The organism is Agitococcus lubricus (genome assembly GCF_003051055.1).
GTDB lineage: Bacteria > Pseudomonadota > Gammaproteobacteria > Pseudomonadales > Moraxellaceae > Agitococcus > Agitococcus lubricus.
In genome coordinates, this window is the sequence record NZ_QAON01000006.1 from 1 (window position 1) to 57,671 (window position 57,671).

General features: G+C 40.8%; 52 protein-coding genes and 1 pseudogene (1 of these 53 running past the window's edge). 13 read left to right on the forward strand and 40 right to left on the reverse strand.

The annotated features are described in order from the left end of the window. Window positions 1-315: 315 nt before the first annotated feature. The 3 genes from C8N29_RS07470 to C8N29_RS07480 all read right to left on the reverse strand — a co-directional run bounded on the left by C8N29_RS07470 (window position 316) and on the right by C8N29_RS07480 (window position 2,605). Window positions 316-633 (reverse strand): VOC family protein, encoded by a 318-nt coding sequence (locus C8N29_RS07470; RefSeq protein WP_107865437.1) that lies wholly within the window; start codon window positions 631-633, stop codon window positions 316-318. An 87-nt stretch (window positions 634-720) separates the two neighbouring features. Further along, window positions 721-1,689 carry a phage exclusion protein Lit family protein gene (locus C8N29_RS07475; RefSeq protein WP_170106929.1) on the reverse strand — a complete coding sequence of 323 codons (969 nt, stop codon included), beginning with the start codon at window positions 1,687-1,689 and terminating at the stop codon, window positions 721-723. Window positions 1,690-2,254: 565 nt separating this feature from the next. Further along, the gene (locus C8N29_RS07480) at window positions 2,255-2,605 is read right to left on the reverse strand and encodes a hypothetical protein (protein WP_107865439.1); all 351 of its coding nucleotides are present in this window, start codon (window positions 2,603-2,605) and stop codon (window positions 2,255-2,257) included. A 72-nt stretch (window positions 2,606-2,677) separates the two neighbouring features. Here C8N29_RS07480 and C8N29_RS07485 point away from each other — a divergent pair, with 72 nt between their 5' ends. Then, window positions 2,678-3,148: a hypothetical protein gene (locus C8N29_RS07485; protein WP_146164432.1), complete on the forward strand. Its 471-nt coding sequence runs from the start codon at window positions 2,678-2,680 to the stop codon at window positions 3,146-3,148. A 1,069-nt stretch (window positions 3,149-4,217) separates the two neighbouring features. Continuing rightward, window positions 4,218-5,309: a rolling circle replication-associated protein gene (locus C8N29_RS07495; RefSeq protein WP_107865442.1), complete on the forward strand. Its 1,092-nt coding sequence runs from the start codon at window positions 4,218-4,220 to the stop codon at window positions 5,307-5,309. Window positions 5,310-7,064: 1,755 nt separating this feature from the next. Here the strand turns inward: C8N29_RS07495 and C8N29_RS07500 are convergent. From C8N29_RS07500 to C8N29_RS07545, 11 genes are all read right to left on the reverse strand, one after another. Beyond that, the gene (locus tag C8N29_RS07500) at window positions 7,065-7,433 is read right to left on the reverse strand and encodes a pentapeptide repeat-containing protein (protein ID WP_107865443.1); all 369 of its coding nucleotides are present in this window, start codon (window positions 7,431-7,433) and stop codon (window positions 7,065-7,067) included. A gap of 169 nt (window positions 7,434-7,602) precedes the next feature. Further along, window positions 7,603-8,439: a TIR domain-containing protein gene (locus tag C8N29_RS07505; RefSeq protein WP_107865444.1), complete on the reverse strand. Its 837-nt coding sequence runs from the start codon at window positions 8,437-8,439 to the stop codon at window positions 7,603-7,605. A 471-nt stretch (window positions 8,440-8,910) separates the two neighbouring features. Further along, window positions 8,911-9,288 (reverse strand): hypothetical protein, encoded by a 378-nt coding sequence (locus C8N29_RS07510; RefSeq protein ID WP_146164433.1) that lies wholly within the window; start codon window positions 9,286-9,288, stop codon window positions 8,911-8,913. Between the two features lies 1 nt (window position 9,289). Continuing rightward, window positions 9,290-9,724 carry a hypothetical protein gene (locus tag C8N29_RS07515; protein WP_107865446.1) on the reverse strand — a complete coding sequence of 145 codons (435 nt, stop codon included), beginning with the start codon at window positions 9,722-9,724 and terminating at the stop codon, window positions 9,290-9,292. A 153-nt stretch (window positions 9,725-9,877) separates the two neighbouring features. Beyond that, window positions 9,878-10,237: a hypothetical protein gene (locus C8N29_RS16665; protein WP_146164434.1), complete on the reverse strand. Its 360-nt coding sequence runs from the start codon at window positions 10,235-10,237 to the stop codon at window positions 9,878-9,880. Window positions 10,238-10,704: 467 nt separating this feature from the next. After that, window positions 10,705-11,523 carry a hypothetical protein gene (locus C8N29_RS07520; RefSeq protein ID WP_107865447.1) on the reverse strand — a complete coding sequence of 273 codons (819 nt, stop codon included), beginning with the start codon at window positions 11,521-11,523 and terminating at the stop codon, window positions 10,705-10,707. A gap of 2 nt (window positions 11,524-11,525) precedes the next feature. Continuing rightward, window positions 11,526-11,828 (reverse strand): hypothetical protein, encoded by a 303-nt coding sequence (locus C8N29_RS07525; RefSeq protein ID WP_107865448.1) that lies wholly within the window; start codon window positions 11,826-11,828, stop codon window positions 11,526-11,528. Between the two features lies 1 nt (window position 11,829). Continuing rightward, window positions 11,830-12,270: a hypothetical protein gene (locus tag C8N29_RS07530; protein WP_146164435.1), complete on the reverse strand. Its 441-nt coding sequence runs from the start codon at window positions 12,268-12,270 to the stop codon at window positions 11,830-11,832. Window positions 12,271-12,844: 574 nt separating this feature from the next. Beyond that, a complete protein-coding gene (locus tag C8N29_RS07535) occupies window positions 12,845-13,264 on the reverse strand; it encodes a hypothetical protein (RefSeq protein WP_107865450.1) in 420 nt (139 codons plus the stop codon). After that, on the reverse strand, window positions 13,261-13,794 hold the full coding sequence (locus C8N29_RS07540; protein ID WP_107865451.1) for a hypothetical protein: 534 nt from the start codon (window positions 13,792-13,794) through the stop codon (window positions 13,261-13,263). Before C8N29_RS07540 ends, C8N29_RS07535 begins: the two co-directional genes overlap by 4 nt. Before the next feature lie 3 nt (window positions 13,795-13,797). After that, on the reverse strand, window positions 13,798-14,217 hold the full coding sequence (locus tag C8N29_RS07545; RefSeq protein WP_107865452.1) for an outer membrane protein assembly factor BamE domain-containing protein: 420 nt from the start codon (window positions 14,215-14,217) through the stop codon (window positions 13,798-13,800). 861 nt (window positions 14,218-15,078) lie between these two features. Between C8N29_RS07545 and dcm the strand changes: the two genes are divergently transcribed. Next, window positions 15,079-16,452, forward strand: coding sequence for a DNA (cytosine-5-)-methyltransferase (dcm, locus tag C8N29_RS07555; protein WP_107865454.1), 1,374 nt, complete (start codon window positions 15,079-15,081; stop codon window positions 16,450-16,452). Between the two features lie 3 nt (window positions 16,453-16,455). Here the strand turns inward: dcm and C8N29_RS07560 are convergent, their stop codons facing one another. Then, a complete protein-coding gene (locus tag C8N29_RS07560; RefSeq protein ID WP_107865455.1) occupies window positions 16,456-17,112 on the reverse strand; it encodes an NgoBV family restriction endonuclease in 657 nt (218 codons plus the stop codon). A gap of 177 nt (window positions 17,113-17,289) precedes the next feature. On the opposite strand from C8N29_RS07560, the gene C8N29_RS07565 reads away from it, so the two are divergent. Continuing rightward, entirely contained in the window at window positions 17,290-18,294 is a 1,005-nt protein-coding gene (locus C8N29_RS07565) for an integron integrase (RefSeq protein WP_107865456.1), read from the forward strand. Between the two features lies 1 nt (window position 18,295). Here C8N29_RS07565 and C8N29_RS07570 read toward each other — a convergent pair whose 3' ends face one another. From C8N29_RS07570 to C8N29_RS07600, 7 genes and pseudogenes are all read right to left on the reverse strand, one after another. Next, window positions 18,296-18,568, reverse strand: coding sequence for a YeaC family protein (locus tag C8N29_RS07570; RefSeq protein WP_107865457.1), 273 nt, complete (start codon window positions 18,566-18,568; stop codon window positions 18,296-18,298). Continuing rightward, window positions 18,568-19,458, reverse strand: coding sequence for an NAD(+) kinase (locus C8N29_RS07575; RefSeq protein ID WP_107865458.1), 891 nt, complete (start codon window positions 19,456-19,458; stop codon window positions 18,568-18,570). Before C8N29_RS07575 ends, C8N29_RS07570 begins: the two co-directional genes overlap by 1 nt. Then, the gene (locus C8N29_RS07580) at window positions 19,455-20,534 is read right to left on the reverse strand and encodes a cyclic nucleotide-binding domain-containing protein (RefSeq protein WP_107865459.1); all 1,080 of its coding nucleotides are present in this window, start codon (window positions 20,532-20,534) and stop codon (window positions 19,455-19,457) included. The genes C8N29_RS07575 and C8N29_RS07580 overlap by 4 nt, the downstream gene beginning before the upstream one ends. A gap of 163 nt (window positions 20,535-20,697) precedes the next feature. Beyond that, window positions 20,698-22,170, reverse strand: a complete 1,473-nt coding sequence (locus C8N29_RS07585; RefSeq protein WP_107865460.1) for a hypothetical protein — start codon at window positions 22,168-22,170, stop codon at window positions 20,698-20,700. Between the two features lie 431 nt (window positions 22,171-22,601). Next, window positions 22,602-23,876, reverse strand: a pseudogene (locus C8N29_RS07590) (acetyl-CoA C-acetyltransferase); the annotation flags it as partial. A 330-nt stretch (window positions 23,877-24,206) separates the two neighbouring features. Beyond that, window positions 24,207-24,977, reverse strand: a complete 771-nt coding sequence (locus C8N29_RS07595) for an alpha/beta hydrolase (RefSeq protein ID WP_107865462.1) — start codon at window positions 24,975-24,977, stop codon at window positions 24,207-24,209. A gap of 75 nt (window positions 24,978-25,052) precedes the next feature. Then, window positions 25,053-26,516 carry an NAD(P)H-hydrate dehydratase gene (locus C8N29_RS07600; RefSeq protein WP_107865463.1) on the reverse strand — a complete coding sequence of 488 codons (1,464 nt, stop codon included), beginning with the start codon at window positions 26,514-26,516 and terminating at the stop codon, window positions 25,053-25,055. Window positions 26,517-26,606: 90 nt separating this feature from the next. Here C8N29_RS07600 and queG point away from each other — a divergent pair, with 90 nt between their 5' ends. The 4 genes from queG (at window position 26,607) to C8N29_RS07620 (ending at window position 30,841) form a co-directional block, all read left to right on the forward strand. Next, entirely contained in the window at window positions 26,607-27,683 is a 1,077-nt protein-coding gene (gene queG / locus C8N29_RS07605; RefSeq protein ID WP_107865464.1) for a tRNA epoxyqueuosine(34) reductase QueG, read from the forward strand. 75 nt (window positions 27,684-27,758) lie between these two features. Next, window positions 27,759-28,235: a DUF3015 family protein gene (locus C8N29_RS07610; protein ID WP_107865465.1), complete on the forward strand. Its 477-nt coding sequence runs from the start codon at window positions 27,759-27,761 to the stop codon at window positions 28,233-28,235. A gap of 33 nt (window positions 28,236-28,268) precedes the next feature. Then, on the forward strand, window positions 28,269-28,742 hold the full coding sequence (locus tag C8N29_RS07615) for a DUF3015 family protein (RefSeq protein ID WP_107865466.1): 474 nt from the start codon (window positions 28,269-28,271) through the stop codon (window positions 28,740-28,742). Between the two features lie 218 nt (window positions 28,743-28,960). Next, window positions 28,961-30,841, forward strand: coding sequence for an Lnb N-terminal periplasmic domain-containing protein (locus C8N29_RS07620; protein ID WP_107865467.1), 1,881 nt, complete (start codon window positions 28,961-28,963; stop codon window positions 30,839-30,841). Window positions 30,842-30,924: 83 nt separating this feature from the next. On the opposite strand, the gene C8N29_RS07625 is transcribed toward C8N29_RS07620, so the two are convergent. The 4 genes from C8N29_RS07625 to C8N29_RS07640 all read right to left on the reverse strand — a co-directional run bounded on the left by C8N29_RS07625 (window position 30,925) and on the right by C8N29_RS07640 (window position 36,896). Continuing rightward, the gene (locus tag C8N29_RS07625; protein ID WP_107865468.1) at window positions 30,925-32,826 is read right to left on the reverse strand and encodes an acyl-CoA synthetase; all 1,902 of its coding nucleotides are present in this window, start codon (window positions 32,824-32,826) and stop codon (window positions 30,925-30,927) included. A 307-nt stretch (window positions 32,827-33,133) separates the two neighbouring features. Then, window positions 33,134-34,714 (reverse strand): bifunctional 3-(3-hydroxy-phenyl)propionate/3-hydroxycinnamic acid hydroxylase, encoded by a 1,581-nt coding sequence (locus tag C8N29_RS07630; protein WP_204509299.1) that lies wholly within the window; start codon window positions 34,712-34,714, stop codon window positions 33,134-33,136. Window positions 34,715-34,724: 10 nt separating this feature from the next. After that, entirely contained in the window at window positions 34,725-35,825 is a 1,101-nt protein-coding gene (locus C8N29_RS07635; protein ID WP_107865470.1) for a VOC family protein, read from the reverse strand. A gap of 234 nt (window positions 35,826-36,059) precedes the next feature. Beyond that, on the reverse strand, window positions 36,060-36,896 hold the full coding sequence (locus C8N29_RS07640) for a lysophospholipid acyltransferase family protein (protein ID WP_107865471.1): 837 nt from the start codon (window positions 36,894-36,896) through the stop codon (window positions 36,060-36,062). Between the two features lie 147 nt (window positions 36,897-37,043). Here C8N29_RS07640 and C8N29_RS07645 point away from each other — a divergent pair, with 147 nt between their 5' ends. Next, complete coding sequence (locus C8N29_RS07645) at window positions 37,044-37,742, forward strand: SRPBCC family protein (RefSeq protein WP_107865472.1); 699 nt, start codon at window positions 37,044-37,046, stop codon at window positions 37,740-37,742. A 49-nt stretch (window positions 37,743-37,791) separates the two neighbouring features. On the opposite strand, the gene C8N29_RS07650 is transcribed toward C8N29_RS07645, so the two are convergent. Further along, the gene (locus C8N29_RS07650; RefSeq protein WP_107865473.1) at window positions 37,792-38,745 is read right to left on the reverse strand and encodes a fumarylacetoacetate hydrolase family protein; all 954 of its coding nucleotides are present in this window, start codon (window positions 38,743-38,745) and stop codon (window positions 37,792-37,794) included. A gap of 109 nt (window positions 38,746-38,854) precedes the next feature. Here C8N29_RS07650 and C8N29_RS07655 point away from each other — a divergent pair, with 109 nt between their 5' ends. After that, a complete protein-coding gene (locus C8N29_RS07655; RefSeq protein WP_107865474.1) occupies window positions 38,855-39,514 on the forward strand; it encodes a TetR/AcrR family transcriptional regulator in 660 nt (219 codons plus the stop codon). Between the two features lie 165 nt (window positions 39,515-39,679). Here the strand turns inward: C8N29_RS07655 and glnG are convergent, their stop codons facing one another. The 4 genes from glnG to C8N29_RS07675 form a co-directional block, all read right to left on the reverse strand. Then, the gene (glnG, locus tag C8N29_RS07660) at window positions 39,680-41,113 is read right to left on the reverse strand and encodes a nitrogen regulation protein NR(I) (protein WP_107865475.1); all 1,434 of its coding nucleotides are present in this window, start codon (window positions 41,111-41,113) and stop codon (window positions 39,680-39,682) included. Next, on the reverse strand, window positions 41,097-42,197 hold the full coding sequence (gene glnL / locus C8N29_RS07665; protein WP_107865476.1) for a nitrogen regulation protein NR(II): 1,101 nt from the start codon (window positions 42,195-42,197) through the stop codon (window positions 41,097-41,099). Before glnL ends, glnG begins: the two co-directional genes overlap by 17 nt. A 385-nt stretch (window positions 42,198-42,582) precedes the next feature. After that, entirely contained in the window at window positions 42,583-43,080 is a 498-nt protein-coding gene (greB, locus tag C8N29_RS07670) for a transcription elongation factor GreB (protein WP_107865477.1), read from the reverse strand. A gap of 13 nt (window positions 43,081-43,093) precedes the next feature. Further along, complete coding sequence (locus tag C8N29_RS07675) at window positions 43,094-43,477, reverse strand: YkgJ family cysteine cluster protein (RefSeq protein WP_107865478.1); 384 nt, start codon at window positions 43,475-43,477, stop codon at window positions 43,094-43,096. Between the two features lie 103 nt (window positions 43,478-43,580). Between C8N29_RS07675 and aat the strand changes: the two genes are divergently transcribed. Together aat and C8N29_RS07685 are read left to right on the forward strand one after the other, a co-directional pair. Beyond that, a complete protein-coding gene (aat, locus tag C8N29_RS07680; RefSeq protein ID WP_239986989.1) occupies window positions 43,581-44,294 on the forward strand; it encodes a leucyl/phenylalanyl-tRNA--protein transferase in 714 nt (237 codons plus the stop codon). A gap of 334 nt (window positions 44,295-44,628) precedes the next feature. Beyond that, window positions 44,629-45,345, forward strand: a complete 717-nt coding sequence (locus C8N29_RS07685; RefSeq protein WP_107865479.1) for an arginyltransferase — start codon at window positions 44,629-44,631, stop codon at window positions 45,343-45,345. 288 nt (window positions 45,346-45,633) lie between these two features. On the opposite strand, the gene C8N29_RS07690 is transcribed toward C8N29_RS07685, so the two are convergent. Then, complete coding sequence (locus C8N29_RS07690; protein WP_107865480.1) at window positions 45,634-46,362, reverse strand: SRPBCC family protein; 729 nt, start codon at window positions 46,360-46,362, stop codon at window positions 45,634-45,636. Between the two features lie 336 nt (window positions 46,363-46,698). Here C8N29_RS07690 and C8N29_RS07695 point away from each other — a divergent pair, with 336 nt between their 5' ends. Beyond that, window positions 46,699-47,154: a hypothetical protein gene (locus C8N29_RS07695; RefSeq protein ID WP_107865481.1), complete on the forward strand. Its 456-nt coding sequence runs from the start codon at window positions 46,699-46,701 to the stop codon at window positions 47,152-47,154. 125 nt (window positions 47,155-47,279) lie between these two features. Here C8N29_RS07695 and C8N29_RS07700 read toward each other — a convergent pair whose 3' ends face one another. From C8N29_RS07700 to C8N29_RS07735, 8 genes are all read right to left on the reverse strand, one after another. After that, window positions 47,280-48,095, reverse strand: a complete 816-nt coding sequence (locus C8N29_RS07700; protein ID WP_107865482.1) for an N-acetylmuramidase domain-containing protein — start codon at window positions 48,093-48,095, stop codon at window positions 47,280-47,282. Window positions 48,096-48,225: 130 nt separating this feature from the next. Continuing rightward, entirely contained in the window at window positions 48,226-48,768 is a 543-nt protein-coding gene (locus tag C8N29_RS07705; protein WP_107865483.1) for a gamma carbonic anhydrase family protein, read from the reverse strand. Between the two features lie 23 nt (window positions 48,769-48,791). Next, window positions 48,792-49,967: an alpha/beta fold hydrolase gene (locus C8N29_RS07710; protein WP_107865484.1), complete on the reverse strand. Its 1,176-nt coding sequence runs from the start codon at window positions 49,965-49,967 to the stop codon at window positions 48,792-48,794. A 315-nt stretch (window positions 49,968-50,282) separates the two neighbouring features. Beyond that, window positions 50,283-52,703, reverse strand: coding sequence for an endopeptidase La (gene lon / locus C8N29_RS07715; protein ID WP_239986994.1), 2,421 nt, complete (start codon window positions 52,701-52,703; stop codon window positions 50,283-50,285). 425 nt (window positions 52,704-53,128) lie between these two features. Further along, window positions 53,129-54,424: an ATP-dependent Clp protease ATP-binding subunit ClpX gene (gene clpX, locus C8N29_RS07720; RefSeq protein ID WP_476726618.1), complete on the reverse strand. Its 1,296-nt coding sequence runs from the start codon at window positions 54,422-54,424 to the stop codon at window positions 53,129-53,131. A 263-nt stretch (window positions 54,425-54,687) separates the two neighbouring features. Next, the gene (gene clpP, locus C8N29_RS07725; RefSeq protein ID WP_107865486.1) at window positions 54,688-55,293 is read right to left on the reverse strand and encodes an ATP-dependent Clp endopeptidase proteolytic subunit ClpP; all 606 of its coding nucleotides are present in this window, start codon (window positions 55,291-55,293) and stop codon (window positions 54,688-54,690) included. A gap of 446 nt (window positions 55,294-55,739) precedes the next feature. After that, window positions 55,740-57,044 (reverse strand): trigger factor, encoded by a 1,305-nt coding sequence (tig, locus tag C8N29_RS07730; protein WP_107865487.1) that lies wholly within the window; start codon window positions 57,042-57,044, stop codon window positions 55,740-55,742. Window positions 57,045-57,333: 289 nt separating this feature from the next. After that, on the reverse strand, window positions 57,334-57,671 hold the 3' end of the coding sequence (locus C8N29_RS07735) for a calcium-binding protein (RefSeq protein WP_107865488.1). 7,192 nt of this gene lie beyond the right edge of the window; 338 of the gene's 7,530 nt are visible here — the last part of the coding sequence; its start codon lies beyond the right edge, outside the window; its stop codon occupies window positions 57,334-57,336.

The window sequence follows — 57,671 nt, forward strand, 5'->3', positions numbered from 1 at the left end:
TAAATTCAGGGCTAAAACGTTTTGCCATTTCTTCTCTCCAAACATAATTCTTAAATTAGCTTTAGAGGGAATAATTGTCCATTTAGTTGGCTAGGATCACATAACGCGCAAGTACCCACAACAAAATTAAAAACTGAGATTACCTCAGAACCATAAAAAATAACACCCAAATCGGCTGGGTACTTGTCGCTGTTGATGCGAAAGTTAGGTTTTAACACTAAAAAACAATAACTTATTGGTTATATTGTTTATTTCTTAATTAAATACTTAGATGTAAAATCTGTTCATTTGTAAAAGAATACTAGCGACAAATTATTAAGAAATTTCAATTTTTCTTCCATCAGGGTCTAAAACAACATAAATAACTTTACCATTGAATTCATATTGATTATGAATTTCTAAATTTAGAACTATTGATTCAATATTTTTCAGGCAAAAACCTAGCCTAGAACTACACACAGCTTCAGCAGAAGATAAAGGATATAATTCAAAAACTAAATTTTCTATATATGTCGAATAGTGCTCAACTCCTTTGCCGTGCTTTTCTTTAACAAAATTCAAGCCAAATTGTTCATAAAATAATTTTGATGTTTCCAAATTTTTACAACGTAAAACCAACAGATTAAGTATCATTTTACTATAAAAACCTAACTACCCGCGTAAGGCGCAAGCACCCTACAGAAAAATAAACAAAAACTCAGTAATCACTGAATTCAAAAATTACACAATAATCGGCTGGGTGCTTGTCGCACTTGACGCTGAAGTTAGATGCGAATCTATAGCGGCAAGTAACATTTGGCAGTATCCTTGCTGTGTCTTTACGACAGAAGGGGTAACAGCTATTTTTTTATGCTCTATTACAGATAAAAGCAAGCAAGATAAATACTGCCAAAAATAATCATTATCTGAGACATTAATATTATCAACAAGCTCTTGAATTCTAGTCAATACAGGTGGGTGAGTTGTCGAGCCTTTCCAATTATCTTCTGGAGTAATTACCAAAAGCATAACCGAAGCAAGTGCGATAGCCATACCTCTTTTGCTTTTTAAAAGAGCCAAATCGTAGCCACTAGTCCTTGAGTAGACTTCAATTTTTTCTAGAAGGAAGTCTCTGGCATATTTATCGCATTCGTATTCCTCTTGATGGTAATCAAGAATAGTATTCGAATTTCGGAATTGAACATGCTTTAATTCATGAAGAAAACAATATGCGGCAGTAATACATAATATATCAAATGCCATACTACCATTTATATCTTTTGGTTTGCCAGAATCAGGCTTTGGGACTGCCTGTGGCCACGAGAATTGCTCAATTGATTCAATACTTTTTAAATAACTAACCGATTCAAGCAGGCTAATTATGCTTTCTTTTAATTTAGATGATGCATCTTCCTGTGTTATTTCTAATGGTGCGAATGGAGTTCCAGTTGCTTGTGAGAGAAACAGATATGGATAATAAAGATTAAAAGATTTTTGCGCCGCAAAACCAAGAAGCCATATTTTGCACATGGTCTTATGATTGAATAATATAAGACCAAACGAACCTGCCTCAAGGGAAAATCCAAGCCTATCTTCGATTTGGTTTACCTGTGGCATATGCTCTAGCCAAAGCTTTTCTAATTCCTCTTTACGTTCTGGTGCTGAGCCAAGAATGGCATTTTTTACAGCAGCTTCGGAAATATTTGTCATATCTACTTTTCCTTGTGTACTTAGAAGCATCTAACTACACACGCTAAGGGGTAACACCCCACAGCAAACTAAAACCTGAGACTGACCTCAGAACCTTCAAAAAATTCACCGTAATCGGCTGGGGTGTTATCCCTCTTGAGCGTGAAGTTGGACTAGTGAACTCACACTACAAACAAAATTAGTTCACTATACAAATCACAACTAGCGATGAACCAATACAACACTGACCTTCCTGCCGCTCGGCGCAACTACATAAGCCTAGCGATGCAGCCAGATGAATGATAACAACTCAAATATACTCGTAAAACCCACAATAACAAATAGATATAAGATAAAAAATATACAGCAAATCACACGCTAATAGTTGTCCAACTAGGCGCATAACGCGCAAGTACCCAACAACAAAATTCAAAACTGAGATTACCTCAGAACCATCAAAAAATACACAATAATTGACTGGGTACTTGTCGCTGTTGATGCGAAAGTTAGGCTGGTACGACACAAAAAAATCGAACTACCCAAAATTAATATTTTACACTAGAAGTAAATGATTTTTTAGATATTTTCAATTTTGAGATAGCAAGTTGGCATATTCATCCTGAATTACGCCTTGATTTACCCAGCATGTAGGAATTGCATTTAGCTCCTCATAGCAATATTGAATTGCTTTCTCTGGCTGCAATGTAACTAAGGCTTGTGAGTTAGAGCCATCAACTTCAGGAAAGGAATAAACATCTAAATAATCATTTGAGCCGATATTCTCAACTTCAAATAACCAAACTTCAGAAGTCTCAACCTTGGGGCGTAACTCAATCCAGCGAATAGTTTTATCAGTAGAGCCATATCCAAGAAATTGTTCTACTGATTTCCCGCGATACAAGACTGACAAGAGTTCTTTTTCTAATAAGTATCTCATAAATACTATGCCTAACTACCTGCATTAAGCCGTGCAGCCCAACAACAAAACATGATTAACAATGGTGATTATATGACAGAGAAAACAACACAGCAACCGCTTGGGGTTGCATCGGACTTAAATGCTGAGTTAGGTTGTGGAGTATTGACGATGAATTTAATCATAGCGTGTGTTTTGTTGGCTTGTCTTTTTTCTTTTATTTTTGTTATTTCCAGATTAAAAGAACAGATAAAAAACAAAAATGAAATTATTGATGGTTTGTTAAAAATAACTGATGAACAAAAACAGGAAATTTACAATTTGCGCTACTTACATTACGCAAAAAATGAAGCTGAAATTTCCAAAAAATACACAATAGAATGTGATGAAAACCAAGCATTAAACATGATAAGACATAAAGGTATTAATTACGACCCTATTGCTCAGTTAGTTGGTTTAACTCAAAGGCAAGGATATGCTCGCCAAGCAGCAATGCAACAAGCAGCAATACAAGGACAATATGGGTTAAATAATTCGATTTATGGGTTATTTAATAAAACCTAACTACCTGCGCTAAGGGGTAACGTCCCCACAGCAAAATAAACAACTGAGACGTACCTCAGAACCATAAAAAAATGCCCCATAATCGGTTGGGGCGTTATCCAACTTGAGCGCAAAGTTAGGTTAATGTTTGCTTAAGAGTAACCTCAACTCATTAGCCCAAATTTCATCACAATCTTCTAACCAATACAATGAACCTGAACAGTTCACAAATATTGCTTCTTCGACTAGTCCAATTAATTGATTTGGAATCCAACTCAAGACATAACGATTTCTATTTACAGCTATATAGCCAATCCATATATCCCACGGTGGACAATCGTTTACATCAATAAATCCATCCGTTACACCCTCTGACATTCCATCAGACATATTTGAGTCAGGATCATAAATTAGTACTTTACCTTTACTTATACTTATATCTTGATTAGTTTCAATATTATTTTCATTAATTTTATACTTACGAGCACAGATAACATATTTAACTGTATAAAAATGATTTTTTTGAAAAATATCAGGTGCGAACTCTAAGGTTCTTAAGGATGATCGAGATTTCTTGCTATCCCAATAGGCTTAAAACCAAGATTCAGCTTCACTAATAGCGTTAATAATTTCTATTGCGCTATTTGATTTCAAGTCCATTTATTAACCTAACTAAATATTAAGGCGTGCGCGGTTAATGTGGGTCATTAACGCTGCCTCACTTCGCATCGCCTTGAATAACCAGTTATACAACGACGCGGCTTGACTGTAAAGCCGTATTGGGTACTGGATTTTATAGTCTAATAAATAAGTTAGCGTGTCCCATCCTACTTAAAATCGACTGAGCTGTAGTAGGCAGACTGCCATAATTTTTTAATGATAGTGGGAACGAAGGGGTCTGCTTCCCTTCTTAGACAATAAAATGCCCTGCAAGGTCTGCAAACCTTCAGGGCGTGACCAGTCTTGAAAATTCTGTTTTACACGGCAGATATAGACTGATGAAAAGCATTTTAGCCTTATTTTTAAGGCTTTGTAAGCCCTTTCTTGCTTATATTGTTTTTTGCTGTCTTGCGTTTGCAAGGCGGCTTAAATGGCATTAAGCACTTATTACCCTATTAAGCGCGGCCTCTCTGCCGTTCAGCTTTCACAAGCCCTTAATCAATCGCCCTTAACCCGTAGCGATTGTGAGCTATTACGCCCACTCTCTCAAAAGTCTACCTTATCTATAGATGACCTCGTTTCAAGTGGCGCGTCACCTTCTGTCGTTTACCCTACCCACAATCAGGGGGGCAAGTCCTCCAATCAAGGAGAGGCCTCCGCTTGCGGAGAGGTGGCCTTGAGTGGAGGCGTAGCCTCCCTTCCTTGTCTTAGAGTAAACAACTCAAACGAATGCCCTACAACGGACAATCTCCCTCCTGTTTCCCCTGTCCCTACCCTGAATCCCTCATGGATTCGTAAAGCCGAATTTAAGGTTAAACGCGAAGTTATGGCCTTGTTTGATAAGTACGGCCTAGACCGTATCGGCTTTTTAACGCTCACCTTTGCCGATGATGTCCAGTGCCATAAAGAGGCAACTAAACGCCTAAATTCCTTAATCACTGGCGTTCTCCGTGAACGCTATGCACAGTGCATTCGCGTCTCTGAGCGTCAACAATCAGGCCGTTGGCATTTTCACTTAGTCGTTGTTTGTCAACAAGATATTCGGCGCGGTGTTGACTTTCAAGCCATTAAAGAGAGACGTTACAAGGACGGGGCAAGCGCTACTTTGCGGGCTGAGTGGGCGTTCTGGCGTAAGACAGCTAAAAAGTACGGCTTCGGTCGTACTGAGCTACTCCCTGTTAAAAAAACAGGTGAAGCCTTAGCCGCTTATGTTGCCAAGTACATTTCCAAAGGCTTTGCTTATCGTCAGCCTCAAGATAAAGGTGCAAGGCTCTATTCCGTCATCGGTGGGGATAGAGTCTGTTCTTCCCGCTTCTCCTTTTATAGTGCTAAGGCTATCGAATGGCGTAAAAAGGTTGCTCTATGGGCGGCTTCTTGGTCGGGTAGCTTTGCTGCTGCCTCTACTTCAGGCGGGTTTGAGCCTGTGGGCTTCCTCTCTTATGAAGATTTGCCGCTTATCTTCGGTAAAAAATGGGCGTGGACGTACCGAGAACAAATAATCGCTATGCAATCCCCTTTTTAGTCGCGCTCGCAATCTCGCTAGGAATCAGAAAATGCGCCTCTAGTGCGGCGCGGATTGCGCAAGCAAGCCAAGCAAACGGGGCGCGTTTTCGTCATTCCGTTGCGTATTGCGTAGCAATGCGCCAACAATGGCGAAAAGGCGCAAACTCTCTACGGGCTGGCAGTAAATTAGGGGGCTTGCTTATGATGGCTATACATCATCGTCCCTGACATCTAAACCTTTCTATAGATAGTCGCGCGATTAAACCCAATACCAGATAAATGTGCCTCTCCTTCTTTGCGGCCTGTCTTTCCTGTCTTACTCCGACGTTCTCCGCCTTCTAATCAACCATTCCACAATACTGTAAAAAGTACACGACAACCTAAGCGCGGTTAATGTTCGGACGTGAGGACGAACGAAAGTGCGATTAGGTGGGAGGGGCTTATCTTAAGGCGTACCCCCTTTAATGGTACGCTTTTGTATCATGGGTGATACTTTTAGGCTTGGACTATTAAGTCAAAATGACTTACTGACACCCTGTGACACCGACACCATGACACACTCACGTCAAAATGACTTAAGAGTCCAGTACCTTTAATGCTGGACTCTTGTCCGAGATTCGGAAAAATTAACCTGTATACCTGTATTCACATATTCAAAAGTTATTTATTCATAAATTATTTATTCAAAAGTTATTTATTAACTTAGTTAAAAGTAACTTTGTAATTTGTGATTTGTGATTTGTGATTTGTGATTTTAATTACTGATAAATTAGATATTAAATTGGTGTTAATTTAATTATTAACCGTGAATAGATAAAAATAATATAAAACTGGCTTTTTAGGTCTTGAATAATTCGGAGGGTTTTATTAGATTTGAGCGCGGTGTATAACTATACGCTAAGGGGTAACGCCCCATAGCAAACTAAAACCTGAGATGTACCTCAGAACCATCAAAAACAACTCAGAAAGCGGCTGGGGCGTTATCCCACTTGAGCGTGAAGTTGGACAAGTGAACTCACTCTACAAACAAAATTAGTTCACTATACAAATCACAACTAGCGATGAACCAATACTACACTACCCTTCCTGCCGCTCGGCGCAACTACAGAAGCCTAGCGATGCAGCCAGATGAATTATAACAACTCAAATATACGCGTAAAACCCACAATAACAAATAGATATAAGATAAAAAATATACAGCAAATCACACGCTAATAGTTGTCCAACTATATGCTAAGGGGTAATGCCCCACAGCAAAATAAAACCTGAGATTGACCTCAGTACTATCAAAAAATGCCCAATAATCGGCTGGGGCGTTATCCCACTTGAGCGTGAAGTTGGACTAGTGAACTCACTCTATAAACAAAATTAGTTCACTATACAAATCGCAACTAGCGATGAACCAATACTACACTGCCCTTCCTGCCGCTCGGCGCAACAATAAAAGCCTAACGATGCAGCCCGATGAATGATAACAACTCAAATATACTCGTAAAACCCACAACAACAAATAGATATAAGATAAAAAATATACAGCAAATCACACGCTAATAGTTGTCCAACTTAAAATTAACTGGCACAGCCCCACAGCAAAATAAGCAAGTGAGAGTTTGCCAAAAATATAAAAAATATCACCGTAATCGGCTGGGGTTGTGTCCAGTTGAATTATTAGTTAGACAAAACCAATTAAAAAATTTTTACTTCAATACACCCACACTAAAAATACACTAACTATAAAGAATAAAAAATAGGCTCATGGTTTCTGCTCGTAGATTTAACACGAACTTTTTGGAATATCATTAGAAGCATAAACATAACCTTGTTCAGTTGCTCCCTCAAAACAAGCTCCTATTAGTTTGGCACCGTCAAATACTGCACCATCTATTGCTGCGTTATTAAAATTTGAATACGCTAAATTAGCATCAGTAAAATCGCATGTTTTAATATTGGTAGATGAAAAGTTAGCACCTACAAGATTAGCATTTTTAAAAATTGCACAAATAAATGAACCCGAAAAATCTATATTTGAAAGCGATTGATTACTAAAATCAAATACTTGGCCATCAAGTTCTAGATTAGTAAAAACTCTCTCTCCCAATGAATAACGCTTAAGTATTTGCTCAGTAGTAATCTTATTACACATGTCTTACGTCTAACTTTCCGCGTAAGGTGCAAGCACCCACAACTGAATAAACAAAAACTCAGTAATCACTGAATCCGAAAATTGCCCCGTAAGTGGCTGGGTGCTTGTCACACTTGACGCGCAAGTTAGAAAAGCGTCCATTCTTAAGATGCGTATTAGACGATAATATTTATACCACTTTATTCATGTCAATAGTATAACCAGCACCTCTCAATTCTTTAGCAACAGCTAAGTGCCATGCTGCGTGTGTGTCGAATGGCACATATACTACACCGCTAATATCGTTTGGTATTTCAACGTTACCTTTTACAAGAGCACAGACATTCTTACGACCTAACTTAGCAATTAAATATCCATGTTCAAATACGACATTTTGACGCGCTCTAGGTTTTGTGTCGGCATTACCAAGAACACTTCCAACATCGCAAGGTGTATATAATACTAAAGCGAAACCAACATTAGTATATTCTTCTATCTTCTCAATTATTGTTTTTCCCGTACTTGCCTGCTCATGAAGAATAACGGCTGTCAGACCAAGCTTTTCAATAAATCGTGCTGCTTCAGTTTTTGCTAAGTCATCTCTACCATGCACAATAAAAACTTTAGAGCGATCCATGCTAATCTCTTTTTCAGCTTTAGGCATAGGGCTATTCTTTACTGCCGCCTTTGCTTTCTCAAATATAGCAGTTGTTACATCTTTAGTATGCTCTGTATAGCTCACAATATCACTTGGAGAAACATACATAACTATTGAAGAATCCATGTGGTCATTTTCATACTGTGCCAATTCAACAGCAGATTTTTGGGTCTCTTTAATAGATATTCGCTTTATTTCACCATATTTAAGAAAATAACCATCAAATTGAAAGTCTTCCTTGCGAAGAAAAGGATAAACAATTCGTTCTTCTATTTCAGATATGTTTGTTTTATCTAATTCATAATACTGCTTCATTACCTCATTTTTCCCTGATTTTTCGCTTGTCTCAATTAAAACTTGAAAATACATTTAAACCCTCCACATTTTTCTAACTATACGCTAAGGGGTAACGCCCCATAGCAAAATAAAATAATAAAACAGATTCACCACCATCAAAAACAACTCAGAAAGCGGCTGGGGCGTTATCCCACTTGAGCGTGAAGTTGGACAAGTGAACTCACTCTACAAACAAAATTAGTTCACTATACAAATCACAACTAGCGATGAACCAATACAACACTGACCTTCCTGCCGCTCGGCGCAACTACATAAGCCTAGCGATGCAGCCAGATGAATGATAACAACTCAAATATACTCGTAAAACACACAGTAACAAATAAATATAAGATAAAAAATATACAGCAAATCACACGCTAATAGTTGTTCAACTATCCGCGTAAGGCGCAAGCACCCACAACGAAATTAAAAACTGAGATTACCTCAGAACCATAAAAAAGTGAACAATAATTGGCTGGGTGCTTGTCGCACTTGACGCATCAGTTAGGGTGTAATGACTTCTAAGTAATTTTCAGGATAATTCAATTTTAACATCTCCTCAATTTGTAATTTTAATTTTCTGTACGTTTTCATGTTATTAAGGACCTGAATATCAACAACCAATTGCTTATTTAATGAACGAGCACCAATAACAATACTATTTAACTTGCTTTCAGAAAAGTAACATAAAGTATTTTGGCGTTTAGGAAGTTGTTTAATCAACTTATTTTGGATAGCAATATCTTCAAGGCGATTGCACAAAAAAGGTATTTCGCCTTTAACATCGTAAATGGCCATACTACCAATGCTGTAAGCAGACTTAGGAAAAGTATCACAACTTGAACAAGCTAAAAAACATACTAACACCAAGAAATATCTCATATTATTTTCCGACTACTACATCATCAATATAATTTTGCACGCCGCTTAAATCTTTGTAATAAACTTTATAGCTCCCAATTGGAAGGCTCTTGAAATGTACAGGCTGACAACGTGTTCTATCCTTTTCCGTATTAGAAGATGCAAGCTTAGTGCTTATCATGATATTTATTTCACCTTCTTTTACTTTGGCATTCACATTAACAAATACTAAAGCAGAGTTCATTACAGTTGGCTTTACAGTAAACCCATAAAGTCCTGATACATCGCAAAAAACTGGCAAAATAAGACCTGCATCTGTATAAACTGGATTTGATATTTTTACTCCACCAACAGACTGTATAAAACTCCAATCTTGCTGATGTTGAAATAAATATCCACAGCTTGTTAGTAAAAACAATAAAGAAATATTGAATATTAATTTATTGTTAAAAGCCATCAAATAAACCCTAACTTTAACGCTAAGAGGTAGCACCCCTCAACAAATTACAACCTGAGATTGACCTCAGAACCATTCAAAAATACACTAAATCCGCGCGGGGTGCTATCCTACTTGAGCGTTGAGTTAGGGTTACTCTAATTAGAATTAAAGCTACTCAATATTTTTTCGCCAATACTGCCACTCTTTTGGAACTTTACTAACAAATAATTTATTTGTGATAAATATTACAAATAATGATATTACAAATACTAAACTAAGAGCTTCGTCCCTACTAAAACTATAGCTCATAACATATATAGTACCAAATGAATAAGCTAAAGGTAGCAATAAACTAAAGTATGCTTTTGATGTATTACTTTTTTTATTTTCATTTTCTATAATTTCTGTCTTACAACTAGGACATATATAAGAAAATCCTAAAGAAAACGATGCTTTAGGATTCTTATAGAACCTAGATTTTATATATTTATATCTTAAATTTGTTTTACATTCAGGACAAGAATAATCCATAAAACCCTAACTATACGCTAAGGGGTAACGCCCCATAGCAAAATAAAATAATAAGACAGATTCACCACCCATCAAAAACAACTCAGTAATCGGCTGGGGCGTTATCCCACTTGAGCGTGAAGTTGGACTAGTGAACTCACTCTACAAACAAAATTAGTTCACTACACAAATCACAACTAGCGATGAACCAATACAACACTGACCTTCCTGCCGCTCGGCGCAACTACATAAGCCTAGCGATGCAGCCAGATGAATGATAACAACTCAAATATACTCGTAAAACACACAGTAACAAATAGATAGAAGATAAAAAAATATACAGCAAATCACACGCTAATAGTTGTCCAACTACCCGCGTAAGGTGCAAGCACCCACAACAAAATAAACAAAAACTCAGTAATCACTGAACCCGAAAATTGCCCCGTAAGCGGCTGGGTGCTTGTCACACTTGACGCGCAAGTTAGGCATTACTTACTCAAAATTATAGCAATAATAATAAACCCTATAATCCACCAAATAATATTATTACTCTCTGGATACTTTATCACAGGCGCAACATCCGTAACACCATTAATGTTTTTATCTATTTTTATTAAAACTTCATGCTTGCCAACACTTAACACCTGAGAAGCATTAGTAGAAAAGTCGTTTTTTGCATTTGCTATGTGGCTAATTAATATAGGTAAATTTGTAGTTAGTACATCTGAAAGCAAGCTCTTTTCTTTTTGTTGAAAAAAGTTTAACAACTGTTGTTTTACATTAGCATCACCTTGTGATAACCAATTGAAGCGTTTTTCCATGGATGCGGGTATTTGATAAACATTTACAACACTTTCAAGATAATCTTTTACCACTTTTTCAACTTCATTAACATCAGCATCTAAACCAACGTAAAAGACTTTTTTTGAAGATACTCCAACATGAGTCCACAAATTTTCTATTAATTTGTACTTCACAGGTAGAGGCATATGCGGAGGCAATAAATTAAATAATCGTTCAGCAACCATGCCGCTCATATTAACCTGACCACTGCTCCATTTAGTAATAGTTTTCTCGGCATATTCTTTTGCATCCTCTCCGTATTTATAGCCATACTCCGTTAGAATTGATTCTAACTCTTGAGGGTTAAGAGAAAAAAAGTATTCTTTTACATCTTTATCCGTACCACCAAGCTCTTTGGTTAAAGCCTCTGCTTCCCTGATATGTTGCCTAGCTCTTTCACTGCCATAATTATTATAAGACTTCCTATAGTTATTTCTTGAACCCCCTCTGTTATATTTTGACATGATTAACCTTTAAACACCAAATTCTTAACAATATCAACAAATGTTTCTTTTCTTTTTGGAGACTCCAAAATAATGCATACAACAAGATTATGAAAAGTTATTTCTTTTTTAATATATATAGTAGTCCCAGCTCTGGAAATACTATTAACTCGCGAACAATAGTCATCAATACAGATCTTTACCTGCTCATAAAACAATGGAAAATCAGGACTTTCTTTTATCGACGGCTTTATTTTTTTATTAAATTCAGCAATAGCCGTTGATGGAAAGGTGTCATCTGTTATTTTTAGAGTTATTTTCGCCATATTATTTACTCATGGCAGCAATAACAATCAATGCAAATATTGCTGCAAATACATAATATGGTGTCCAGTCTTTTTCACCTGTCTGACTTTTTGATAGTTTGCCACTTTGGGCTTGTTGTGTATTACCCATCATAATTTCTGTTCGACCTACTTTTGTGGTTTGTGTATGTGTGATGGTTACAGCATTCCCACTTTCAGAAACCTCTCTAGTTGTTCCAGACAAATCATTTAGTACTTTTTTCAAAGCTTCTGCATCAATATGTAAATCTTGAGCTTTTTTATTGATATCAATCATGCCTTTTGCATAATCAATCAATAAAGCCTTACGCTCATTCTCAGAGAGCCAAGACAAATCCATAGATGTAGCAGCTCCAAGGTTAATGTGAGTTGGCACATTAGATGGGATTTTCGTAAGGTTCTGATTTTCTTGCTCATTTTTCATATTAGTCTCTCCGCTAATTTCAATTAGGATGCTCGAAAATTGTACCACATTACATTCAAAAGAGTAAAAATTGAGGCCTAACTATACGCTAAGGGGTAACGCCCCATAGCAAACTAAAACCTGAGATGTACCTCAGAACCATCAAAAACAACTCAGAAAGCGGCTGGGGCGTTATCCCACTTGAGCGTGAAGTTGGACAAGTGAACTCACTCTACAAACAAAATTAGTTCACTATACAAATCACAACTAGCGATGAACCAATACTACACTACCCTTCCTGCCGCTCGGCGCAACTACAGAAGCCTAGCGATGCAGCCAGATGAATTATAACAACTCAAATATACGCGTAAAACCCACAATAACAAATAGATATAAGATAAAAAATATACAGCAAATCACACGCTAATAGTTGTCCAACTACACCGCTAAGGGGTAACGTCCCGACAGCAAAATCAACAACTGAGACGTACCTCAGAACTATCGAAAAATGCCCCGTAATTGGCTGGGGCGTTATCCCACTTGAGCGGAAAGTTAGGGGGTTAGCTCCAAAATTACCCCCTTATTCTATAGCCCACTATTCGCCAGCATGAGCAACAAGAAACAATGATTTCTCAAGTGAAGAAAAAAAGTCTTGGTAATGCTTTGGATCTTCAATCGGAGTAATATTGAATTGCGCATTAGCTCGCACTAACATGCGATCACTCCCCTTAGGACGCACCGACACCGTAATTTTGATTTGATGACCATCAAGTTTTGTACCACTAACACTACCAAGCACTAAGTCTGCTCGATCAATAACAAAGCCTAAATCTTGAAGTGTCGAAATCGTTGCACGCAACACCTTTTCTTTATCTGTGGTATCAAATATTCTTGATTGGTAGCTGCGCTTTTGGAGCTGTGTCTCATTGCCAGAATCTAATACACGCTGATTAGTTGTAGCGCAGCCTGTTAAAAACGATGTAAACAAGAATATTACAATAAATAGGTTCTTCATATTTTCTGCGCCTCAAGAAAAACTGACTTTGATACACGCTCATAAAAATCCGTGTATAGCTCTGGCTCACGAAGTGTTTCCGCATACATAGAGTTATCAGTACGCCGCACCACTCTCTGAAATGTAACACGAACAAAATGGCTATCAAGTATTGCTTTACCATTACTATCGCTAACGGGGCGCACAACAAAAGAAACGCGAATTGTCTGATCTTTGCTAATTGGCATTGCTCCTCCGCCAAGAAGAGCAACAAAAACTGCTGCTGCGACCTCACCCCCACTAGTAGCATCGCGCTGCTTGCTTGCTGTTAAAACGCCAAGCTTGGTTTCTGAGTTCTCAAGATTAAAACCTAAGTCTTGGAGTGCATTTGCACTTGCTGTAATTAAATCAGCCTCTTTAATACCATCATAACGACGGGTTTCTAAGTGTCGCTGCTGCAATAATTCTGGTGTAACCACAAAAGTATTCGGTGGAACAGCCACACATCCTGCAAGAAAAAGCATTCCAATAATGATTGGTAATCTGTTCATTTGTTAAAATCTCGATGTATGATACGCGAAATCACGAACTTTCCCGTCTCTATCAAATTTAATGATGACTGTCAGCGTACGCTGGCTTGTTGAAGATGCTCCAGTCTCCCCGACGAAGCCAAGAAAAAGAGCATTAACACCTCCAGTGCTAGACGAGTAAGCACGGTCAGTGGCAATTTTATCGTATATCCAAACCTCGCGACGCTCTTCATCCGTAGATACTATATTGGGTGACCCCAGTATAGATGCCACATCAGCACTACTCATCCCAACACGAACTTCTTTCTGCACCTTGCCAACAGTCATACGATCTGTAGAGCTGTCTTGGACATTTGCCCTGTGGTGGGCTGCGGATTGACACCCAGCAAGCATAGCTAAAATTAGTGATGCTAGGAAAAAACAACTTTTTTGGTTATTTTGCATATTTGCCCCCTGAACTATAAAGAAAATGACAAATCACGAATACATATCTCCCTAACTATACGCTAAGGGGTAACGCCCCATAGCAAAATTAACCTCTGCACAGTACGCACAGAACCCGAAAAATGCCCTGTAATCGGCTGGGGCATTATCCCACTTAAGCGTGAAGTTAGAAAGGTGAACTCACACTACAAATAACATTGCTTAACTACACAAATCACAACTTGTGATTAACAGATAGAGCACTGCCTTTCCTGCCGCTCGGCGCAACTAAACAAGCCTAGCGATGCAACCATATAAATGGTAACAACTCTAATACTCGTAAAAATCACAACAGCAAATCAAGATATGATAATAACTTTACAATTAGCATTTAGAGCAACGAACAAATGTACCACGTGAAAACTCACGCTCAGCTACTGCCTTCGCTTCCACCTCCGAAAGGACTAAAAACCAACCTCCATCACGTCCCATCTGGTCACGCGGCTTTAATTGCGTACCATAAGGCTTCGGAATATAAGGGCAATCTTCTCTATGGAGAGTCGATGTACGAAGCGGTTTATCTATATTAAGTAACATAGGCTTTTATCTCTAATTTTAATAATTCTAACTAATCGCGTAAGGTGCAAGCACCCACAACAAAATAAACAAAAACTCAGTAATCACTAAATTCATAAGTAACTCCATAAGCGGCTGGGTGCTTGTCGCACTTGACGCAGAAGTTAGAATGAGGCCACATAAAGCTATACGTCACAACACCCAAAGGCATTGTATTAGAAATAACTGGAACCCCTTTACTAAAAGTGCTAAAATACAGACATAAGCCTAGAGCTTATTGATTTTTTGGTCAAGTGGAACTTAAACATGAAAACAGACATTAAATTTATTGATTTATTTGCAGGAATGGGCGGTTTTCGGCTTGGCTTTGAAAATGCCTGTAAAAATCTAAACATTAAATCCGAATGCGTTTTTACGTCTGAAATTAAAGAACACGCCATAAAAGTGTATGCTGACAACTTCAAAGATTCTTCAATTTTTGGAGATATAACAAAAATTGAAGCTAGAGATATTCCTGATTTTGATGTGATGCTTGCTGGTTTTCCTTGCCAAGCATTCAGCAGTGCAGGCAAAAGACAAGGATTTTCAGACACTCGAGGAACTCTGTTTTTTGAAATTGAACGGATACTACAAGAAAAGCAGCCCCCTGTTTTTATTTTAGAAAATGTAGATGGGCTAATTAACCACGATAAAGATATAAAATCTGATGAAATGGGTAGAACACTAAGAGTGATTTTAGAAAAACTACACAAATTAGATTACAAGGTTAATTGGCAAGTCCTTGATGCTAAAAACTTTGGTTTAGCTCAAACACGAAAAAGAATTTTTATTGTTGGCACTAAAAAAAATATTGTTAGCCTCACAGATTTTCCATTAGTTAATGCAAAACTTAAAGATATATTAGAATCAGGCAAACCTGTGATGACAGGAAAATTAGCCAAGCTATTGCTATCGCATTTTTCATTAACAGAGCTTTATGGAAAGTCCATCAAAGACAAAAGAGGCGGGAATGACAATATTCATAGCTGGGATATTGGCTTGAAAGGTGAAATATCGACCGAACAGAAAAAACTATTAAACCTTATATTACTGTCACGAAGAAATAAAAAGTGGGCTGAACTTAAAGGCATAGAATGGATGGATGGTATGCCATTGACAATAAAAGAAATACAAACGTTTTACCAACACGAACATCTTAAAGAGATGTTAGATGATTTAACTGCCAAAAATTACTTGAAGTTTGAATATCCAAAAGATGTAGTAGAAATCACAACTGACGGCAAGACAAAAAAAATTCGTCAGTATCGGGAAGACTTAGCCAAAGGCTACAATATAGTTGCAGGTAAACTTAGCTACGAAATTAACAAAATTCTTGATCCTGAAGATATTACGCCTACATTGGTAGCAACCGATTTAGATAGAGTGGTTGTGCCTGATAAAGTCGGCATTCGCAAACTCACAGATATAGAGCAATGCCGACTTTTTGGCTTTCCTGACAACTTTAAGCTCAATATTTCTGAACGTTTAGCACACGATTTATTTGGCAACACTGTACCAGTTGCCGTTGTTACTGCTATATCTCAACGAGTGATTGAACAAATATTCCTAGATAAACAAGAATATCCTAAACAGATACAGCCTAAAAAATCTATTCCGTGTCAATTAACACTTTTAGCTTGATGATTACAAAGGGGTATTTGTTGCTTGAAAATATGCTTTCTCTACGGAATCTAACCAATTTATATTTTGTGCTGGATAGCGTTGTGGGTGAAATTTATTTAATGCTTCTGCTAGAGCAACAACAAAATCACGTCTAGAGTTAAAAATTTTTGGTGTTTTACTGCGCCAGTTTTTTGGGCGTATATTTACAGGCACATTTTGTTTTACTTGAAGCTCTAAACAGTTTGTCGGTGATACTCCTGTCATCTCCCACACTTTCTTTACCCAAAAATCAACTATTTCCACTGTTTTATTACTGGAGCGATAGCCAAAAATTAAATGGTCTGAATCTAAACGCTGTGGATGTTCAAGCAATGAACGAGTATAAGCATCAAAATTACCAATATCAAAAGCAGGACTAGCATCGTAGTTAAACGCTTTAATTTCTAAATGCTGGCCATCACCAAGATAAAAATCAGGCCAATCTTGTGCATTTGACGGTTTAGAAAAAACTATTTTCTTTGATAACATCCAGTTTTCAAACCATTCTTGTAAAACTCCACCCACAATATCCTTAGACGCAACATGAAAAGAAATTCCAGCCAAATCAAAACTAATAAAGCCTTTTTTACCTTTTATGTTTTCTTCGTTCAATAATTGTTCTATTTTCTTAATATACATTGATGAAATACCGTATTAAATATAAGGATTAGCAATTCTGCCATAAAAACTAGCAAAAACACAAAAAACAAGAATTCTAACTTAATTTTACACACCAAATCTTATAATCCACGTATAGCGGATTATAACGACTTATGTATAATATAACTAACATCCAAACACAAGGATTTATGAGATATGAACCCCATAAAAAGTGTTGCAAAAGATGACTCCAAGCCTGAGCCTAAAGTTTTAGACTTACTTCGCCAGCGTATCAGAGCATACCATTACAGTATCCGTACTGAAGATGCTTATGTACAATGGGTCAAACGTTTTATATGGTTCAATGAACATAAACATCCTAATCTCATGGGTAAAGTTGAAATAGAGAATTTTCTAGTACATCTAGCTAATCAAGGGTTTATGTCTGGTTCTAGTCAAAATCAAGCATTAGCTGCTTTGCTTTTCTTTTATAAACAAGTACTTGGATTTCCTGCAGAACAATTCAATGATATTTTACGCGCCAAACGAAAAACGAAATTGCCTACAGTTTTAGCAAAACAGGAAGTTGAACGTTTGTTAGATGGTTTAGAGGGTGTTATTGCGCTGATGGCACATTTATTATATGGCACCGGTATGCGTTTGATGGAATGTGTACGTTTACGCGTACAAGACATTGACTTTGAGTTGAATCAGATTATGGTACGCAATGGTAAAGGCTCTAAGGATAGAGTCACTATGTTACCCACACGATTAAAGGCAAGCCTAAAGTCGCAAATTCAATCGGTCAGCCAACTTCATCAACAGGACAAACAAAAGGGCTATGGTGAAGTCTATCTTCCTTATGCCTTAGAAAAGAAATTTCCTTACGCTAGTCGGGAGTTAGGTTGGCAATACTTATTTCCAGCACAACGCTTATCGTTAGACCCAAGAACACAACGCGTGCGCCGCCACCATATAGACGAAAAATTACTCCAAAGGCAGATTAAGTTAGCTGCAATCGCATGCAATCTGAATAAACATGTCACACCACATGCACTTCGCCACTCATTTGCCACCCATTTATTACAAGCGGGCTACGACATTCGAACCGTACAAGAGCTACTGGGACACAGTGACGTGCGCACGACTATGATTTATACGCACGTTCTGAATCAGGGTGGCAAAGGCGTAATTAGTCCGTTAGACCGTTTAGACACCTGATTTAGTGTAAAAACTTAATCGTTTGTTCTTGATTATGGTCATGGTCGTCACAAGTTTCACCTTCTTTTTCACCTTTATGAATGTAACCTGTACGCTCTTGTTCGGGCAAATGTTGCATTTCCCATACTAAGACAGCCTGCATACAGGTTTCACGCTGTTCGTCTGTCACACGACGACCATCAGGCCATTTGCCTAACTCCACCGCACGTTTGAGATTTGCAACAATGTCGGGGGTTAGTGCAGCTAATACAGCAGCAAAAGTATCATGGTTCATTAATCATCACCTTTAATCGGATTGCCCCACCCTAGTTTCGTTCGACAAGCGGCATAAAAGTCGTAACCTGGTGGATGTATCAATTTTAACTTAAAGGGATGCTTAGTGATATAAACCCAATCACCTGCGTTTAGACTAATGCCTGTATGACCATCTGGACTGACTAAGGGTTTAAGCGTGGTTTCGGTAATACGAATTTTAATTTCACTGTCGCCATCCACAACAATAGGTCGACTTGATAAGGTATGAGGATGCATGGGTACAAGAACAATCGCATCTAACTTAGGATGCATGATTGGCCCGCCACCAGATAAAGCATACGCGGTAGAGCCTGTGGGTGTGGCAACAATTAAGCCGTCCGAGCGCTGGCGATAGACAAATTGCCCTTCGATATATAACTCAAATTCGAGCATGTGTACCGATTTACCCGCATGCAAGACCACATCATTGAGTGCTAAGGCCTCTGCAACGGGCTCGCCATTAGACCTAACCTCCAACTTTAATAAAAATCGTTGGTCTGTCGTATAATTCCCTCGCAGTACATCTTGCACTTTGGCAATCACTTCATCGGGCGAGATATCAGTCAAAAACCCTAGACGACCACGATTCACACCTAAGACGGGTGTTTTATAACGAGCCAGCGCGCGGGCTGCATGTAATAATGAACCATCGCCACCGACGACAATCACTAAATCACACACTTCACCTAACAGCGACCTAGAACACACTTGTAAGCCTTCACGCTGCATCAAATGTGCGGTATGTTCGTCATAAATAACAGTTAAGCCTTGGTGTATTAGGTATTCTTCTAATAAGTTTAAGGTATCAATGACTGAGGCACGGTCTGGTCGGCCAATTAAACCAATATTTCTAAAATTGTCTGTACTCATGCTGCTTCCAAATATTGCGCTCGCTCCGTTGCAGAGAGAGACCACAAACCACCCGCTAATACAGACGCATTATAACCTTGAATGCCTAATAAAAAGGCAGCGGCTGCACTGCGTTGGCCATTATCACAGCATACAATATAATGTTTGTTTAAGGGAAGTTGGCGCGCTTTGAGACGTATGTCGGCTAAACTCAGGTGCATAGCACCTTTTAAGTGAATGAGTTGATATTCCTCAAGTAATCTGATATCTAACCAAACCGCTTCTTGAGAGTTAACCACGGCTTGTGCTAAGGAAAAACTCATACTTTGTACACTGGGCGCACGCAATAATCGGTCAAAGTCTTTTTGTTCTAAGCGCATTAATAAGCCATCTTCAAGCATCACAACATCGGCATTACGTGGTGCATTTTTTAAGAGGCCTTCTTCACCAAAAAAACCGCCTGTTCCTAAGTAGGCAACGGTTAATACTTCGTTATGGTCTAATTGTTTTACCTCTGCACGCCCCGATTTAATAAAGTAACAGCAATCGGCTTTATCCCCCATGCTAATGACTTTTTGTCCCTTTTTCACAGGCACTTCAATCAAGGCATTCAGTAACTCTAAAATATTCATTGGTGGTAAACGGTAAAAAATGTGCGACTGCAATAAATGCAACACCCATTCTTTATCCATACTCGGGGGCAAATTGGCGAATAATGCTTTGGCTAGACTGCTTAAACTTTGCTCCCATACCAAAGCATCATGCAGGCGCTGTTGGTTGACGGTAAGAATATTGATAGGCGTATGCGATTTAATGGTAAATTGACGGGGGCGACTGTCTACTAAGGCATAATTTGCTGCTGGTTGAATGGCATTTAATAGGGTTTGCTGGCCATGATGGTCTATTAATGCCACTGTACCACTGAGCAAAAAGACAGTTTTATCGTCACATTCACCATAACGACAAATAATACTTTCGGGCGGTAATGACTCCACATAACAGCCAGAAACAACATCTTTTAAGCGTTGCGCCGATAATGCATTTAACGGAACAAAATTATGTAAGACGTCTAAGGCTAAAGTTTTGCTGGTAATCATCGCTCATTATTCTCTGTCTAGGGACAAACTTTTTATGCGGCTTTTGCGTATTCAAATCCTACATGGATGAGTGTGTGGTCTTAGCATGTATTTTAATGTGTCGGACTGAGACTTTATCAGTTGATACAGACCGTGACTCATCGACTAAAAAGTTTATCTCGGGCTAATTAAATTTGAGAACATTCATAATGGCGGCATCCATCAGTTGATGACGGGCGCAACGGTCAGACTGCCCTGCAACAAATTTACTAGGCGAGTCGGTACGAATTAAGCGTGAGTTACAACACTGACCATCCCCTATATCCATCATACAACGGGGGTTTTCATAATGTTTTAACCATGCTTTATAGTGCCCAACACTGACCAAACATTTCTCGGCAACATAGGCGGTCGGGTCTTGTGTATAGGCCGCCAAGTCATTCACAGGCACAGACAAATTGCCTACACCTGGATGGAATGCTACAAAACTCATGCCAATACTTTCTAGACGTCGTAAAAAGCTATCTGCACCTGCTTCTTGTTGCTGTGCTTGCGCTAAACCGAGTGCTTCAATATGCTGTTCATACTCTTTAATTTGTGCTTCATAGTCATGTAATTCGGCATACAATGATTTCATTTTTAATAAATAACGACTGACTTCTTCTTCTAATCGTTTGTCTAAAGTTAATAAATGCTCTGCTTGTAAGCGATTGATACGGGCTTGATATTCTTGTTCTTTGGCATCTAAGACACTGGCAAAATGTTGTTGTTCTTGACCAGCCGCACTGAGGGCGATGTGCAGTTCATAAATCTGCTTCTGATTAACATCACGTTCCTGACGTAAGGACTCTTCAATACCCGTTAAACTGATAATTTGATTATGTAAGGCTTCTAAGCGTTCTTGTTGCGCTTGTAATTGCTGATTTAATGCTTTTTGCTGCTCAACCAACTTCATGTTTTGTGTTTGTAAAATATCCAGTTGTTGTTGATGAACATAGGATTGTAAGGTGATAGTTTCATTTTTCTCTGTGGTGAGCGTTTGCAGTTGTAAACTCAAGTCTTGTATTTTTTGTTCTAAGAGACTGGTTTGGTCGGTCATAATTGGAAAAAATTGACCTTCCGCTAAAGCGGTTGTGGTCAAAATTGGAATACCTGTTTCGGTAATCGTAAAGCTACTTTGTTTTTCTTCTTCGGCATAAGCCTTTGATTTTTTTATCCCTAGTCGACTACAGGTATCGGGAATATAACGTTGAATTTGAATAAAGGTATTATCCCCTTCTTCCATGAGAGGGTCCCACATCTTAGTGGCATGCCAAGACACAGGACATTGACTGCGACAGGCAAGACGAATCGGGCCTTTGCCTAAATCTGGGCCTAAAGCAGCAATTTCAACCAGATGACTCAATGGAATATTCCAGCCATCAACGGGATAGCCAGTTTTATCAAAACTGATATTAAATAAAGCTACCCCTTTTATGGCGAGGGCTTCATCTAATTGCACATAAGCACCGCGTTTATGGCTACGGGCATATTGCGACATGGGGGCAATACCAGCCACAACCGCATCAAAATCATCATACAGCATGGCTTTTGTGATGCCGTTTTCTGCTGACCAAAATAAGATAAGCTCGGCATACATGGAGGTTTTTTGCAACATATCTCATCCTTAATGAGAAGCGGAACACCATTCATCATTTGTGTTAATGATGTTGCGTTATTGTTATCGATTAAACCCTTTTATAGATGAGCGCACCTTTTTCGGCAAGCACTTGGACGACAATTTCAGTCAATAAATGACAAATTTGGGCATTAGTACACAGCTTTTTGTTTAAGTACCTGTAAAGAATCACTCAATCTTTTTTATAACAAATAAGAATATAAAATAAGGCAATAATTCTTTTTGGCAATTTGAAATAAGCACCTCACTTTAGCAGCCACTAATGAATAAGATATCTTTTATTATTAAGATGGTTGGATTGCTGAAACAAGACACTTTTATGTTGAGATGCTGCAACTCGGCTTGATTAAATCGACATAAAAAAGCCTTAAAGCAATGCTTTAAGGCTTTTTTTGTGAGCATAGGCAAGATTATTTTTCTAAAATTGCCACAACCCCTTGACCCCCTGCGGCACAAATCGAGATTAAACCACGACCACTGCCTTTTTCGTTCAACATTTTGGCTAAAGTCGCAACAATACGACCCCCTGTAGCTGCAAAAGGATGACCTGCTGCCAAAGACGAACCGTTAATATTCAACTTGCTACGATCAATACTACCTAATGCTTTTTTCAGACCCAAACGCTCTTTACAGAACTTGGGATCTTCCCATGCTTTTAAGGTCGCCAATACTTGAGAAGCAAAGGCTTCATGGATTTCATAGAAGTCAAAATCTTGTAGCTTTAAGCCTGCACGCTCTAACATACGTGGCATAGCATACGCAGGCGCCATTAATAAACCTTCTTTTTTATGCACAAAATCAACCGCAGCGACTTCGCAGAAGGTTAAGTAAGCTAATACAGGTAAACCACGCTCTTTTGCCCACTCTTCAGAGGCCAATAACACAACGGCAGCACCGTCTGTTAATGGGGTAGAGTTAGCGGCAGTCATGGTTGCGCCCTCGCCCTTACCAAAACAGGTTTTTAAGCTGGCTAATTTTTCTAAAGAAATATCTTTACGCAAATTATTGTCGCGGCTTAAGCCTTGGAATGGTGTCATTAAATCGTTAAAGAAACCACGCTCGTAAGCCGCCGCCATATTTTTGTGGCTGCTGTAAGCTAATTGGTCTTGGTCTTCACGCGTAATGCCCCACTCTAAAGCAGTAATTGCTGCGTGGTCACCCATTGCCAAACCTGTACGCGGTTCGCCATTACGGGGTTGGTCGGGCATTAAATGTTTGGGACGAATTTTTAAGGCCGCTTTTAGGCGCTCTTGATTGGTTTTTGAACGATTGATTTCCAACAAGATTTTGCGTAAATCATCATTAATCGCTAACGGTGCATCGCTAGTAGTATCGACACCGCCTGCAATACCACATTCAATCTGACCTAAGGCAATTTTATTAGCCACTAAAATAGCCGCTTCTAAACCAGTACCACAGGCTTGCTGAATGTCATAAGCCGATGTTTCTGGTGCTAATTTAGTGCTTAATACGGCTTCGCGCGTTAAGTTAAAGTCACGACTGTGCTTTAATACTGCACCTGCTACAACTTCGCCTAAGCGTAAACCCTGTAAATTATAACGCTCAACTAAACCATTTAAGGCAGCCGTTAACATATCTTGGTTTGATACGTTGACATAAGCGCCATTAGAACGAGCAAAAGGAATACGGTTACCGCCAATAATAGCAACACGACGTACTGTCATATCATCCTCCGTTTGAGGTTTATACGTAAGACTCAGAAAGTAAGCGCAATCGGCTTACATCCTAAAGGTGGTTAGGAAAAGACAAGGCTTTTCATTTAGGACGTGGACGGCTATGAGTGATCGACCCAATAAACGTGCTGTCCTGCGTTTAGGGAGCTGAGATATGGCGTAAGACGATATTTGCCAACCTGTGTCGGTCACAAACAGCTGTTTAACAACCAACTCCCCAAATTTGCACATGACTACATTAACATGTATATGACAAATTACATTGGCATTTGCGCAGGTGCTAGTCTGCCATAAAGCGAACCAACACACGAGTGGCTTATTTTACTGAATGGTCTTAGTCAACCAATCCTCAATATATCCCACCACGTGTTCCCATCCTTCTTCTTGCACAATCCAGTGGGCATGATTGGGGAACTCTCGATACGTCACTAATTCCTTATATTTATCGGCAATTTTACGTTGTACCGAAACAGGTGTAATTCGGTCTTCTTGGGCGGCAATCAATAAAATAGGACACGTCACTTTATTGGTCGGTACACGTGTTGCCCGTTGCATATCAAATAACCAATAGCCTATCTCAAAGGCGGCACGGCCAGACTCATAGACCATGTTGGCATACACTTGCTGTTGTTGTGAGGCAGGTAATAAATGCAACATCGCGTAAACCGCTTCATCAAAACTCAAGCGCATCGGTTTTTGCCAAAAGCGCCATGTCGTCAAAATTGACCAAAAACTCTTTATCACTGAAGGTGTCAATGCCACAATACCCGCAGGTGAAGCAGGCGTAATCAAGACAACGGCTTTGGCTAAGCCCCGACTCGCCAATAATTGTGCCAATAAACCGCCCATCGAATGTCCCATAATAATGGGTTTTACACCCAAGGCCAAAATCTCTTGTTCTAAATCGTTGAGATAATCGTCTAGGCTCAAACTGCCTAATTCGGGATGAGGGGCTTGCGTAGGGTCTACATCGTGATAACGCAGGGTTGTGGCGATACAATGATAGCCTTTAGCTTCTAAATAGCGTTGATAATTTTGCCAATACCATGCACTACCCCACATACCATGTATCATAAAAATGGTTTCTTTCATGCTGCGCTCCTGACATTGTTATTGTTGGCGAACACGGGTTTTTAATGAATATTATGCTATCGTTTGTTGTAACACTTAGGCTCTATTTAATAAAGAGCGTAGATGTTTGAATAAATCTGTGGCTATTACACCACGTTCTCCTTCTTTAGCGGCCTCATCACCTGCTAAAGCATGCAGCAAAACAGCCTTAGCCACGATGTCTAAGTTAAAACCAAATTGACTAATAAGCCCTGCCATGATGCCTGCTAAGGTATCGCCCATACCCGCAGTAGCCATACCCGCATTTCCATAAGGACATAATTGAATTGTTTGTTGATGACCAATTAAACTACCACATCCCTTGAGTAAGACAATGCCCTGATATTGCGTCATTAATGCTTGAAGACTGTTTAATCGGTCATTATCAATCTGTTGATAGGGCTTTGCTAATAAACGTCCTGCCTCAGCGGCATGGGGTGTCAGTACCCAATTGGTTTTGGTTTTAGGTTGTTGTGCTAAAAAATACAGGGCATCTGCATCAACGACTAAAGGCTGCGGACAATCCTGAACGGCTTGCCATAAGGCTTGTCCCCACGCATTACGCCCTAAGCCCATCCCTATGACAATCACAGTAACCTGCGTAAGTAAAGGTAGTAAGTCTTTTGGCTGTTGTACACCACGTACCATTAACTCAGGACAACGAGCTAACAAAGGCATCACATGTTCAGGATGCGTTGCCACAGTGACTCGACCTGCCCCTACACGTAAACAGGCTTCTGCGGTCATCATCACCGCGCCGCCCATACCTTCACCGCCACCAATCACTAAGACATGACCAAAATCCCCTTTGTGACTGTCTTTGGCACGTTTAGGGAAACACAACTGCGTGTCAGTCAATTTTTTAATAGCGACTGAGGGATAGTATGACGCTGGCATATTTAAACTCTGTAAATGGATGTGCCCTACATAGTCACAGGCTTGACCTGTCCATAAGCCTATTTTATGACCAATAAAACACACGGTGATGTGTGCTCGTACAGCATGCCCCATCACCTGCCCTGTATCCGCATTAATACCTGATGGCACATCAACTGCAACGACAGGACAGGCACTGTTATTGATTGCGGTTATCAAGTCCGCCAGTTGTCCTTGCACAGGAGCATTCAAGCCAATGCCTAATAGCGCATCTACTATCACATCTGCGCAGAGCGCTTGTTGTTGCCAACCCTCGATTTTGACACCACAGGCTTGTGCCCTACCTAACATGGTTTGAGCATCATGCGTTTTAGGTGGGCTAGTATAAATGACGCTCACTTGATAGCCTGCTTGCTGCGCTAAATAGGCAAGCACATAACCGTCTCCGCCATTGTTACCTGCACCACAACAAATAATCAGTCGTTTCGCCTGTGGGAAGCGCCTTGTTAGGGTCTGAAATACAGCGTGCCCTGCTTGCTGCATTAACGCTTCGCTAAACAAGCCATCGGCAAAAGCTCGCTGTTCGGTGTCTCTAATTTGCTGACTCGTGAATAGCTGTTGTTCTAAAAGATGACTCGTTGACATGGTATCGTTATCTTCCTTTGCTTTAATCAAGGACACATTTTTTACAGTACCTAGTACGCTATAATAGGCAACTATTCATAGCTTATACCAATGATTATGCAAAAAATTCCCCTGCTTCACGATATGCAAAGCCTCACGCAAGAAATTAAACGCTGGGGACACGAATTGGGCTTTCAGCAAGTGGGTATCAGTGGCGTTGACTTAGGCCAACATGGCCAACATTTACAAAATTGGTTGGCCAAAGGCTATCATGCTGACCTTGACTATATGGCCAGCCACGGGGCAAAACGTTGGCAACCTGACTTATTAGAACCTTATACGCAACGTATTATCAGTGTCCGTATGGACTATTTAGTCGATAAACCCGCACCACGTACCATTAGCTCACATCCACAACAAGGGGTTATTGCCCGTTATGCATTGGGTCGTGATTACCATAAAGTCTTACGCAAACGTTTACAAAAGCTCGCTGAACGTATTGAAACGCATATTCAAGACTTAGAATACCGCGCTTTTGTGGACTCCGCGCCTGTGCTTGAGCGCGCGATTGCCGAGCAAGCTGGACTCGGTTGGATTGGTAAAAATACGATGCTTATTAATCGGCAGGCTGGCTCGTTTTTCTTTTTAGGAGAGTTATTTACCAATTTACCGCTAATTATCGACCAACCTAGCTCTGCACACTGTGGCTCGTGTTCGGCTTGTTTAGATATTTGCCCCACGCAAGCGATTGTCGCACCGTACCAATTAGACGCCCGTTTGTGCATTGCTTACCTGACGATAGAATATACGGGCGTCATTCCTGAACATTTACGTTCCTTAATTGGTAATCGGGTTTTTGGTTGTGACGACTGTCAACTTATCTGCCCTTGGAATCGTTATGCCAATCTTAGCCAAGAAGTCGATTTTCAGGTTCGCCATCAACTTGACCGCGTCTCTTTATTAACGTTATGGTCATGGACAGAAGCAGAATTTTTACAGCGCACAGAAGGTTCGCCCCTCCGTCGTATTGGTTATCAGGCATTTATGCGTAATATTGCGATTGGTTTAGGCAATGCGCCGCCGTCAAAAACCATTATAGAGGCCTTGCAACAAAAGCAACCGATGGTCACCGAAATGGTGCAAGAGCATATTATTTGGGCAATAAAACAGCAAGAAAAGACTTTTTGATGCTTGGCGTGGTGCAAACAATACGTTAATCTCAAGTACTGGAAGACTTTTCTCACGACACAACAGGAAAAAACAATGAAAAAACTACTTGCTATCGCACTTTTAGCCAGTTCCTCTGTTGCTATGGCAGACGATGATGTCGGTTGTGGCTTAGGCACAATTTTATTTGAAGGCAAATCGGGTGTGGTGCCTAAAGTATTGGCCGCCACTACCAATGGAACATATTGGAACCAAACCTTTGGTATCACCTCTGGCACATTAGGCTGTAAAACAGATGGCGTTATTACGTCGCGTGCACGTTTAAGCATGTTTATGGGTACTAATGCTGACCGTTTGGCACGCGATATGTCTGTCGGGCAAGGTGAATCCTTAAATGTATTAGCCGATTTAATGGGCGTGAAAGAACAAGATAAAGCACACTTTTTTCACACAGCGCAGGCTAATTTTAGTGTGATTTTTGCTGATAGTCATAAAACAGCAGGCGATGTACTGGCCGCTTTACAACAAGTGATGGCTAAAGACAGTAAATTAGCCGCTTACAGTGCCGTTTAACCTCCTCAATAATATTGGATTAAGGATAACAACATGAAAAAACTACTCGCTATCGCTTTATTAGCAAGCTCCTCCGTCGCTATGGCTGACCAAGATGTCGGTTGCGGTTTAGGGACAATGGTCTGGGCAGGCCAATCGGGTTTAGCTCCTAAAATTTTAGCTGCAACGACAAACGGGACATCTGGTAATCAAACCTTTGGTATTACCTCTGGCACCTTAGGCTGTCAAGCCAATGGCGTTATTACGTCGCGTGCACGTTTAAGTATGTTTATGGGCACTAATTCAGACCGTTTGGCGCGTGATATGTCTGTCGGTCAAGGTGAAACGCTTGATGTCTTAGCAAACTTAATGAACATCAAGACAGAAGACAAGGCAACCTTTTTCAAAGCGACACAAACTCACTTTGGTAAAATCTTTGCTCCCGAAAACAAAACCGCAGGTGATGTGTTAGCTGCTTTACAAAAAGTTATGGCTGCCGATAAGCAGTTAGCCGCTTACGCAGGTTAAGCCATTTTTTAAGCAACCCCCCTCATTTGAGTAATGCCAGTCAGTTAAGCCATTTTTGCTGACTTCGACTCCGCTCAGTCAACGCAAAAATGCGCCCTGAGCGTAGTCGAAGGGCAGTTTTTAAGTGCCAATTTTTCTTAACTGACCAGCATTAGCTCATTTGAGGGGTTTTTGCTATTTTATATCCTAAAAACTAAAAATCTGACTTCGTCCAACTAATGAAACTCTATAGCCTATTAACGGCGCTTTGCTGTGCCAGTCCCCTTTATGCCGATGCGTTACATACGTGGCAACAACCCGCCAATACACAACAATTAAGCGAACATGGTTATTGGCGTATCTTATTACGTTATGAGCAAAGAGCAGACCAACAATGGCAAAGTATGGTGAGTGACACTAAATTTTTTGTCAGTCCTGACGGTCAGTTAAATCCAAAGGCAGAATTAGAAGCCACCTTAAACGCATTAAGTCAACCCGCCGCACCAGACCAAGGTGTTCGTTGTTTATTTCCTGCACGGGTGGCATGGCTAACACAACAATTAGCTATTCCAGCAGCAGAGATTGCCACACAAGCTTGTCCTGCCTTAGATAATTGGGTGTCGGGCATTAATGCTCACCAAGCGACACTGGTATTTGCGGCTGACTTTACCAACAATCCCTCCTCCATGTTTGGTCATACCTTGCTGAGAATGGATACCGCCGAACAAACCGAAGAAACACGCTTACTCGCTTATGCCATTAACTATGCCGCGCAAACGAATACCTCAAATGGTTTAGAGTTTGCCTATAAAGGCTTGACTGGCGGCTATGGTGGGGCTTTTTCTATTTTGCCCTATTACGAAAAAGTGAAAGAATACAATGATTTTGAAAATCGAGACTTATGGGAATATCAATTAAATTTAAGCCCCAGCGAGGTCAAACAAGCACTCTATCATTTATGGGAAATTAAACAGATTAATTTTCCGTATTATTTTTTGTCTTCTAATTGTTCTTACCAATTATTGGCCTTAATTGAGGCCGCACGTCCCAATACGTATTTACGCAAAGACTTTCCTGTTTATGCCATTCCTACCGATACCTTACGGCGCGTGCTACTCGAAAAAAATATTCTCCGAAAATTAGTTTATCGACCTGCCAGTGGCACAAGTTTAGCCTTTCATGCGCAAAAAAATAGCCATGCCGTGAATCAAAAAGCGAAATTATTAGTCACACAAGTTGATACTTCTTTAGATGGCTTAACGCTGAGTGAGCAAGCTCAAGCCTATGAAATGGCTTATGATTATTTATATTATCAATACTTAGCGCATGAGACAGAACAACACACAGCGCCCAGCAAACTACGCCAATTATTAGTCAAACGTAGTCAATTAACTATCCCCGACCAACGCCATACGCCACCACAACCTGCGGTAGACCCCGCCCAAGGGCATGCAACTGCACGGGTCAGTGTCGGATGGCAAGCACATCAACAACAAAACCTCAGCGTACTTGAATGGCGACCTGCCTATCAAGATTTACTCGATAATGACGAAGGTTATCGTCGCGGTGCTGCGATTGACTTTTTACGTATTCGACTCGGTTATAATCATCAACAACAAGAAGCTAAACTTCTGAATGCCACTCTTCTCAATATTGACTCTTTGGCAAGTCGTAACCCTTTTATTCGCCCAATTTCATGGAATGTCGCTTTAGGATTAGAACAAGCGGCATTGGATGCAGGTGTTTTTAGCGAACAAGAACAGCACAGCGTAGGTTTTGTGCGTGGTGGCGCAGGTATCAGCCAGCATTATGGCGAACAGACTTTATGCTTTAGCCTGACACAAGCGCAACTGCAAATAGGCAATGCCCTAGATATTGGCTGGCGTGTGGGAGCAGGTGTAAAGCTGGGTTGTCGTTGGCAATCTCAAACGTTGGGTCAGTGGTTACTTAGCCACCAAACCCTGTTTATTAGCCACGAGGATGCATGGCAACACAGCGAATTATTCGGCTACCAATGGCAATTCACGCGTGATAGTGCCTTACGCTTGCAAGCTGAATATCAACAACAAGATACACAATCATGGCACAGTATTGGCGCTAGTTGGCTGTATTATTATTAAGTGTGCTGAGTGGAGTCAAAGCGCATTAAACCAACGACTCCGCTCTGTCTAAAACAGAAATATCCAGAATTGAAATTTGGCCGTCACAGCCACTCTACGGTAAAGGTATATTGAGCTAGTTTAGCTTTTAATATGTCAGTATTTCCTTGATAACTGAGTTTGGCAACTAAACCGCGTTTGTTATCTTGCACCACTGCTAATGACTCTAACTGGATATTTAAAGATTCACATTCTTGTAAAATCACCCTTTCTATTTCAAGCATTTGTAAACTTGGCTTAAAAATCTTACCCACTGCGGTAACAGGCATTTTATCAATTAAGCGAATATATTTAGGTTGTGCCGCACGTTCTTGAATATGCTCTGCCAAAAATGCTAATAACTCTTTTTCTGAGCTTTGGCTATTTGGTTTTAATTCCACATAAGCAACAGGCAATTCGCCAGCATAGGCATCAGGCATTCCCACTGCTGCTGCCATTGCTACGGCAGGATGTTGGTGTAGTGGCTCTTCAATGGATTTAGGGTCAATATTATGCCCACCACGAATAATTAATTCTTTTTTTCGACCTGTTAACCAAAAGTAGCCATCTTTATCTTGTCGACCTAAATCGCCTGTGTTTAACCATTGCTGACCGTCTATGGCTATCCATAAACCTTTATTATGAATAGGGTTTAAGTAACCTGAAAAAACATTAGGCCCACTAATGACAATCACACCTACTTCATCTATTTGAGCATCACGCTGATATTGTCCTTGCTCATCTAAGATAATCGCTTTCATCGCTTGCCACGGTAAACGTAAACCAATTGAGCCAATACGGGACTCGCCATCAGGCGGATTAATTGAGGACACACAAGTGCCTTCGGTTAAGCCATAGCCTTCTAAAATTCTTACCCCTGTTTTTTGCTCAAAATTTCTAAAAAGCTCAACGGGCATCGGTGCAGCACCACAGATGGCATATTCTAAAGATGAAATATTGTAGGGGTTGGCATCTTGTTGCATTAAGCCTGCATACAACGTTGGCACACCCGAAAATAAATTAATTTGATAATGTTCCACAATTTGCCAAAAATGCTTTACCACATTAACCCCTCGATACCCTTGGGGTGTGCCTAAAATCACATGGTCACCACGTAACCACGTCATTAAACCTGTGACTAATTGACCATTGACATGAAACAATGGCAAACCACAAAACACATTTTTAGCTTGCTGCTGTTCGGGTTTATTCATCAAATGGGTAATGGCCCATGCGTCAAAGACTTCGTTGCCATGATTTCTGACGGCAATTTTGGGTAAACCCGTTGTGCCACCTGTACAAAAATAGGAAGACGGCTCTTGGGATTGAATCACTCGTCCACTGAGCAAATGTGTAGCAGGCTGTTTTTTCATTAAGCTTCGCAAATTCACAATCTGCAAATTACGAATGCTATGCTGCTCGTGCATAGCTAAATAATGCAAAATCGGCGCTTTAATACCAACATAGGGTGCCATATTGACCCAAACCACGGTACGAATATCTGGCATGTCTTGTAAATGAGCGCGTAACTTTGGCCATAAATCGACATTGGGTGTGGGTGCTAAGGTCACTAATACTGTGGCACGCGCACTACGGATTAATTCGGCAATTTGCCCACCTTCCAATAAAGGGTTAATCGCCATGACAATACCCGTCGCTTCACCGCCCCAAATAGTAAAATGGGTTTCGGGTAAATTCGGCAACACAAAGGCAATCACATCGTCTTTGCTTACCCCTAATTGATAAAAAGCATTTGCAGCACGAGTTATATCAGCAAATAACTGGCTATAAGTCCATGTTTGTTTTTTTTGAAATTTATTGGCATCTAAAAAGAAAGTTAAGGCTGGGGCATCTGGCCATTGTTTAGCACTTTTTTCTAAGGCTACATAAGTGTTGGTTGGTAAATTGTGGTTGGCTAATGGCACGGATTCTAAGGCTTTAATATCTGCTAATTGACGGACACTCATGATTATTCTCCTCTTATTTAAGACTTACGCGGTTATCGCTTTTTTGCTCACATTTCCCCCCCATGCCTTCGGCATCCCCCCTTAACAAGGGGGGACTGAGGGTAATGCCAGTCAGTTAAGAGAAAATTGCCCCTTAAAAATAACCCTTCGACTTCGCTCAGGGTACATTTTTCGTTGGTTGAGCAGTGGTCACTGAGCGCAGCCGAAGTGAGTCGAAACCAACAAAAAATGCTTAACTGACCAGCATTAGGGACTGATGGAGGTAAAAAACGCGCTAATTTCAGTGAAATGCCTAAGTCATGTTCTCTTAAGCCAATAACGCTAAACTTTGCTTGACTAACTGCTCACTTTGGCATGCAGGCGCATCGTGCATAATAATGTGGTCAGGTCTAAGCACAGCCACCCAACCGACAGGCGCATGTTTTGGTAATAACTCGCCTGTTAAATCTTCCCAACTTTCAGTGTCTAAAGCACAACGACCACGTGGATTGATTTGCACAAATTTTCCACCTGCATCGAGCCATGCATGTTGTTGGGTAGGTGATAGATAAGAACGTGGATCTACGCCAAAACCAACCAAGTTAAACTTGTTACCTAACACATCATCACTCCATGCCCCTTGACCTTGATCTTCTCGCAACCAAGCTTGGGCAAGATGATTACCTCGCTCTAAACGCCCCTCTTTATCATTTTTGATAAATAAGCCGTTGCCAAAACGATTACGTGGTTTAATTTTTAAATCATCTATCAAACTGCGTATTGGTGATAAACGGCGTAAGTTTTTGACGGCATTGGCTGATACCATCCCTGCAAGCGGATTAACAGGTTTGATTAACAAGCCCATAGCTCGCGCTAAATCAATCATCGACTTGGCATGAGGACGACGTTCTTGGTCATAACTGGCTAAAATATGTCGATTCGCTTTGCCTTGAACTACCCACGCCAGTTTCCAGCCTAGATTAGCTACATCTCTTAAACCTGCACACAAACCTTGCCCAACAAATGGCGGAGTAATATGGGCGGCATCTCCAACTAAAAACACATTACCCTTGCTAAATTGCTGTGCGACACGGGCATGAAAACGATAAACCGCCGTGCGTTCTATTTGTAAATCGTCAGGATTCGCCCACGGTTTTAATAATTGGCGAATAAATTCGGATTGTAACACCTGTTCGCGTGTTTCGTTAGGCTTCATCATAAACTCCCAACGTTCACGGCCATCAGGTGCGGTCATGTGCGGCACAGGACGCTCTGGGTCACAAGTAAACTCAATGTCATTGATCGGTTGGCGCACCTGACGAGCATCAACAATCAGCCAATCTTGCGGATAGGTTTCACCCAAAAAGTCGATACCTAAACGAGTGCGAATTGTAGAACTTGCGCCATCAGCAGCGACTAAATAACGACAACTGACTTGCTGTGCTGTACCATCTTTTTGGGTTAATTGCAGATGAACTTGTTGACCATCATCAACAAAATCCTGCATTTCTACGCCTGTCAGCGTTTTTACATGTGGATACTGTTTAAGGTTTTGACGTAAGGCTGCTTCCATGTCAGGCTGATAGAAAGTGACTAATTTAGGATGACCATCAATACTGCCTGTGGTATTGACCCGACCAAACTCCCCAGCATAAGGCGAATTAAGGCGAACTTGTGGAATAGCAATTTTTTTAAAGGCATTTTCTTTTAAACCCACCATTTGCAAAATGCGCAAGGCTTCATTATCTAAGGCAATGGCACGCGGCATGGGTAAAATATCATCCGCTTTATCAATCACTAAGGTATTAACCCCATAAGCACCCAATAAATTGGCAAGTGCTGCCCCTGCTGGGCCAAAGCCGACAATGGCAATCTCAACAACCGTTGGTAAAGAAGATATTTTTTTCATATTCATCTCCTTAACCTGCGGCACGAATCAGGCTAATTAAGCGTTTTAGGCTTAAATCATCATGTTGTGTATCACGTAAACGAGAAATAACAGTTTGCACTAAGTGTAAAGATGGGATTTTGCCTGCCATATCAGCGGTCACTGCTGGCCCCCACTGGTGTAAAGCTTCGCCATCAAATAAGTGATAACCCGTTGCTACAGAGGCATCAAATAAGTCACCATCGGCATAATGTTCAAACATATCGCCATACTGGTCGCGCCAATAATCAAAAATTTGACTGCCTAAAATATGTCGGCCAATGCCCCATGTATGATGATGTTGACGTTTATGCAAAATTACATTAGCAGCCACCACTGCATCCATATCGGCTAACTCAAACGCGGTATGTAAATGACCAATTTCTACGGCCGATCCCATGGCAATGGTATGATGATCTGTTGGGGTTTCACCACGATCACAACGTAAGAATGCCACCACAGGCACAGGGTCATCGGCCATCATCTGAAAATCAGAGACAATAAAACCAAAGTTTTGTTGATACCATGTCAATGATTTAGCAAAATTAGTCACGCCCATCACGCTATGGCCTAAACGATAGATGCGCGGTGGATGATCGTAATCTAGACGTACTGTACGATTGATACGGGTAATATGTTCAGGACGATTAATATCAACAGGTTCACTACTCATTAATGGCGCTAAGGTTGTTGCGCCATAAATCACCTCAACCATTAAATTATCAGGGTCTTTTAACGTCACTGATTGGCCACCACGCAAAGGATGGTTATCAACAATTGAAACTTGATGCTTAGCAGATAACGTTGCTAAATCTTCATATTTTTCTGCAACAAGGCATAACCCTAAATAACGTGCTGCACCACGTTCAATAATCACTGATGCCGTTTTATCCGCTGTACCACGCAACAAGGCTAAATTGCCATCGTTATGAATACATACTAAACCAAAATCTAAAAAGAAATTCACCGCTTGATGTAAATCTGGACGCGCTAAACGAATAGCAGCCAAACCAGTTACCTTAATTAATGGCTGCTCCGCACAATGAGGGACATGACAAATTTGCGCTAATTTTTGTTGTTCTAACGTTGACATAATGATTCTCCAAAAGCACGAAACAATTTATGTGAAATTATTTCATTTTTGAAGGTATTTCAACTATTTTTTTGAAAATTTTTCAATTTATCGACAAATGGTTAATGATGCACGCGCTCAAGCAATGGCATTGGCAGATTGGCAATACGTTTTGCCTCCGTATTTGTGACACCCAAGGCCAATAAAATCAATTTATTACATGAGTTAAGATACAAGTCGAAAAATAGACTTGGCTTAATCACGTATTTTTCGCCTTAATCGTGCCGACAATGATTGATAAGGGTCGGTTTGACGATACGCCAATAACTCATTAATCCCCTCTTGGACAATATGTTCAACATGATTACGCAAGGCTAATGCGCCTTCGTCAATCGGTAAATGTTGAAATGCTTGCGGATACACTAAAGGAAAAAAACGAAAATACATACGTTGTGGCTTAGGCAATAACGTTGGGCCTATACCTTTGATTAACGGTGGCAACTCTTCACCTTTAACACCTAGATAATCGGTCAATAACCGCCCTAATAAAGTTTCTTTAAGTTCATTATTGTCATATAAAATATCCCAACAATCATCTGCACCCACAGCAGCAAAGGGTTGAATGGGATAATTATTTTCAATGGCCATCCGTGCAAAGCCTGTACGTTTTTTCCAGCGTAATTGATGTTGTTCCCCCTTCCGTTTCATCACCTCCCCACCACCGCCGGGATACACCAAAATATGTTCATTGGCGGCCATCATCGCTTGACAATTTTCACGTGTACCATCAACGGCACCATTGTTAGTTAAGGCTTGTTTCCAAATCGGAATTTTAAAATGTGTGTGCTGTGCCAATGCCCTCATGACAATACCATGTTGTTGATATAACTCTCTGAGCATTAAAGACGCATCAGCAAAAGCCATCATCGAATGATTACCAACCCACAACGCAGGCTTATCTTTACTCACATGCTCATGCCCCCAAAACATAGGCTCTATCAGCCAGTGCCATTTGGCATAGGTATTTATCCAATGTGAACCCAGAGCTAAACGCTCAGCTTCGCTAAAAGCGGTGTAATGCAAACCATCCATCTTGTTGTCCTCTTTTTTATCACCGCTTATCGGATGACGGCGATTATTTTATGAAAATATATCAAAAATGAAATAATTTCAATTATAATCTTAAAAAGAAAATACACACCCCCCTTATTGTTAGTCGTACCATGTGAGGAGTAATCAATGATGTTAAAAACACCCCTCCCTCTCTTGCTTACCACCCTGATGAGTTTAAATAGTTACGCTGCTCTTGAAGATGAAAACAACAACCTTTCCTTACAAGATAAAGATTGGCAATTAGTCAAAAAAGATAATCGTCATGGAATTACAAGTTACTCTAAACTGGAAGATGGCAAATCTTATCGCTCATTTAAGGCCGAAGTCCTTTACGAGCAGCCCTTTGATGTCACCGCCTGCCATCAACTTGATGCCAATAACTTTAGAAAATGGTTTATGAACAGCAAAGAAAGCCGTTTACTACAACGTGTATCAGACACCGAGTTTTATATGTATTTACGTTTTAAAGCCCCATTAGCCGTGCCTGACCGTGATGTGGTGCTAAACGTGTCTATACAACCCTACTCCGAAAAAAAGCCTGTATTAGTCATCTCTTATAAAGCTGTGCCTGATTATTTGCCGCCTGTCAGCAACGTAGTACGTATTCCTGTTTGGGATGTGACGACGGTCATCAAGCCGATTGATAATCAACAAAGCCAAGAAATCACCTTTGGTTATGCCGAAGCAGGCAAGGGTCATATTCCGATTTGGTTAATTAATTTTTTTCAAAAACAAATGCCTTATAGCAATTCTTTAGCCAGAGGACGTGACCTTAAAACCTATCAAGTAGAAGCCAAAAATTGTGATTTTAAGTATAAAGAATAACTTTTGTGATTAATCCCTCGCCCCTTTGAGGAGAGGGATAAACTAAAAATCAAGCATAAACAATCTGATGGCGTTGTACGCCTAAATCAATCTTGCCATCGGCACTGCTAATTTTACATTCGACAATATCACCGTGTTTTAAGTATTGTGGGCGACGTGCTTGGGCTTTATTAAATAAATCAAAACGTAAATTATCGGGTAATAAAGCGGTTGCTCTTACTAAAGCGGGTGACGGTAAACCTAAAGCACAGCCTGACGGTGTGCCAGTCATAATCACATCGCCTGCACTAAAATTAGCAATTTCTGAAAATTCATTGAGCGTTTCAATCGGTTTAAAGACTAAGTTTTTTGTGGAGTCTGACTGACGCACTTGACCATTAACCGTCAGTTGCAAATTTAAGTTATCTAAATAGCTCATTTCATCAGGCGTTAATAAACATAAAATTGGCCCTAGTGGACAAAAAGTACGATAACTTTTACCTTTATGAAACTGCATTTGTGGAATTTGAATATCTCGTGCCGAAATATCGTTACCAATACAAATGCCTGCAATATACTCCGACAAATTTTGGCGATTGACGTTAATGGTACTGTGGGTATCTTTAGCCAAGACTAAACACAGCTCAATTTCATAATCTAATAATTTAACATGTGCTGGTCGAATAATCTGTCCTACAGGATGATGAATCGCGGCAGATGATTTGGTAAAAAACATATTAAAACGTTTAGCATCAGGGTCCATGCCCGAATCTATCATGTGTTGGCGATAATTCGCCCCTTGACATAACACTTTGCCATCTTCAGTAATTGGCGATAATAAGCTCACTGCATTAAAATCTAGCGTATCACTGCTTGCTGATTCAGCGATTTGTTGATGACTATAAGCTAATAAGGCTTTAGTAGTGCTACAAGCTAAGGATAAGGGATAAATAAAACCGTTATCGACCAATCCCCATTGAGGGGCTTGTTGGCCGACAACAAAACGTACAATAGACAAAGACATGGCTGACACTCCACAAAGAAATCTTATAATAGTGAAAGTATTTCATTTATGAAAATATTTCAATTATAATTTACTAAATATTGACATAATCCGACTAACGGAGCAGAACATGACCATTCGTAAACGTGATAGAACGCGAGAAAAATTACTGATTGCTGCACAAGAATTATTATTAGAAGGTGGATTTGCTGCTTTAGGTATTCAACAATTGACTGAACGTGCCGAAGTCGCTTTAGGCACAATTTATAACTATTTTCGTACTCGTGAAGAAGTGGCTGATGCTGTGGTTGAAATGTTGACCAATAGCTTTTTACAAGCAATGACTAAAATCACGGATGGCTTAACTGACCCTGCGGAAATTATGTCTGCCTCCATTCGTCAAACTTTATATTGGATGCAGCCACATTCTGAGTTTGGTCGCATGTTATTTTTAAGTGGTTTACCCATGACACGCTACGTTTATCAAACCCGACAAGGTTTTCATAACGATATGCAATTAGGCATTAGTCAGGGACGTTTTAAGGTCAATCAAGAAGCCGTTATTTCTTCGATGATTGCAGGCGGCGTCATGGCCGTATTATTGGATTTATTTTTAGGACAAGTACAGGCAGAAGTCATTGAAAATGTCGCTGAACAAGCCTTGTTAATGTTGGGTTTGTCTACACAAGAAGCAAAACATATCGCTAATTTACCACTAGATTTTAGCCATGCCCCCTTGTTTCCTTTGTCATCCATCGTATTGTTACCGCCTTTCAGCGAGGCTGTCTAATTTTCTGACAACATACATAGACCATATTAGGATGATGATGCTTTTGAATGAGATAAAAAGGTTGAGGTGATAACAGAAAAAGGGGCATCAGGCCGCGTTAAAACCTGCCCCCCCCTGCTCTCAAACGATGAGACGCCAATACGATTTAGTATTTAGCCGCTTGGTTTAATCTTCTTCCTCATCCCCTGCTACTTCCATTTTTAACTCTTTGATTTTACGAGTTAAGGTATTACGTCCCCAACCCAACACCTCAGCCGCATCACGGCGGCGACCACCTGTATGATTTAAGGCAGCGGTAATCATCACCCGTTCAAAGTTGGGTAAGGCTTGTTCTAATAAGAGTTTGCTGCCATTCGCTAATTCTTTACGTGCCCATTCTGCAAGTCCTTGCTCCCATGTTTGTACCGAACGCACAATTTCGTGGCTACTCACTTGCTGTAATTCGGGCGGTAAATCAGAGGGTAAAATCTCACGGCCTGAAGCCATCACGGTTAACCAGCGACAGGTATTTTCGAGCTGGCGCACATTACCAGGCCACGGTAATTGTTGCAAAAAGGTGGAGGTTTCTAGACGTAATACTTTAGGCTCAACATTCAGCTCTTTGGCGGCTCTGGCTAAAAAATGCTGCGCTAACATGGGCACGTCTTCACGACGGTCACGCAAACGTGGAATATGAATCCGAATCACATTCAAACGATGGTACAAATCTTCCCTAAATTTACCCTCTGCCACTAAACGCTCTAAGTTTTGATGTGTCGCAGCAATAATACGAACATCGACTTTAACGGGAATATGCCCACCGACTCGATAAAACTCACCGTCAGCCAATACGCGTAATAAACGGGTTTGTGTGTCTAATGGCATGTCACCAATTTCATCCAAGAACAAAGAGCCATGATTTGCTTGCTCAAAACGCCCTTGACGTAATTGTGTTGCGCCCGTAAATGCCCCTTTTTCATGGCCAAATAATTCGGACTCCATCAAGTCTTTAGGAATAGCGGCCATATTTAAGGCAATAAACGGTCGACTCGTACGTGGGGAGTGACGATGTAAGGCATGCGCGACCAACTCTTTACCTGTACCCGACTCCCCATTAATTAATACCGTAATATGTGAGTGGGATAGTCTACCAATGGCTCTAAATACTTCCTGCATAGCTGGCGATTCGCCAATAATATCCACACCTTTGGTCGCCGATAATAAAGGCGTACTGGTTTGATGCTGTTCGTGATGGTGAGCAATAGCCCGTTTAGCAAGGCTAATCGCTTCATCCACATCAAAAGGTTTAGGTAAATATTCAAATGCCCCGCCTTGATAGGAAGACACGGCTGAATCTAAGTCTGAATGTGCAGTCATGACAATAACGGGCACATCTGGATGTTCCATACGAATTTTAGCTAATAAGGTTAAACCATCAATACCAGGCATACGAATATCGGTAATAATGGCATGGGGTTTATCTTTTTGTAGTTTAGCAAGTAAGGATTGCGCATCCTCAAATGCTGTCGCATCTAAGCCTTCTTGCATTAAGGCTTTTTCTAATACCCAACGAATAGAGCGATCATCGTCTACAATCCATACTTTATCGGCTGTTGTCATGGCCATTCTCCAAAGGCAAAAATATACTAAAAATGGTTTGTCCTACCCGTGAGTCACATTCAATAAGTCCATGATATAAATGTATAATGTCTTGTGCGATAGATAATCCTAAGCCAGAACCACTGGCACGGCCTGTGACCATCGGATAAAAAATGGTATCGACTAAATTCGCAGGAATACCCGGCCCGTTATCAACGATGTCTATTCTCACTACCAAACGATGCCGCACCGCACCAATGGTAAATTGGCGTTGCGCCCGCGTTCTTAACGTAATGGTCGGAGGACGAATTTGTTTAGGATTTTCTCTTAAGGCTTGTAGTGCATTACCTGTAATATTGAGTAAGGCCTGAATCAGTTGGTCAGGGTCTGCTGTTAGCTCAGGTAAAGATAAATCATAATCCCTCACAATCGTCACTTCGCCTTCTGCTTCAACCAAAATTAAAGAACGTACTCGCTCCAAACACTCGTGAATATTCACAGGCTGTAAATCAGGTAATTTACGTGGGCCTAACATACGGTCAGCCAAATTGCGCAAACGGTCTGCTTCTTCAATAATAATTTGCGTATATTCGCTGAGATGATTATCGGGCAACGCACGTCCGAGTAATTGTGCGGCACCACGTATGCCACCTAACGGATTTTTGATTTCATGGGCAACACCACGTACTAATTGTTTAGTCACCTGATGATTAGATAAAATGGACTCTTCGCGTGAAATACGTAATAAACGGTCAATTTGTTGCATTTCAATCAACAAGCATGGCGGTTCGTGCGGGGTTAATAAGGCAGCAACGGTATAGTCAACTACAACCTCCGTCGTTCCCACACGCATGTGAGCTTCCCGCTTGGTAAACGGGTGTGCCGTTTTGAGGGTATATGCCATTTTTTTCATGGCATCATCGCCAAAATAATCGATAAAAATATTTTCTAAAGGATACCCCACTGCTCGTTGACGACTGACCGCAAGCAACATTTCGGCCGACGGATTGAGATAGCTCACTTTTAGCTGTTCATCAATTAATAAAACAGCGGTATTTAAGTGGTCTAATAGACGCTTAAAAAAGTCTGAGGATGGCGTTAACACGACACATCAATTCCTGATTGGGTGGCTAAAGATGACATCATTTTTCCAGCAAATTAAACAAGCTGTATCCGATTTAACATGCCCGTCTTGCCCTACTCGTCGGCATCATTATGAGGCAGTCCACGGTACACGGTCTCGCATTGGCGTTAATTTGAGGAACGGATGTTGACTACGGTTAGGACAGGCTTGAGCTTCTTTTTAGCAATGTCTCTGTCCTAATTTAGTGCGCTATGCTCTCTGCAATAATCGAACCAACTTTACAAGTCGGACAATAACGCAATTCAATGCCATAAAATAGGGCAAAAAATATTTTTATGCGGCAAAAATAAACAAAAAATGCGCCAACAAAGCGCATTTCTCATCAGACTTAGGTTGTAGCCAGCCCTCAATAACGAATAGAGACTATCAAAAAGTTTGCAACTCCCATCGGACGTTCCACACGTACTTCCTCATCTAGGCCTTTTTTCAGCAAAGCCTTAGCCATTGGCGACTCAATACTAATCCAATGTTGTTTAGGGTCAATTTCATCACAACCGACAATACGAAGTTGCAACATCTCATCGGTTTCAAGATTTTCGAGTTCAACCCACGCGCCAAAATAGACTTGCTGTTGATTACTCGGTTTTTGTTCGACAACTCGCAATTCGGGTAATCGTTTTTCTAGAAAACGTACACGTCGGTCAATTTCACGCAGTAATTTTTTGCCATAGATATATTCTGCATTTTCGGAGCGGTCGCCTTGTGCCGCTGCTTCACTCACTGCACGGGTGACTTCGGGCCGTTTAACTCGCCATAAATAATCCAGTTCGGTTTGCAGTGTGTGAAAACCTTCGGGGGTAATTAATGGACTTTTGGGCAGAGACGGTGGACGATAACGAGACATGTTTCACTTTTACTCAGGCAGTCATTATTGGTTCTAAGCCTAATGCCACCAATGTCAACGGTGGCAAACCGTGTTTTTGTCGCGCTTGATTACAGCGTATATCTATCTGTCCTTGCTCATCTAAAAAATTAAAGTCACGACACGTCGATGAACGCTGTTGATAAATTCGACAGGACACCGTTTGTCCAACTTCACCCTCTAACGCAATACAACGTAAACGATTATCAGGATGGCTCTTCATACAACTATACGTATGATTGACCACGTCTGTCAGCTCTACAGGGACACCGTCTGTGCTACCTTCACTGGTTTCACGCCAATAAAATGACACTCGAAAGGAAGCACAACACGCACCACAGCGTAAACAAGGATTGATAATAGCTTGTGTATCACTCATGTATCTTACCTTTTGATTTTCCTTATAGATGAATTGATTGGCCATACTCACGTCCGCACTTCTATGTCAAAATACATCTGCTAAGTCAAGGAGCTTTGCCATCGTGTCGCCCATTTTTCTAGCTGCTCATCCTAAAAAATTTCCCAATCCCCGTTTAGCTGACGATGAGGGTCTTATTGCGTTTGGGGCAGATTTAAGCGTAGACACCTTATTATTAGCTTATAAAAGTGGCATTTTCCCTTGGTACAACGAGGAAGATTTAACGCCCATTTTATGGTGGTCGCCCAATCCACGTTGTGTTATCAATCCTTTGCATTTTAAGGCTTCTCGCTCACTGCAAAAAACACAAAAGTCAGGACAATATTATATCACTGTCGACCAATGTTTTGAGCAAGTCATCCGTGCTTGTGCTGCGCCTCGTACCTACGCAGATAGCACATGGATTAATGACGCTATCATTAAAAGTTATAGCCAACTGCACCGTATGGGTATTGCACACTCGATTGAAACGTGGACAGCAGACCATCAGTTAGTCGGTGGTTTATATGGCCTGAACCTTGGTCGTCTTTTTTTTGGTGAATCCATGTTTAGCATGGCCACCGATGCGTCTAAAGTCGCCTTTGCTTTTTTAATGCGACGCTGTGCAGGGTGGCAATTTCCTTTAGTGGATTGCCAACTACCCAATAATCACTTATTGAGCTTAGGCGCTTATACGATTCCCCGCGATGACTTTTTAACGATGCTGGCACAAGAACAACAACAGAGCTCGCCCAATTGGCAAGCATGGCAAGGACAAGCGCATCCCTGTTTAATCTAAACCGTTTATCGTCTCTAAAACACTAAATCAGCAAATTCGTCGCGTTTATCTACAATCACTGTTCATACTGTTATGGGTCGTGCTAGAAACAATATAAAAATAGACCTTTTTACTATGAAAATAGCCTCCTGAGATTGAATGTATGACTGACAATCAAACTCCCGATGGCGTTGATATGCCACGGCTTAAGAGGGGATTGATATCTTGTTTTGTAGAGTGGCGAATTTTTTGCATCTAAACTACTTTAGTATGAATGAAGGCTCTGTCTATTGAACGTGTGCTATCGACATCCTCATTTGTTATGCTCTCTATAAAAAGACGTGTGGATAACACCATGACCGCATCATCTGGCTTAAAGTTTTTTAGTACACCACCGCATCACTGTAGTTATTTAGAGGACGAGCAAGCCATTACGCTGTTTGCTGACCCTGAAGCTTCTATTACCAACGCGACCTACCATCAATTATCACTGTACGGTTTTCGTCGTAGCGGTAACTATATTTACAAACCGCAATGTGCAAGCTGTCATGCCTGTGTCTCTGTGCGTATCCCTGTGGCTGCTTTTGCGGCCAATCGTCAACAACGCCGTGTTTGGCAACGTAATCAAGACCTGACTGTACGTAAAGTGCCTGCGACCTATGTCCAAGCACACTACGACCTTTACGCTAAATATATCCGTTATCGCCATGCGGACGGTGATATGTTTCCCCCCTCTGTGGCTCAGTACGTATCTTTTTTATTTGCTGACTGGAGCGAGACATGGCTTTATGAGTTTTATGATGGTTTTAAGCTGATTGCTGTGGCGGTGTGTGATGTCTTAAAAAATGGCCTGTCTGCAGTGTATACGTTTTATGATACCGATGCCGAGAAGCGTAGCCTAGGCACTTATGCCGTACTATGGCAAATTGCCGAAGCTCAGAAAATGGATTTAAGTTTTTTGTACTTGGGATATTGGGTCAAAAACAGTCCTAAAATGGCTTACAAAACCAATTTTCGTCCCTTAGAGGCATTGATAGACCAACTTTGGCGGCCTTTGAATAACTCAGTTTAGACAAACGCTTTATACATTACAGTGATATCTACCCAACATTACTCTCATAATAATCCTATGATTTTTATCACCTCATCTTTATATACCCCCAATAAGTAAGAGCTATTCATTAGGTACTGTTGACACGTTGATTGTGGTTGCGAAAGCGACATTTTTTATTAACAACGCAGCTCACATGCAAAACGTCAACAGCCCCTATAACAATCATTTATTTATGCTAACGCATCCCTGCGTTCTTGCTGCTGACTAAATACCAACATGCGCATTAAGCGACATACACTATTTGCTTCAATTAACTCGCAAAGTGAACTCTGGATTGCTTGCTGGTTTTTGATATTCTTCTAAGGTAGTCATGTATTGGAGTCCCTTAATAATCGAATACGGCGCACTCCGTTGAATAAAATTAGTTGCCCAAACAGGCTCTTTGCCATTAGGGTCTACATAACCTTCGGCTTCTAAACGCACTTTATTTTGCCCAATTGGCGTCATTTTTAATAACATATCCTCAGCTAACATACGAATGAGTGGAGGCTTAACTGGAATATAGTTAGGTGCTGCTTTTACCTTAAAAATAACATACGGGTGATTGCTAGAATAAGGTTCTATCACGGTGTGTAAAATCACATCACGGTCAGGAATCGTCGGTGGCGCATGATGTGCAAGGTATAAGTAATGCTCTGTCTCGCTAACCTTTTTTAATAACTTAATATCTTTAACTTGCCAATACCATTTATAGTAGTTGTCAAAGTCAAATAAGACTCGACCAATGACATCTATCGACGTATTCATAACCGCTTCGACTTTAAATGAACGGAAGCGTTTATCATTTTCGAGTTTGGCATATGACTTAATGGCGCGCCGCTTATCATCTTTCACAATACGCCATTCGTTACCTAACTGTACCGTTAATTCATCTAAGTCATTATCCTCATTTTTAGCCAATACGGGTTGTGCTCCCATCAGAAAAACTGAGCATATTAACGTCAGTTGTAGCATTTTTTTTGCTGTTTTTTGCATTTTTATAACCTAACCATCAATAATATTCACTGTATTTGAACTGATTCAAAAACGAAAAACAAGAATCTAGAAAATTTTATTTTTCTAGTTATTTTATACTACTAATTAATCATTTCACCCCTCTTCCTAGCATATAAAAATAAATATATTTCTTAACACATAAAAATCATACCATATTGTTTTTATTGAATTTTATCAAATTTTATTTGAGAATTTTCTTTTTTTAGTTAATAATTATAGGGCACATAATTGGATTATATATGTGTTTTAAGTGCATTAGGGATTATTGAAGCTGAATATTATATTCACACACTAATGCGGAGCTGACAACGCAAAATGGCCATCCAATATATACACAATAAAATTACCGATGAAATGGGCTATCAAGTCCGAGTCAAAGGAAGAACACGCTATTTTTCCATAAAAAAATATGGTGGTAAACGCAAAACGCTGAAACTTGCCAAAATTGCCGAAAAAGAAATTCTTGATGAAATGGGGCTAAAAAGTAGCTCAGAAAAAACGATGGTCACCTCAATGATACGTAATACGTCGGGCGTACTTGGATTACAAGTACAATGGCGTTCATTTCGTGGCAGTGAAAATGTCTATCCCTATATTACAGGCAGTTGGCGTGCTAAAGACGGAAAAGCACATATTTTTGGTTATTCTATTGAAAAGCATGGCCTCAAAGGGGCTATACAATTAGCGACAGCTAAACGTAAAGCCGCAGGCTTATATGTGATGGATGTTGATGAGGCAGTGCAAATTTTACAAAAGCACGTTTCCTGTTAGTGATGATATACCCCGAGAGAGCACGGCTCTCTCCAATCAATATCTCAACGCAATTTGTATCGCGTGCAAAAATCACGTGCTGCACCGCTACCATCTTGAGCGACTGCTAGTATGTCGCATTTATACTAGCCTCTATTTTTACTATATTTAACGAATGCTTTTGCTATTTTTAAGTCGTACTGTCCTTTTGCATAAGCGACGCCATAATATAAACGGGCAAAATCGGTAAAATTTATTTGCTGTAAGGCGCGTTGCAAGGGAGGATGTGCTTTAACAAAACGTACAAATGCCTCTAATTGCATCGCTTCACTACGATTCATTTTACTAACAAACTCATCTACAGATGCATATTTTAAGGCTTTCCAATGAAAGCCCATAGTCTGAAAAGCACCCCATGCTGTCGACTCTACGGCTGCTTGTTTATCAATACTCATTGCACGGTGTAAGCGCGTCCACTCTAACATGCCAGTCAAATGGTCACCCACTTCAGGATTCACCAAATCAGGGTACATGACAGATAGTTTTTTGATGTGATGACCATTACGCTTTAGACGGGCATAAAAAATATGCCGCTCAAACCGAATACTGGCTAAACCGTGGTCTACAAAGCCCATCCCTAAGCTAATCACTTCGTTAAGTGCTCTCATCACCGCTAACGGAATGTTCAAACTGTCCGCCGCCCGTTCTAAGTCTTGATGCCCCAATAAAGCGGCTGATTTAGTGCCTAGATTTAAGACCGAGCGCGTTTTATCTCCGACAATGCCATCCACGACTAAGCCAACAGAGGTTTGATATGCCATGACCCAATGTTCTGTGGATTCATCAAAAATTTCATTGAGCACAATATCCGCAGGTGGTACTGAAGATAAAGCTAATTGCTGTTTTAAGCTTAGTACACTGGAATCCGTGTCGCCTTTTTTCAAAACGCTGGGGGTCTGCATAACGGATGATACCTTTTGGGGAAATTATCAGAGTCAATTGACGCACTACCTATCGCCAAATGAGACTATTAGACAAAATAAGTGACGTCTAACACGGTGACAGTTTTACAACGCTGCAAAGTCTAGGCCATTAGATACCGCTTTTATGCTTTGCTGCTAAACGCATATAATGTTCAGCCGAATACTTAAAGTGTGCTTTTTCGGCCTCGGTTAACGGTCGTACTTTTTTGACTGGATTTCCCAAATATAAATAACCTGACTCTAATCGTTTATTAGGAGGAACTAAACTACCCGCACCAATCAATACCTGCGGTTCGATGATGACACGGTCTAGTACAATACTACCTACTCCCACCAAAACCTCATCACCAATCGTACAACCATGTAAACTGACATGATGGGCAATCGTCACATGTTTACCAATCACTAAAGGCGCACCCAATGGGTCAGAAGGTCGCTTATGGGTCACATGCAACATGGCAAAATCTTGAATATTAGAGCCTTCACCAATTTTTATACTATTGACGTCACCGCGAATCACAGCACAAGGCCACACCGAACAACCTTGTGCCAACTCGACATCCCCTATCACGACTGCGGTGCTGTCAACAAACACACTATCATCGGCAATCGTTGGCCAAATACCGTCAAAAGGACGTATAGAAGAAGACATCTGAATTTCTCACTAAAAATAAACTAAGGATTTTTGACTGGTCTTGGATAAGGTTTAGAACGCAGTTGTAACCAATCTTTAGCAATCGACCATGTGGTATGAACGGCTTTACTGCCTGTAAACACCCCCGCATGACCACCTGGCACAATATGAAATGTTTTGTCCGTTGAGCTGACAATACTCATAATTGCACGTGCACCTGCAATGCTGACGATTTTGTCATTATCACCTGCAAAGGCTAATAAATTGCTATGGATAGCCTTAAAATCGGCTAAACGTTCACCAATTTTGAACTGACCTTTGGCCATACGATTATACAAGCCCATCTTACGCATCATATCTTGGACAGTCGCACCAGGATAATCAGGCATATTAGTAAACCACTCATTCATGGTCATATAACGCGCAACATAATCATCATCGGCTAAATTACGAATCAACTCCATATAACTGGAAACAACCCCCAAGGGATTTGTCATCTTAAATAACCACGACAAGGTCTTACCATCGACATGAAAACCATCTGCATTCAAATTATCTAAACGGAAAGTTGTTTTACGTCTAATTAAACTGGCAGGCATCGCCAATACCTGACTCACTAAGCCCAAAGGGTTGGCTTTATGCATATCAATTGGGCTGGCGATTGTGATGAGATTGGTGACTTTATCGTCTTCGGGGTGAGAGGCTAAATACATTAAGGCTAATAAACCGCCCATACAATAGCCCATGAGCGATACTTCATCACTGCCACTATGCTCTCGAATAGCTGCCAAGGCTTTAGGAAACCAATCAATGGCATAGTTTTCTAATGACAAATCGGCATTTTCAATGGTTGGTTTACCCCAGTCTATCAAATAGACTTCAAAACCATGTGCTAAGAAATAACGAATCAGGCTTCTATCTGCCAATAAGTCAAAAATCCAAGCAAAAACACCTAAAGGGGGCACCATCACTAAGGGAATAGCAAAACGACGACGACGGACATGCAATGACTGGCCACTTTCTAAAATGAGCGTATCGCAGCTTAAGGGACGGTAATATTTGACTGACATAATACCATCACGAAAAATGACGTCATTTTCCGTCTTATCGGCCAAAATATAATTCTGCTTATTAACACGACGTTGCACAGCATTTTTCATAAAGGCAGCACTTGTTTTGGCAAACCGTGTTGCTTGCTCAAACTTATTAGTCGTCATTATTACGAACTCTCCGATTAGCGATTCAGTGAAACAATGAGGCCACGCTGGCTGTAAAGATTTGCTTATTCAATAAAGCATTGGACTAACACATTTCACCAGCCTTTACTGTGCTTTGTGAAGCCCCTACCATTGAGCACGGTTAGACTGTCAGAAAGGAGCCGTACGTGTGTCCGCCTTAAGCACAAAAGTGTAGCGGATTTTTCAGGAAAATGCTGAATCATATATAGATGAATTTATGAGCCAAAAACGAGAGCCAACAAGTTGTTGGCTCTCATCAGACAAAAATCTACATCACTCGCATCAAATGAAAGACTAATGTGTACTCATACGCTCGTCATCTGTTTCATCTGTGGTTAAGGGTGCATTCGTTGTCGCAGCCAGATTCTCATCCACTAAGGGGGTGGGCTGATGTGTTAACGCAATCGCTAAGACCTCATCAATCCACTTCACCGTTTTAATGTTTAAATCGGCTTTGATATTGTCTGGAATTTCTTTTAAGTCACGAGCATTTTCTTCGGGGATAATCACCGTTTTAATGCCACCACGATGTGCTGCTAGTAACTTTTCTTTTAAGCCACCAATCGGCAATACTTGGCCACGCAAGGTAATTTCACCTGTCATTGCCACATCGGCACGCACTGCAATCCCTGTTAAGACCGAGACAATCGCCGTACACATACCAATCCCTGCACTGGGGCCATCTTTGGGCGTTGCTCCTTCAGGAATGTGGATATGCAAGTCCTGTTGTTCATGGAACTCAGGCGAAATACCTAACATCTTAGAACGTGAACGCACGACGGTAATCGCGGCTTTAATCGACTCCTGCATGACGTCACCCAACTTACCTGTCATGGTAAAACGCCCCTTCCCTTGTGTGGCTACCGCTTCAATGGTTAATAACTCACCACCAACCGATGTCCATGCTAAGCCTGTTACCTGACCGACTTGGTCCTTGTCTTCCGCTTTACCAAAACTAAACTTGTAAACGCCACAGTAGTTTGCCAAGTTTTCATCGGTGACGACTATAGTACCCGTCGCGGCTTGACCCAATACCGCTTCTTTAACCACTTTACGGCACACCTTAGAAATTTCACGCTCTAAGTTACGCACACCTGCTTCGCGGGTATAACGACGCACGAATTCGCGTACTGCACTTTCTTCAATGGTTAATTCTTTTTTACTCAACCCCGCTAAACCAATTTGTTTAGGAATCAAATATTGTTTAGCAATATTGACTTTCTCATCTTCGGTATAACCAGGCAAACGAATCACTTCCATACGGTCTAATAAAGGCGCTGGAATATCCATTGAGTTCGCAGTACAAATAAACATCACTTCCGACAAATCATAGTCCACATCTAGATAGTGGTCATTGAAGTGTTGATTTTGTTCGGGGTCTAATACCTCTAACAAGGCAGATGCTGGGTCACCACGGCTATCTACCCCCATCTTGTCAATTTCATCTAACAAGAATAAGGGATTTTTAACGCCGACTTTGGCCAAGCGCTGAATCAATTTACCTGGCATCGAACCAATATACGTACGGCGATGCCCCCTAATCTCAGATTCATCACGCACGCCTCCCAAAGCCATACGTACAAATTCACGTTTTGTGGCTTTGGCAATCGATTGCCCTAACGAGGTTTTACCTACGCCTGGCGGCCCCACTAAACACAGAACAGGCCCTTGTAGTTTTTTGACGCGTGACTGCACTGCCAAAAACTCTAAGATACGTTCTTTCACTTCTTCTAGGCCATAATGGTCGGCATCTAAAATTTGACGCGCCAATTTCAAGTCAATGCCAATACGGCTGCGTTTTTTCCACGGTACATTGAGCATCCAGTCAATATAACCACGGACTACCGTCGCCTCTGCGGACATCGGTGGCATCATGCGTAATTTTTTTAACTCAGCATCTACTTTTTTACGTGCTTCGGCGGGTAAACCTGCCTTATCAACCCGTTGCTCTAGCTCGGCAAACTCATTTTCTGCACCGCCATTTTCACCTAACTCACCTAATTCTTTATGAATCGCTTTGATTTGCTCATTGAGATAATATTCGCGTTGGGTTTTTTCCATCTGCTTTTTAACACGCCCACGAATACGCTTCTCAACTTTTAATAAGTCAATTTCAGACTCCATGACCCCCATTAAATGTTCAATACGGTCGAGTAAGCTATCTAACTCCAGTATTTGCTGCTTTTCTTCTAGCTTTAAGGAGAGATGTGCGGCAATGGTGTCGCTCAAGCGCTGCGGGTCTTTAATGGCTTGTACAGAGGTCAATACCTCAGCGGCAACTTTTTTGGACTGTTTGACATATTGCTCAAACTCAGACAGCAGGGAGCGCGCTAAGGCCTCAGCTTCGTGATTTGGCAAGGATTCAGCACTCAATTCTTTAACAGTAGCCAGTAGATAACTACCCGTTTCAACCACATCATCAATTTGTGCACGATGTTGGCCTTCTACTAATACTTTGACTGTACCATCAGGTAATTTTAATAATTGTAAAATCGTGGCGACGGTACCCATCGTATATAAGTCTTCGCGTTTTGGGTCATCGTCTGCCGCATCTTTTTGTGCAACAACAAAAATCTTTTTGCTGGCATTCATTGCCGTTTCTAAGGCTTGAATGGATTTATCCCTACCCACAAATAAAGGAATGACCATATGCGGATAGACAACCACATCACGCAATGGCAACAACGGTAAATCAAGCAACATTTGCTCGTACATAACATTCTCCTGTGGCACATCGGGAGGGACAAAGCCACTTTTTTGTCATTAGCTAAAGACTGAGTAAATCCCTGACTATTGATACGCTGTGGTATGGTTGCTTTGATTTTTGTCAATCAACCATTGTCACATCAAACAATACGAGAAGCCTGAGTCCTGTATATCAACCATTGCAAAGAGTTTGCCAGCAATGCTTTAACTTCGTTGGGTCGTATGTTATCAAGCACCCAAAAGACCATATTAAGCACGGTATTCACTTGGCTGTCTCGATAGCGCAATAATTGCTACGAATATGTATTGTTTTAGGGAGATATTGGGAAATTACAAGGTGTAGACGGAGAAATTTAACGAAAAAAAGTGCTTTTGTGCTAATTTTGTGCACCCATCTTGGCTTTGAAGCGCAAGATGAGTGCATATACTCCAGCTTAGGAAGCCTTTAAGTTTGGTGTGTCTTTCGGCTTATCGGCTTGAGCCTCTGTACTTTCACTCTTATAAACCAAAAGAGGCTCTGTCATGTCGGTGATAGTTTTTTCGTCAACAACAACTTTGCTAACACCTTCCATAGAGGGCAAGTCGTACATAGTCCCCAACAGTGCACCCTCTACAATCGAACGTAGTCCACGAGCGCCTGTTTTACGCTCCATCGCTTTTTTAGCAATCGCGCTAATCGCTTCTTCTCTAAACTCTAAAGAGACTTCTTCCATCTCAAACAATTTTTGATATTGTTTAGTTAAGGCATTTCGTGGTTCAGTCAGAATTTGAATCAATGCCGCTTCATTCAATTCTTCTAAAGTTGCAATCACAGGTAAACGACCAATAAACTCAGGAATTAAACCAAATTTGATTAGGTCTTCTGGCTCTACCTCTTTAAATACTTCACCTGCGCTCTTTTCTTGCTCTTTGCTTTTGACACTGGCATTAAAACCAATACCGCTTTTTTCGGAGCGTCCCAAGATGACCTTTTCCAGACCTGCAAATGCACCACCACAAATAAAGAGGATGTTTGAGGTATCTACCTGTAAAAACTCTTGTTGAGGGTGTTTACGGCCACCTTGTGGCGGCACAGAGGCCATTGTACCTTCAATAAGTTTTAATAAGGCTTGTTGTACCCCTTCACCTGAGACATCGCGGGTAATCGAAGGATTTTCTGACTTGCGCGATATTTTGTCGATTTCATCAATATAAACAATGCCACGTTGCGCTTTTTCAACATCATAGTCACATTTTTGTAGCAGCTTCTGAATGATGTTTTCAACATCTTCACCCACGTAACCCGCTTCGGTTAACGTCGTGGCATCGGCCATAGTAAACGGCACGTCCAACAAACGAGCTAAGGTTTCTGCTAATAAGGTCTTGCCTGAACCTGTAGGGCCAATCAATAAAATATTACTTTTGGCTAATTCGACATCGGCGGTTTGTTTACCACCGCTGGTGGTTTTTTTCATGCCTGCACGCAAGCGCTTATAGTGGTTATATACCGCAACGGCTAATACTTTTTTGGCTTGCTCTTGACCAATCACATAATCGTCTAAAGTTTGCTTGATTTCGTGCGGGACAGGTAGGGAGTCACGTACTTTTTGGCCACTTGCCTCTTCTTGTGGCTCTTGGCGAATAATATCATTGCATAACTCGACGCATTCATTACAGATATAAACCGAGGGCCCTGCAATTAACTTCGAGACTTCATGTTGGCTTTTACCGCAAAATGAACAAAATAGCATTTTTTCATTGCGGGCTTTACGGTCGTCACTCATTACGTTTCCTCTTAGTTTATGACACTTGACATGAACACGGTAAGGTATTTGTCAACGCAAGTGCCATAAAACTCCTATGGTATTTCCCCTAAACATCATGCTTAGGTCTGATGGTTAAAAACGAGACTGATGGATTCGTACTTAGTCAACGATATGGGTATCCATCGAAGGGTATTGCCTTTGCTCAATATGCGATAAAGCAATACCTCTTTTTAGTATATATCAAGGTTTTATAAACGCTTCTCTAAGACAGCATCAATTAAGCCATATTGGCGAGCTTCTTCTGCGCCCATAAAATTATCACGGTCTGTATCACGTTCAATACGCGCTAACTCTTGCCCCGTATGCTGTGCTAAACACTCATTCAAACGAGAACGAATTTTTAAAATTTCTTGTGCATGAATCGCGATGTCAGAAGCCTGACCACGAAAGCCACCTAACGGCTGATGAATCATAACCCGTGAATTTGGCAAACAGTAACGTTTACCTTGTGCTCCCGCCGCTAACAAAAATGCCCCCATTGAGCAGGCTTGACCTACGCAAATGGTGCTAACATCGGGTTTAATAAACTGCATAGTGTCATAAATCGCCATCCCTGCTGTCACCGAACCCCCTGGAGAATTGATATATAAATGGATATCTTTATCAGGATTTTCTGATTCTAAAAATAATAACTGCGCCACAATCAGGTTAGCCATGTGGTCTTCCACTTCACCAACCATAAAAATGACACGCTCTTTTAATAAACGGGAATAAATATCAAAGGCACGTTCACCACGGGCAGACTGCTCGACTACCATTGGCACAAGGCCACTATTCATTGGAATCATATTCATTATCTCTAATAGGCACTCTCTGAATACACGCCATCACCTTAGACCGCACAATGACGACTCATCGTGGTGATGAAGCAACTCTTCAGCCCTCAGTCTTTATACCAAACTCTTGGGTGATAAAATTTTGCTACTTTGGGACATTTCTCTTTTAGCAGAAATAGTTGCGCTAATCTAGACGCTGTCTAATCCTTTTTGCCCCTAAGTCAGATTATTGACAGAATCCATACGCAACTAACAAACACTTTGGGATATGCGCGTCTTTTTAGATGAACGGCAGAGGGCATACTCCATAACATAGACAGTATGGCTTTAATAATAATTGATTTAATATGCGTGAACAGGCACACAGCCCTTAAACAACAAGACTCCCAATGGGAGTCTTGTATCAGTGTAGATGGCGGCTTCTACATTCGAGGCTTGTTATCGTACACCTGTAGACAGCGCAATTATTGTTGTGGACGTAACAACTCTTCATAGCTGACGGCTTTATCCGTAATTTGCGCTTTTGCTAAAATCAAATCAACTACTTGGTCTTCTAAAACAGCTGATTCAATTTGTGCCATTTGCTGTTTATTACTGTAGTACCATTGTACCACTTCAGCGGGCTGCTCATAGGACTGTGCAATCTCCTCAACAAAAGAGCGTACACGTTCAGCATCTAATTTCAGTTCATTTTTAACGATAATATCGCTAACCAACAAACCTAAAGCAACTGAACGACGTGAGTTTTCAGCAAATAGCTCATCTGGCAACATTTCTGCTTTGATATTAGCGGCTTTACCACCAAATTGCTGAATCGCTTGTTGACGTTGACGACCAATTTCGTCCGCGACTAAGGCTTTTGGTAAATCAATTTGGTTAGCGGCAACAAGGGCCTCAAATACTGCACCTTTCACTTTAGCACGCACGCCATTACGTAATTCACGCTCCATGTTCTTACGAACATCCGATTGGAATTGTTCGACGTTACCGTCTTTGACACCAAAGGCTTCTAAAAACTGAGCATCTAATTCAGGCAGTACGGCTTTAGTAACTTTTTTCACTGCAATCTTGAATTGTGCTTCTTTACCCGCCAAGTTAGCCGCTTGATAGTCGGCAGGGAAAGTCACCGTAATCGTTGTTTCATCACCTGTTTTAGTACCAACCAACTGTTCCTCAAAACCTGGAATCATGCGGTTGGCACCAATGGTAATGGAGAAGTCTTTTGCTGTACCGCCTTCAAAGGTTTCGCCTGCGACAGAACCTTCAAAGTCAATGACTAAGCGGTCTTGCTCAGCCGCTGCTTCGCTACTATCTTCCCACTTAGCACGTTGACGACGTAAGTTTTCAATCATTTTAGTGACGTCCGCATCTGTGACTTCAGAACTAGGACGTTCTACTGTTAAAGATGCAAAGTCAGCGACGGTGACTTCGGGGTAAACTTCTACGACTGCTGCAAACTCGACATCTTTGCCTTCAGCAAAACTAATGGGCTCAATATTAGGATAGCCTGCTACTTTTAATTGCGATTGCTCAACGGCGGCAACATAGCTGTCACGAATAATGTCATCTAAGGCTTCAGCACGAATGCTAGCACCATAACGCTGTTTAACGATATTTAATGGTACTTTTCCAGGACGGAAACCATCAATTTTAATCGTACGTGCTGTTTGGTTAATTTTTTTGCTAACAGCTTGTTCAACTTGGGTCGCTGGTACAGAAATTTTTAAGCGACGCTCTAAACCAGAAACATTTTCTACGGAAACTTGCATGGCATCCTCTAACTCGGGCAAAAGCAAAGAAGAATTTGTGGCCTAAGAACATCAGTCGCTCTCACTTACGTATCAAGCGAATATGACGTTATATTTGACAAATTCTCGTTAATTCTCATTCAGATTTTTTGTTCAATCACAGCAGGTATATGCTGAGGACCTGAGTTGAACATATTATCTAAAACTAAAAATATGAAGGGGCGATTATACGGGAGATTACTATAAGCTCAAGATACGTGTGTAAAAAAGCCCTCTATCTCGTAGTAGAAGAGGGCTTAATTTTACGTTTTTAGCTTTGCCATGTGCTAAAGAAGGTTAATTCTAAGGCATCATAGTTTTCTGGGCGGAGGTCCGTTTCGCCAATTGCTTGAGCGGGAATACTGGCCATCGCTTGTACTAAGGCTTCGACATTATCCTGTTCTAAATAATAACCACTTTGTACACTGATACGTTCAACACGGTTAGCCGTAGACACATACCAATCAACAATCGTAATTTTATCTGTAGAGCCAATCAAACTAATCTCTAAATTATTGCCAACATGGGTAAACCATACTTGTGTTAAATCGACATCAATACCAAAGTTTAAGGTATCAGAACCAGCCGTATCTGTAACAGTATCTGCAC

Coding starts and splice junctions, on each gene's coding strand:
- C8N29_RS07470 (WP_107865437.1), bottom strand. CDS start 633: ATGATACTTAATCTGTTGGTTTTACGTTGTAAAAATTTGGAAACATCA.
- C8N29_RS07475 (WP_170106929.1), bottom strand. CDS start 1,689: ATGACAAATATTTCCGAAGCTGCTGTAAAAAATGCCATTCTTGGCTCA.
- C8N29_RS07480 (WP_107865439.1), bottom strand. CDS start 2,605: ATGAGATACTTATTAGAAAAAGAACTCTTGTCAGTCTTGTATCGCGGG.
- C8N29_RS07485 (WP_146164432.1), top strand. CDS start 2,678: ATGACAGAGAAAACAACACAGCAACCGCTTGGGGTTGCATCGGACTTA.
- C8N29_RS07495 (WP_107865442.1), top strand. CDS start 4,218: ATGGCATTAAGCACTTATTACCCTATTAAGCGCGGCCTCTCTGCCGTT.
- C8N29_RS07500 (WP_107865443.1), bottom strand. CDS start 7,433: ATGTGTAATAAGATTACTACTGAGCAAATACTTAAGCGTTATTCATTG.
- C8N29_RS07505 (WP_107865444.1), bottom strand. CDS start 8,439: ATGTATTTTCAAGTTTTAATTGAGACAAGCGAAAAATCAGGGAAAAAT.
- C8N29_RS07510 (WP_146164433.1), bottom strand. CDS start 9,288: ATGAGATATTTCTTGGTGTTAGTATGTTTTTTAGCTTGTTCAAGTTGT.
- C8N29_RS07515 (WP_107865446.1), bottom strand. CDS start 9,724: ATGGCTTTTAACAATAAATTAATATTCAATATTTCTTTATTGTTTTTA.
- C8N29_RS16665 (WP_146164434.1), bottom strand. CDS start 10,237: ATGGATTATTCTTGTCCTGAATGTAAAACAAATTTAAGATATAAATAT.
- C8N29_RS07520 (WP_107865447.1), bottom strand. CDS start 11,523: ATGTCAAAATATAACAGAGGGGGTTCAAGAAATAACTATAGGAAGTCT.
- C8N29_RS07525 (WP_107865448.1), bottom strand. CDS start 11,828: ATGGCGAAAATAACTCTAAAAATAACAGATGACACCTTTCCATCAACG.
- C8N29_RS07530 (WP_146164435.1), bottom strand. CDS start 12,270: ATGAAAAATGAGCAAGAAAATCAGAACCTTACGAAAATCCCATCTAAT.
- C8N29_RS07535 (WP_107865450.1), bottom strand. CDS start 13,264: ATGAAGAACCTATTTATTGTAATATTCTTGTTTACATCGTTTTTAACA.
- C8N29_RS07540 (WP_107865451.1), bottom strand. CDS start 13,794: ATGAACAGATTACCAATCATTATTGGAATGCTTTTTCTTGCAGGATGT.
- C8N29_RS07545 (WP_107865452.1), bottom strand. CDS start 14,217: ATGCAAAATAACCAAAAAAGTTGTTTTTTCCTAGCATCACTAATTTTA.
- dcm (WP_107865454.1), top strand. CDS start 15,079: ATGAAAACAGACATTAAATTTATTGATTTATTTGCAGGAATGGGCGGT.
- C8N29_RS07560 (WP_107865455.1), bottom strand. CDS start 17,112: ATGTATATTAAGAAAATAGAACAATTATTGAACGAAGAAAACATAAAA.
- C8N29_RS07565 (WP_107865456.1), top strand. CDS start 17,290: ATGAACCCCATAAAAAGTGTTGCAAAAGATGACTCCAAGCCTGAGCCT.
- C8N29_RS07570 (WP_107865457.1), bottom strand. CDS start 18,568: ATGAACCATGATACTTTTGCTGCTGTATTAGCTGCACTAACCCCCGAC.
- C8N29_RS07575 (WP_107865458.1), bottom strand. CDS start 19,458: ATGAGTACAGACAATTTTAGAAATATTGGTTTAATTGGCCGACCAGAC.
- C8N29_RS07580 (WP_107865459.1), bottom strand. CDS start 20,534: ATGATTACCAGCAAAACTTTAGCCTTAGACGTCTTACATAATTTTGTT.
- C8N29_RS07585 (WP_107865460.1), bottom strand. CDS start 22,170: ATGTTGCAAAAAACCTCCATGTATGCCGAGCTTATCTTATTTTGGTCA.
- C8N29_RS07595 (WP_107865462.1), bottom strand. CDS start 24,977: ATGAAAGAAACCATTTTTATGATACATGGTATGTGGGGTAGTGCATGG.
- C8N29_RS07600 (WP_107865463.1), bottom strand. CDS start 26,516: ATGTCAACGAGTCATCTTTTAGAACAACAGCTATTCACGAGTCAGCAA.
- queG (WP_107865464.1), top strand. CDS start 26,607: ATGATTATGCAAAAAATTCCCCTGCTTCACGATATGCAAAGCCTCACG.
- C8N29_RS07610 (WP_107865465.1), top strand. CDS start 27,759: ATGAAAAAACTACTTGCTATCGCACTTTTAGCCAGTTCCTCTGTTGCT.
- C8N29_RS07615 (WP_107865466.1), top strand. CDS start 28,269: ATGAAAAAACTACTCGCTATCGCTTTATTAGCAAGCTCCTCCGTCGCT.
- C8N29_RS07620 (WP_107865467.1), top strand. CDS start 28,961: ATGAAACTCTATAGCCTATTAACGGCGCTTTGCTGTGCCAGTCCCCTT.
- C8N29_RS07625 (WP_107865468.1), bottom strand. CDS start 32,826: ATGAGTGTCCGTCAATTAGCAGATATTAAAGCCTTAGAATCCGTGCCA.
- C8N29_RS07630 (WP_204509299.1), bottom strand. CDS start 34,714: ATGAAAAAAATATCTTCTTTACCAACGGTTGTTGAGATTGCCATTGTC.
- C8N29_RS07635 (WP_107865470.1), bottom strand. CDS start 35,825: ATGTCAACGTTAGAACAACAAAAATTAGCGCAAATTTGTCATGTCCCT.
- C8N29_RS07640 (WP_107865471.1), bottom strand. CDS start 36,896: ATGGATGGTTTGCATTACACCGCTTTTAGCGAAGCTGAGCGTTTAGCT.
- C8N29_RS07645 (WP_107865472.1), top strand. CDS start 37,044: ATGATGTTAAAAACACCCCTCCCTCTCTTGCTTACCACCCTGATGAGT.
- C8N29_RS07650 (WP_107865473.1), bottom strand. CDS start 38,745: ATGTCTTTGTCTATTGTACGTTTTGTTGTCGGCCAACAAGCCCCTCAA.
- C8N29_RS07655 (WP_107865474.1), top strand. CDS start 38,855: ATGACCATTCGTAAACGTGATAGAACGCGAGAAAAATTACTGATTGCT.
- glnG (WP_107865475.1), bottom strand. CDS start 41,113: ATGACAACAGCCGATAAAGTATGGATTGTAGACGATGATCGCTCTATT.
- greB (WP_107865477.1), bottom strand. CDS start 43,080: ATGTCTCGTTATCGTCCACCGTCTCTGCCCAAAAGTCCATTAATTACC.
- C8N29_RS07675 (WP_107865478.1), bottom strand. CDS start 43,477: ATGAGTGATACACAAGCTATTATCAATCCTTGTTTACGCTGTGGTGCG.
- C8N29_RS07685 (WP_107865479.1), top strand. CDS start 44,629: ATGACCGCATCATCTGGCTTAAAGTTTTTTAGTACACCACCGCATCAC.
- C8N29_RS07690 (WP_107865480.1), bottom strand. CDS start 46,362: ATGCAAAAAACAGCAAAAAAAATGCTACAACTGACGTTAATATGCTCA.
- C8N29_RS07695 (WP_107865481.1), top strand. CDS start 46,699: ATGGCCATCCAATATATACACAATAAAATTACCGATGAAATGGGCTAT.
- C8N29_RS07700 (WP_107865482.1), bottom strand. CDS start 48,095: ATGCAGACCCCCAGCGTTTTGAAAAAAGGCGACACGGATTCCAGTGTA.
- C8N29_RS07705 (WP_107865483.1), bottom strand. CDS start 48,768: ATGTCTTCTTCTATACGTCCTTTTGACGGTATTTGGCCAACGATTGCC.
- C8N29_RS07710 (WP_107865484.1), bottom strand. CDS start 49,967: ATGACGACTAATAAGTTTGAGCAAGCAACACGGTTTGCCAAAACAAGT.
- lon (WP_239986994.1), bottom strand. CDS start 52,703: ATGTACGAGCAAATGTTGCTTGATTTACCGTTGTTGCCATTGCGTGAT.
- clpX (WP_476726618.1), bottom strand. CDS start 54,424: ATGCTATTTTGTTCATTTTGCGGTAAAAGCCAACATGAAGTCTCGAAG.
- clpP (WP_107865486.1), bottom strand. CDS start 55,293: ATGAATATGATTCCAATGAATAGTGGCCTTGTGCCAATGGTAGTCGAG.
- tig (WP_107865487.1), bottom strand. CDS start 57,044: ATGCAAGTTTCCGTAGAAAATGTTTCTGGTTTAGAGCGTCGCTTAAAA.